The sequence below is a fragment of the Amycolatopsis endophytica genome, from assembly GCF_013410405.1.
Classification (GTDB): Bacteria; Actinomycetota; Actinomycetes; order Mycobacteriales; family Pseudonocardiaceae; genus Amycolatopsis_E; species Amycolatopsis_E endophytica.
On sequence record NZ_JACCFK010000002.1, the window covers coordinates 1942598 to 1998158 of the forward strand.

Annotated in this window: 61 protein-coding genes and 2 pseudogenes (1 of these 63 only partly in view); 37 read left to right on the forward strand and 26 right to left on the reverse strand. The window is 69.4% G+C overall.

What is annotated here, in order from left to right; all coding sequences use genetic code 11:
• Positions 1-242, forward strand: the 3' end of a protein-coding gene (locus HNR02_RS34640; protein ID WP_179777800.1) for an acyl-CoA dehydrogenase family protein. The gene continues 904 nt to the left of window position 1, outside the view; the window shows 242 of its 1146 coding nt (coding positions 905-1146); its start codon lies beyond the left edge, outside the window; its stop codon occupies positions 240-242.
• A 58-nt stretch (positions 243-300) separates the two neighbouring features.
• Here HNR02_RS34640 and HNR02_RS34645 read toward each other — a convergent pair whose 3' ends face one another.
• Positions 301-1221, reverse strand: a complete 921-nt coding sequence (locus HNR02_RS34645; RefSeq protein ID WP_218914373.1) for an aldo/keto reductase — start codon at positions 1219-1221, stop codon at positions 301-303.
• A 184-nt stretch (positions 1222-1405) separates the two neighbouring features.
• On the opposite strand from HNR02_RS34645, the gene HNR02_RS34650 reads away from it, so the two are divergent.
• From HNR02_RS34650 to HNR02_RS35960, 6 genes are all read left to right on the forward strand, one after another.
• Complete coding sequence (locus HNR02_RS34650; RefSeq protein WP_179777802.1) at positions 1406-2251, forward strand: helix-turn-helix transcriptional regulator; 846 nt, start codon at positions 1406-1408, stop codon at positions 2249-2251.
• A gap of 127 nt (positions 2252-2378) precedes the next feature.
• Positions 2379-3119 carry a hypothetical protein gene (locus HNR02_RS34655; RefSeq protein ID WP_179777803.1) on the forward strand — a complete coding sequence of 247 codons (741 nt, stop codon included), beginning with the start codon at positions 2379-2381 and terminating at the stop codon, positions 3117-3119.
• A gap of 488 nt (positions 3120-3607) precedes the next feature.
• On the forward strand, positions 3608-5101 hold the full coding sequence (locus HNR02_RS34660; protein WP_179777804.1) for a GNAT family N-acetyltransferase: 1494 nt from the start codon (positions 3608-3610) through the stop codon (positions 5099-5101).
• Between the two features lie 131 nt (positions 5102-5232).
• A complete protein-coding gene (locus tag HNR02_RS34665; RefSeq protein ID WP_179777805.1) occupies positions 5233-5661 on the forward strand; it encodes a hypothetical protein in 429 nt (142 codons plus the stop codon).
• Positions 5662-5767: 106 nt separating this feature from the next.
• Positions 5768-6280, forward strand: a complete 513-nt coding sequence (locus tag HNR02_RS34670; protein ID WP_218914374.1) for an ASCH domain-containing protein — start codon at positions 5768-5770, stop codon at positions 6278-6280.
• Positions 6281-6640: 360 nt separating this feature from the next.
• Complete coding sequence (locus HNR02_RS35960) at positions 6641-6934, forward strand: hypothetical protein (protein ID WP_246339353.1); 294 nt, start codon at positions 6641-6643, stop codon at positions 6932-6934.
• Positions 6935-7204: 270 nt separating this feature from the next.
• On the opposite strand, the gene HNR02_RS35190 is transcribed toward HNR02_RS35960, so the two are convergent.
• The 8 genes from HNR02_RS35190 to HNR02_RS34715 form a co-directional block, all read right to left on the reverse strand.
• Positions 7205-7627, reverse strand: coding sequence for a lipopolysaccharide assembly protein LapA domain-containing protein (locus tag HNR02_RS35190; RefSeq protein WP_218914375.1), 423 nt, complete (start codon positions 7625-7627; stop codon positions 7205-7207).
• Between the two features lie 128 nt (positions 7628-7755).
• Positions 7756-9279: a B12-binding domain-containing radical SAM protein gene (locus HNR02_RS34685; RefSeq protein ID WP_179777807.1), complete on the reverse strand. Its 1524-nt coding sequence runs from the start codon at positions 9277-9279 to the stop codon at positions 7756-7758.
• A gap of 106 nt (positions 9280-9385) precedes the next feature.
• Positions 9386-9958 carry an alkaline shock response membrane anchor protein AmaP gene (locus HNR02_RS34690; RefSeq protein WP_179777808.1) on the reverse strand — a complete coding sequence of 191 codons (573 nt, stop codon included), beginning with the start codon at positions 9956-9958 and terminating at the stop codon, positions 9386-9388.
• Positions 9955-10491 carry a DUF6286 domain-containing protein gene (locus tag HNR02_RS34695; protein ID WP_179777809.1) on the reverse strand — a complete coding sequence of 179 codons (537 nt, stop codon included), beginning with the start codon at positions 10489-10491 and terminating at the stop codon, positions 9955-9957. Before HNR02_RS34695 ends, HNR02_RS34690 begins: the two co-directional genes overlap by 4 nt.
• Positions 10488-10889 (reverse strand): Asp23/Gls24 family envelope stress response protein, encoded by a 402-nt coding sequence (locus HNR02_RS34700; protein WP_179777810.1) that lies wholly within the window; start codon positions 10887-10889, stop codon positions 10488-10490. The genes HNR02_RS34695 and HNR02_RS34700 overlap by 4 nt, the downstream gene beginning before the upstream one ends.
• Positions 10890-10891: 2 nt before the next feature.
• A complete protein-coding gene (locus HNR02_RS34705; protein ID WP_179777811.1) occupies positions 10892-11068 on the reverse strand; it encodes a hypothetical protein in 177 nt (58 codons plus the stop codon).
• A complete protein-coding gene (locus HNR02_RS34710; RefSeq protein WP_179777812.1) occupies positions 11065-11388 on the reverse strand; it encodes a hypothetical protein in 324 nt (107 codons plus the stop codon). Before HNR02_RS34710 ends, HNR02_RS34705 begins: the two co-directional genes overlap by 4 nt.
• Positions 11385-11852, reverse strand: coding sequence for an Asp23/Gls24 family envelope stress response protein (locus tag HNR02_RS34715; RefSeq protein WP_179777813.1), 468 nt, complete (start codon positions 11850-11852; stop codon positions 11385-11387). The genes HNR02_RS34710 and HNR02_RS34715 overlap by 4 nt, the downstream gene beginning before the upstream one ends.
• Before the next feature lie 233 nt (positions 11853-12085).
• Here HNR02_RS34715 and HNR02_RS34720 point away from each other — a divergent pair, with 233 nt between their 5' ends.
• Both HNR02_RS34720 and HNR02_RS34725 read left to right on the forward strand, forming a co-directional pair.
• Complete coding sequence (locus HNR02_RS34720; protein ID WP_179777814.1) at positions 12086-12601, forward strand: DUF5994 family protein; 516 nt, start codon at positions 12086-12088, stop codon at positions 12599-12601.
• Positions 12598-13200, forward strand: coding sequence for a GNAT family N-acetyltransferase (locus HNR02_RS34725; protein ID WP_179777815.1), 603 nt, complete (start codon positions 12598-12600; stop codon positions 13198-13200). Before HNR02_RS34720 ends, HNR02_RS34725 begins: the two co-directional genes overlap by 4 nt.
• Before the next feature lie 135 nt (positions 13201-13335).
• On the opposite strand, the gene HNR02_RS34730 is transcribed toward HNR02_RS34725, so the two are convergent.
• Positions 13336-13569, reverse strand: a complete 234-nt coding sequence (locus HNR02_RS34730; protein WP_281377532.1) for an ATP-binding protein — start codon at positions 13567-13569, stop codon at positions 13336-13338.
• A 6-nt stretch (positions 13570-13575) separates the two neighbouring features.
• Positions 13576-13740: a hypothetical protein gene (locus HNR02_RS34735; protein ID WP_179777817.1), complete on the reverse strand. Its 165-nt coding sequence runs from the start codon at positions 13738-13740 to the stop codon at positions 13576-13578.
• Between the two features lie 544 nt (positions 13741-14284).
• On the opposite strand from HNR02_RS34735, the gene HNR02_RS34745 reads away from it, so the two are divergent.
• Complete coding sequence (locus HNR02_RS34745; protein ID WP_179776128.1) at positions 14285-14812, forward strand: hypothetical protein; 528 nt, start codon at positions 14285-14287, stop codon at positions 14810-14812.
• A gap of 686 nt (positions 14813-15498) precedes the next feature.
• On the opposite strand, the gene HNR02_RS34750 is transcribed toward HNR02_RS34745, so the two are convergent.
• Together HNR02_RS34750 and HNR02_RS34755 are read right to left on the reverse strand one after the other, a co-directional pair.
• Positions 15499-15939: a methyltransferase gene (locus HNR02_RS34750; RefSeq protein WP_179778024.1), complete on the reverse strand. Its 441-nt coding sequence runs from the start codon at positions 15937-15939 to the stop codon at positions 15499-15501.
• Positions 15936-16115, reverse strand: a complete 180-nt coding sequence (locus HNR02_RS34755; RefSeq protein ID WP_179777818.1) for a hypothetical protein — start codon at positions 16113-16115, stop codon at positions 15936-15938. The genes HNR02_RS34750 and HNR02_RS34755 overlap by 4 nt, the downstream gene beginning before the upstream one ends.
• A 7-nt stretch (positions 16116-16122) precedes the next feature.
• Between HNR02_RS34755 and HNR02_RS34760 the strand changes: the two genes are divergently transcribed.
• Entirely contained in the window at positions 16123-16503 is a 381-nt protein-coding gene (locus tag HNR02_RS34760) for a hypothetical protein (protein WP_179777819.1), read from the forward strand.
• A gap of 366 nt (positions 16504-16869) precedes the next feature.
• On the opposite strand, the gene HNR02_RS34765 is transcribed toward HNR02_RS34760, so the two are convergent.
• A complete protein-coding gene (locus HNR02_RS34765) occupies positions 16870-17712 on the reverse strand; it encodes a helix-turn-helix domain-containing GNAT family N-acetyltransferase (protein WP_179777820.1) in 843 nt (280 codons plus the stop codon).
• A gap of 105 nt (positions 17713-17817) precedes the next feature.
• Here HNR02_RS34765 and HNR02_RS34770 point away from each other — a divergent pair, with 105 nt between their 5' ends.
• Positions 17818-19155 carry an FAD-dependent oxidoreductase gene (locus tag HNR02_RS34770; RefSeq protein WP_179777821.1) on the forward strand — a complete coding sequence of 446 codons (1338 nt, stop codon included), beginning with the start codon at positions 17818-17820 and terminating at the stop codon, positions 19153-19155.
• Positions 19156-19200: 45 nt separating this feature from the next.
• Positions 19201-20283, forward strand: coding sequence for a flavin-containing monooxygenase (locus HNR02_RS34775; protein ID WP_179777822.1), 1083 nt, complete (start codon positions 19201-19203; stop codon positions 20281-20283).
• A gap of 189 nt (positions 20284-20472) precedes the next feature.
• On the opposite strand, the gene arsM is transcribed toward HNR02_RS34775, so the two are convergent.
• On the reverse strand, positions 20473-21288 hold the full coding sequence (arsM, locus tag HNR02_RS34780; protein WP_179777823.1) for an arsenite methyltransferase: 816 nt from the start codon (positions 21286-21288) through the stop codon (positions 20473-20475).
• 99 nt (positions 21289-21387) lie between these two features.
• On the opposite strand from arsM, the gene HNR02_RS34785 reads away from it, so the two are divergent.
• From HNR02_RS34785 to HNR02_RS34795, 3 genes are read left to right on the forward strand one after another with little or no spacing between them, the layout of a single operon-like run.
• On the forward strand, positions 21388-21750 hold the full coding sequence (locus HNR02_RS34785) for an ArsR/SmtB family transcription factor (RefSeq protein ID WP_179777824.1): 363 nt from the start codon (positions 21388-21390) through the stop codon (positions 21748-21750).
• Positions 21747-22820, forward strand: coding sequence for an ACR3 family arsenite efflux transporter (gene arsB / locus HNR02_RS34790; RefSeq protein WP_179777825.1), 1074 nt, complete (start codon positions 21747-21749; stop codon positions 22818-22820). The genes HNR02_RS34785 and arsB overlap by 4 nt, the downstream gene beginning before the upstream one ends.
• Positions 22821-22822: 2 nt before the next feature.
• Positions 22823-23500, forward strand: a complete 678-nt coding sequence (locus HNR02_RS34795; protein ID WP_179777826.1) for an arsenate reductase ArsC — start codon at positions 22823-22825, stop codon at positions 23498-23500.
• 83 nt (positions 23501-23583) lie between these two features.
• On the opposite strand, the gene HNR02_RS34800 is transcribed toward HNR02_RS34795, so the two are convergent.
• Entirely contained in the window at positions 23584-23841 is a 258-nt protein-coding gene (locus HNR02_RS34800) for a winged helix-turn-helix domain-containing protein (protein ID WP_179777827.1), read from the reverse strand.
• A gap of 273 nt (positions 23842-24114) precedes the next feature.
• On the opposite strand from HNR02_RS34800, the gene HNR02_RS34805 reads away from it, so the two are divergent.
• On the forward strand, positions 24115-24972 hold the full coding sequence (locus tag HNR02_RS34805; RefSeq protein ID WP_179777828.1) for a helix-turn-helix domain-containing protein: 858 nt from the start codon (positions 24115-24117) through the stop codon (positions 24970-24972).
• Between the two features lie 12 nt (positions 24973-24984).
• On the opposite strand, the gene HNR02_RS34810 is transcribed toward HNR02_RS34805, so the two are convergent.
• The 3 genes from HNR02_RS34810 to HNR02_RS34820 form a co-directional block, all read right to left on the reverse strand.
• Positions 24985-25368, reverse strand: coding sequence for a hypothetical protein (locus HNR02_RS34810; RefSeq protein ID WP_246339354.1), 384 nt, complete (start codon positions 25366-25368; stop codon positions 24985-24987).
• 230 nt (positions 25369-25598) lie between these two features.
• Positions 25599-26549, reverse strand: a complete 951-nt coding sequence (locus HNR02_RS34815; protein WP_179777829.1) for a phosphotransferase family protein — start codon at positions 26547-26549, stop codon at positions 25599-25601.
• A gap of 14 nt (positions 26550-26563) precedes the next feature.
• Positions 26564-26992, reverse strand: coding sequence for a glycine-rich domain-containing protein (locus tag HNR02_RS34820; protein WP_179777830.1), 429 nt, complete (start codon positions 26990-26992; stop codon positions 26564-26566).
• Between the two features lie 214 nt (positions 26993-27206).
• Between HNR02_RS34820 and HNR02_RS34825 the strand changes: the two genes are divergently transcribed.
• Together HNR02_RS34825 and HNR02_RS34830 are read left to right on the forward strand one after the other, a co-directional pair.
• Entirely contained in the window at positions 27207-28271 is a 1065-nt protein-coding gene (locus HNR02_RS34825) for a helix-turn-helix domain-containing protein (protein ID WP_179777831.1), read from the forward strand.
• A gap of 11 nt (positions 28272-28282) precedes the next feature.
• Positions 28283-28840 carry an HD domain-containing protein gene (locus tag HNR02_RS34830; protein WP_179777832.1) on the forward strand — a complete coding sequence of 186 codons (558 nt, stop codon included), beginning with the start codon at positions 28283-28285 and terminating at the stop codon, positions 28838-28840.
• A gap of 120 nt (positions 28841-28960) precedes the next feature.
• On the opposite strand, the gene HNR02_RS34835 is transcribed toward HNR02_RS34830, so the two are convergent.
• Both HNR02_RS34835 and HNR02_RS34840 read right to left on the reverse strand, forming a co-directional pair.
• On the reverse strand, positions 28961-29587 hold the full coding sequence (locus tag HNR02_RS34835) for a prepilin peptidase (protein ID WP_179777833.1): 627 nt from the start codon (positions 29585-29587) through the stop codon (positions 28961-28963).
• A gap of 56 nt (positions 29588-29643) precedes the next feature.
• Positions 29644-30732: an IS630 family transposase gene (locus HNR02_RS34840; protein WP_179775623.1), complete on the reverse strand. Its 1089-nt coding sequence runs from the start codon at positions 30730-30732 to the stop codon at positions 29644-29646.
• 302 nt (positions 30733-31034) lie between these two features.
• On the opposite strand from HNR02_RS34840, the gene HNR02_RS34845 reads away from it, so the two are divergent.
• From HNR02_RS34845 to HNR02_RS34905, 13 genes and pseudogenes are all read left to right on the forward strand, one after another.
• Complete coding sequence (locus HNR02_RS34845) at positions 31035-31598, forward strand: hypothetical protein (RefSeq protein WP_246339356.1); 564 nt, start codon at positions 31035-31037, stop codon at positions 31596-31598.
• A gap of 488 nt (positions 31599-32086) precedes the next feature.
• Complete coding sequence (locus HNR02_RS35965) at positions 32087-32608, forward strand: hypothetical protein (RefSeq protein ID WP_246339357.1); 522 nt, start codon at positions 32087-32089, stop codon at positions 32606-32608.
• Between the two features lie 83 nt (positions 32609-32691).
• On the forward strand, positions 32692-33378 hold the full coding sequence (locus HNR02_RS34855) for an SAF domain-containing protein (protein ID WP_179777835.1): 687 nt from the start codon (positions 32692-32694) through the stop codon (positions 33376-33378).
• Positions 33378-34235 (forward strand): CpaE/TadZ family protein, encoded by an 858-nt coding sequence (locus HNR02_RS34860; RefSeq protein ID WP_179777836.1) that lies wholly within the window; start codon positions 33378-33380, stop codon positions 34233-34235. The genes HNR02_RS34855 and HNR02_RS34860 overlap by 1 nt, the downstream gene beginning before the upstream one ends.
• Positions 34232-35645: pseudogene (locus HNR02_RS34865) on the forward strand (TadA family conjugal transfer-associated ATPase). Before HNR02_RS34860 ends, HNR02_RS34865 begins: the two are co-directional and overlap by 4 nt.
• Complete coding sequence (locus HNR02_RS34870; protein ID WP_376772989.1) at positions 35633-36538, forward strand: type II secretion system F family protein; 906 nt, start codon at positions 35633-35635, stop codon at positions 36536-36538. The pseudogene HNR02_RS34865 and the gene HNR02_RS34870 overlap by 13 nt, the downstream one beginning before the upstream one ends.
• A gap of 5 nt (positions 36539-36543) precedes the next feature.
• Positions 36544-37437, forward strand: coding sequence for a type II secretion system F family protein (locus HNR02_RS34875; protein ID WP_179778027.1), 894 nt, complete (start codon positions 36544-36546; stop codon positions 37435-37437).
• Between the two features lie 34 nt (positions 37438-37471).
• Positions 37472-37660, forward strand: coding sequence for a hypothetical protein (locus HNR02_RS34880; RefSeq protein ID WP_027930110.1), 189 nt, complete (start codon positions 37472-37474; stop codon positions 37658-37660).
• A gap of 88 nt (positions 37661-37748) precedes the next feature.
• Complete coding sequence (locus tag HNR02_RS34885; protein WP_267283888.1) at positions 37749-38111, forward strand: TadE/TadG family type IV pilus assembly protein; 363 nt, start codon at positions 37749-37751, stop codon at positions 38109-38111.
• 4 nt (positions 38112-38115) lie between these two features.
• Entirely contained in the window at positions 38116-38610 is a 495-nt protein-coding gene (locus HNR02_RS34890; protein ID WP_179778028.1) for a TadE/TadG family type IV pilus assembly protein, read from the forward strand.
• A gap of 59 nt (positions 38611-38669) precedes the next feature.
• Positions 38670-39059, forward strand: coding sequence for a hypothetical protein (locus tag HNR02_RS34895; protein ID WP_179777839.1), 390 nt, complete (start codon positions 38670-38672; stop codon positions 39057-39059).
• Positions 39056-39478 carry a hypothetical protein gene (locus HNR02_RS34900; RefSeq protein WP_179777840.1) on the forward strand — a complete coding sequence of 141 codons (423 nt, stop codon included), beginning with the start codon at positions 39056-39058 and terminating at the stop codon, positions 39476-39478. Before HNR02_RS34895 ends, HNR02_RS34900 begins: the two co-directional genes overlap by 4 nt.
• 51 nt (positions 39479-39529) lie before the next feature.
• A complete protein-coding gene (locus HNR02_RS34905) occupies positions 39530-42160 on the forward strand; it encodes an AfsR/SARP family transcriptional regulator (RefSeq protein WP_312861289.1) in 2631 nt (876 codons plus the stop codon).
• Between the two features lie 32 nt (positions 42161-42192).
• Here the strand turns inward: HNR02_RS34905 and HNR02_RS34910 are convergent, their stop codons facing one another.
• The gene (locus HNR02_RS34910) at positions 42193-42648 is read right to left on the reverse strand and encodes a winged helix-turn-helix transcriptional regulator (RefSeq protein ID WP_051362607.1); all 456 of its coding nucleotides are present in this window, start codon (positions 42646-42648) and stop codon (positions 42193-42195) included.
• A gap of 953 nt (positions 42649-43601) precedes the next feature.
• On the opposite strand from HNR02_RS34910, the gene HNR02_RS34915 reads away from it, so the two are divergent.
• The 5 genes from HNR02_RS34915 to HNR02_RS34935 all read left to right on the forward strand — a co-directional run bounded on the left by HNR02_RS34915 (position 43602) and on the right by HNR02_RS34935 (position 48785).
• Positions 43602-44816 carry an AAA family ATPase gene (locus HNR02_RS34915; RefSeq protein WP_179777842.1) on the forward strand — a complete coding sequence of 405 codons (1215 nt, stop codon included), beginning with the start codon at positions 43602-43604 and terminating at the stop codon, positions 44814-44816.
• 28 nt (positions 44817-44844) lie between these two features.
• Positions 44845-46593: a VWA domain-containing protein gene (locus tag HNR02_RS34920; RefSeq protein ID WP_179777843.1), complete on the forward strand. Its 1749-nt coding sequence runs from the start codon at positions 44845-44847 to the stop codon at positions 46591-46593.
• Between the two features lie 19 nt (positions 46594-46612).
• The gene (locus HNR02_RS35970; protein ID WP_246339358.1) at positions 46613-47158 is read left to right on the forward strand and encodes a hypothetical protein; all 546 of its coding nucleotides are present in this window, start codon (positions 46613-46615) and stop codon (positions 47156-47158) included.
• Positions 47155-47937, forward strand: coding sequence for a hypothetical protein (locus HNR02_RS34930; protein ID WP_179777844.1), 783 nt, complete (start codon positions 47155-47157; stop codon positions 47935-47937). Before HNR02_RS35970 ends, HNR02_RS34930 begins: the two co-directional genes overlap by 4 nt.
• A 200-nt stretch (positions 47938-48137) precedes the next feature.
• On the forward strand, positions 48138-48785 hold the full coding sequence (locus tag HNR02_RS34935) for a MarR family transcriptional regulator (RefSeq protein WP_179777845.1): 648 nt from the start codon (positions 48138-48140) through the stop codon (positions 48783-48785).
• Positions 48786-48870: 85 nt separating this feature from the next.
• Here HNR02_RS34935 and HNR02_RS34940 read toward each other — a convergent pair whose 3' ends face one another.
• The 4 genes and pseudogenes from HNR02_RS34940 to HNR02_RS34955 all read right to left on the reverse strand — a co-directional run bounded on the left by HNR02_RS34940 (position 48871) and on the right by HNR02_RS34955 (position 55325).
• Positions 48871-49860 carry a VldE C-terminal domain-containing protein gene (locus HNR02_RS34940; protein ID WP_179776129.1) on the reverse strand — a complete coding sequence of 330 codons (990 nt, stop codon included), beginning with the start codon at positions 49858-49860 and terminating at the stop codon, positions 48871-48873.
• An 8-nt stretch (positions 49861-49868) separates the two neighbouring features.
• Positions 49869-50870, reverse strand: a complete 1002-nt coding sequence (locus tag HNR02_RS34945; RefSeq protein ID WP_179777847.1) for a replication-relaxation family protein — start codon at positions 50868-50870, stop codon at positions 49869-49871.
• A gap of 32 nt (positions 50871-50902) precedes the next feature.
• Entirely contained in the window at positions 50903-53440 is a 2538-nt protein-coding gene (locus HNR02_RS34950; RefSeq protein WP_179777846.1) for a DUF8128 domain-containing protein, read from the reverse strand.
• Positions 53441-53459: 19 nt separating this feature from the next.
• Positions 53460-55325 (reverse strand): annotated as a pseudogene (locus HNR02_RS34955) (VirB4 family type IV secretion system protein).
• Between the last annotated feature and the right edge of the window lie 236 nt (positions 55326-55561).

The window sequence follows — 55561 nt, forward strand, 5'->3', positions numbered from 1 at the left end:
CGGCCCGGCGCCGCGATCGGGGCCTCCCGTTCTCACGGGAGGCGTCGATCGCGAAGCTGGTTGCCACCGACGCCGCCATGAAGGTGACGACTGACGCGGTTCAGGTGCACGGAGCATGGGGCTACACCAAGGATTCCCCGGTCGAGCGCCAGATGCGCGACGCCAAGGCGCTGCAGATCCTCGAAGGCACCAACCAGATCCAGCGCATGGTGATCGCGCGCCACCTCGGCCGCGGCCAGTGAACATCACGGGCGTGGCACCGAGGTGGCGGCGTCCCTCGCTCGCGCCGAGGCCCGCGGTCTAGCCTTCGCCGCCGCGGTCCGGCATGTGCTGTTCGGGGTAGCGGCCGCCCTTGGCGGCACCCTTCGGGATCAGCTCGTCGATGCGGGCCAGATCCTCCCGGTCGAGCGTGACGGCGGTGCTGGCGATCATGGTCTCGATCTGCCCGGGTCGCCGCGATCCGATGACCGGGACGATGTCGTCGCCCTGGGCGGCGACCCAGGCGATGGCCACCTGCGCGAGCGTGGCGTGCTTCGCCTCGGCGATCTCCGCCAGATCGGCGACCAGCGCGTCGTTGTGCTCACGGTTGCCGGGCCGGAACCGCGGCATCATCGGCAGGGCGCCGCCGGTCGCGCCGCTGCCTCCGATGAGGCCCTTGGCCAGGACTCCGTACGCGGTGATGCCGATGCCGAGCTCGCGGCAGACAGCGAGAACGTCGTCCTCGATCTCCCGGCTGAACAGCGAGTACTCGATCTGCAGGTCACTGATCGGCGCGACGGCCGCGGCACGGCGAATGGTGTCGGAGCCGACCTCGCTCAGACCGATGTGCCGGACGTATCCCTGCTCGACCAGTTCGGCGATCGCACCGATCGTGTCCTCGATCGGCACCTGGGGGTCGAGCCGGGCGGGACGGTAGATGTCGACGTGATCCGTGCCCAGGCGCCGGAGCGAGTAGGTGAGGAAGTTGCGGACCGCCTCGGGCCGGGCGTCCTTGATCCCGGCCGGCATCCCGGCTGGGGTGAGCAGCTCGCCGAACTTCACCGAGAGCACGGCGTCGTCGCGGCTGCGCTCGCGCAGGGCACGCCCGACGAGGAGCTCGTTGTGCCCGGCGGCGTAGAAGTCACCGGTGTCGAGCAAGGTGCCCCCGGCGTCGAGGTAGGCGTGGATGGTGCGGACGCTCTCGTCGTCATCGGTGTGCCCGTAGGCGCCCGACATGCCCATGCAACCCAAACCAGGTGAGGAGACTGCCGGGCCGCTGCGGCCGAGGTGGCGGGTGTGGAGCGTCGCGGAAGGTGAATCGGTCATGCCACGAGCCTCTCCGGTCGCGCGTGCCCCGACCAGGCCCGTTGCATCCACGGAGAGGCTCTCCCTGGCTAATCGGTCCGGCGCGGCCGATAGTGGAGGAATGATCGATCGGCACGGCCTCGCTGACTTCCTCCGTCGCAGGCGGGAACGCCTGCGACCGGCCGACGTCGGCCTGCCTGCTGGTGCTCGCCGTCGGACGCCGGGTCTGCGGCGTGAGGAGGTCGCACAGCTGGCCGGCATCTCCACGGACCATTACGCCCGGCTCGAGCAGGAGCGCGGGTCGGCCCCGTCGGAATCCGTCGTGGCCGCTCTGGCACGTGCGCTGCGATGTGATCTGGACGAACGCGATCACCTGCTCCACCTCGCCGGATATCCGGCACCTCTGCGCCGAGCCGGACGGCACATCCGCCCAGGACTCATCGCCCTCGCGAGTCGTCTCGACGATGTGCCCGTCTGCATCTACACCGATCTCGGCGAGATCGTGTGGAAAAACGCCCTGCTCACTGCGTTGCTGGGCTACGGGGAGACCGCACCCGGCCGCGACAGCAACATGATCTGGCGCATGTTCACCGACCCGGCGGGACACGCCCGTGTCCCCGAAGAAGACTGGGCACGTCTGGCCGCGGTACACGTCGCCGACCTGCGCGCCACGTACTCCCGGCGTGGTGGCGACGCCGACGTCACCGCTCTGGTGAACGATCTGATCGAGGCCAGTGACGAGTTCCGCGAACTGTGGCAGCGGCACGAGGTCGGCGTCCGCCGCTCCGACCTCAAGCGCACCGTTCACCCCGAGGTGGGAACGATCGAGCTGCACTGCGAGGTCATGCTCACCCCCGACGCCGACCTCAACCTCCTCGCCTTCTTCCCCCTCGAAGGCACCGACGCCGCCGAAAAGCTCGAACTGCTGCGCGTCATCGGCACCCAGGACTTCCAGACGACCTCGTAGACCGGGGAACGCGAGCCGCCCACGACCACTGCGTGACAAGGCGCACCAGAAAGGCACCCGTATGCCAGACATCGCTATCGCCTGCTCGATCGACAACCGCCCCTGGTCCGGTGAACAGCTCGCCGCGGTGGAGTACGACCGCCATCGTCATGTGCTTCACGAAATGACACGGCTGGGAGCCACCATCGAACACGCCGGCGGCAGGCTCACCCACGAGGAAATCGACTTCCTCGACGCCGCCGAAGCCCGCACGGCCTGCATCACCGCACGTCGGTCGTACGGGGTCGAGGGCATCACACATCTTTACCGGGACCTGCTGCGGGCGTCCGACAGGATGTGGAAGGAGGTGAACGCGGGGAGCGGGAAGAACGCTCCCCTGCGGTTCGCCACCGCCGATGTCACAGTGACAGGGCTGCGCATCGAGGAGCTTCATGCCGCGCTCGGTCCAGCGAACCTGAGCCGCGACTACGCCTCGCTCAACCCGGACCACTACTTCATCGAAGAAGACGGCGACGGCATGCACGCGATGGAGACTTTCGGCATGTACGGCGCCCCGACCGAGATGCACCTCATCGCGGACCCCGCCATCCCGGTTCCCGTCGAACCGGCAGCTGGATACCTGGTCCTCACGGCTGGCTCGACGAGCCTGGCCAGCGATGGCACCGAAATCAACGTCCTGGCATTCCACCAGTACAAGCCGTTGGACAACGGTTTTGCCGTCAAACTCGGCTCGCTCTACCCGGCGGCGACACGGCGACAGATCGTCGAGGGACACAAGGTCCACATGGCCATCGAATTCCGGGCGATGTGCGAGCTCGCGGCGGGTGCCGACGCCGGGCTGGGGGCGGACTCCGATCTCGTGAAGTGACTACCGGTGGACGGATACCGGGATCGACCTCTTCGGCGTGAACCATGTCCGCGTACCCGCTCTGACCTGCGGAAACCTGCATACCGCGGGTGCGATCCTGCTCACAGCCCGCTCCCCACGAACGCCGACGGCCTGTCGACGATGATCGTCGGCAGGCCGTCTGAACAGCTACAACAACCGGTGGGCGATACTGGGATCGAACCAGTGACCTCTTCGGTGTGAACTATGTACGCGATACCGCGCTGACCTGCGGAAATCTGACTTCTGCAGGTCAGCGCGGTTGGTTCAGGTCGGTTGAGGACCGTTCCGGCCCGCTCGGCGCGCAACGCTGCTCCCAAGTTGCTCCCCACCGTGCTCCCACGGCGCATCGCGCGAGCGAATCCGCGGTTCTGGGCAGCTGAACCGGCCCGCTGGAGTCACTATGCCAACTGGGTGGTTGATCACTGTTCGGGCTCCGCAGCTCCGGTGATCGGCCATGCTTGGACCTCATGGTCGAGCCGCAGGTTCAGGTAGTGCCGCTCGCACCGGAGGATCGAGACGGCTACCAGGCCGCCATCGGTCTCGGCAACCGGTTCATCGACCGGCTGGGGCAGTTGTCCTACGCCGCGTTCGAAGAGGCCGCGGAGCAATCGCGGTTGCTCATCGCACGCCACGAGCGGGCCGGGGCGTTGATCGGATATGCCCTGTTCCGACTTGCCCGCAACGAAGTCTCCTTGACCCACCTGTGCGTCGAGCCGGACGCACGTGGCACCGGCGTCGCTCGTGCTCTCGTCGACGAGATGACCCGCCGCCATCAGGATCGGCTGGGCATTCGCGCCAAGTGCCGTGACGGCTACGGGCTCGAGCAGACGTGGTCCAGCCTGGGCTTCACAGCCCGGGCACGAACCACGGGCCGGGGGCGCGATCGAGCCCCGATGACCGTGTGGTGGAAGGACCATGGTCATCCGGACCTCTTCACTGAGTTCGAGCAGCCGGTCGAGTTGCGGGCGGCGATCGACCTCAACATCGTCCGCGATCTGGCCGCCCCTGCGGCACGCCGGCGCCGCTCGGACTTCCTCATCGCCGACCACCTCGCCGGGCGGCTCCAGCTGGTGATCACCTCGGGTATGCACGCCGAACTCGATCGCACCAGCCGCGACGGCCGGCAACCCCTGCTACTAGCCATCGACACCTACCCGACGATCCATGCCGACCGCGCCGCGGCGGAATCGCTGCACGATCAACTGCTGAAAGCCATTCGCGCGGATGCGCCCACATACCCGGCAACCGAGCAGGACCGCAACGACTTGGTGCAGGTGGCACACGCAGCGGCTGCCGGCCTCAGCGTATTCCTCACGTGGGACGAAGGTCTGATCAAGCTCCTCGGCCCCGTGATCGGGAACCTCACTGGCATGAAGATCATGACTCCGACGTATGTGGTCCTCCACCTGGAAGAACTCGCCAACGCCGAAGCGTTTCGCCAAGTCGCCCTGTCCGGCAGCAGCTTCAGCCACGCCCGAGCGGGAGCCGGACTCAAACGCGAACTCGCGGCCTTCCTCGCGAAAACCGGCGGCGAACGCAAACGCGACCTGCAAGAACGTGTCGAGCAACTGATCCAATGCGGGCAAGGACCGTGGCTGGTTCACGGCGACGACGCCCGAGCGATCGCCCTGTACTGCGGCCACCTCGAAGACAAGCGCTGGTCCGTGCCGCTCCTGCGAGTAGCCGACCACCCCACGGGCGACACCCTCGCCAGGCACCTCCTCTGGCTGTTCAAGCAACAAGCACGGGAGGCGGGGACCAAGCTCGTCGAGATCGCCGATCCCCACCTGGCACCGCGGGTCGAGCAAGGGGCCGACTTCGAGTTGATGACCCACGTGGACGGCCGTTGGTACGCGCCAGTCGTCGACGTCTGCGGAACGGCACGCGAGGTCGTGAGCGCAGCCAACAACGCCCTCCGGGCCGCAGGTCTCGGTGCCGCACCACTCCTGAGCCCTGCCTGACCGCACACGCGGCGGCGCGGCTCGAGCAGGCCTGGTGGCCGGCCAAACTGCTGGACAGCGAGCTGCCTTGCTTCGTCGTTCCGATCAGAAGCGGGTACGCGCACGAGCTGTTCGGATACCCCGACGGCATCGTGCCCCGCGACCCACAACTCTCCCTGGGACGGGAACACGTCTACTACCACAGCGTCGGCAACAACCCCCTCGCCGAGCCCGGACGCGTCCTCTGGCTCTCGACAGGAAAGGGCACGGGCAGCGGGCACTTCTTCGCCGCCTCGCAGCTCGAAGGGCTGATGATCGACAGTCCGGAGAATCTGCATGCAGCGCTGTCCTACTACGGCGTGTTCGACCTGGCCGCGGTCACCCGCGCAGCACGAGGCCGCCAGCAAGCCGAAGCCCTCCGCATCTCCAACACAGAGATCTTCCGGGCGCCCGTGTCACTCCGCCGTTACCACCGCTACCGCGAGCAAGTGGGCGACGGGCCCACCGCTTTCATGAGCGCCCGGCAGATCCCAGCTGAGCTCTTCGGCAAGATCTACCGGGAAGGAACCGGCACGCAGTAGCAGCCACGGCCTCGTGACAATGTCGATCAATCGAACTAGTGTTCCCCTCATGTCCGGTCGCACCAGAGGTCAGCTGCCGCTTCCCCTCCCGGTAAGGTCACCGGCTGTGACGAAGCAGGCCTCAGAGCGCACCGACGAACGACCACTGCTCATGTCGCTTCGCCCACGCTTCGCCCAGGCGATCCTCGACGGCAGCAAGACCGTGGAACTCCGCCGGACCCGGGTCTCGGCCCAACCTGGTACCACCATCATCATCTACGCCAGCGCCCCGATCATGTCGGTCGTCGGCCTCGCCCGGCTCATCTCGGTGCACACCGACACCCCTGCCCGACTGTGGCGGCGCCACCGCAAAAACCTCGCTCTGTCCCGCGCCGAGTTCGACAACTACCTCGCCGGCGCCGAGGCCGGCACTTGCCTGACCCTCGAACCACCACAGCGCCTTCACACGCCATACGAACTCGCCTGGCTCCGCGACTACGCCGCGTTCCGGCCACCGCAGAGCTACCGCTACCTCGCCGAGCACGACCCCGAACCACTTCACACCCTCGTCGCCACGAGCGCGCGATTCGCCACCGGACGTCGGTTCAACTGCACAGTCGGTCTGGAGTCGAAGAGCTGATCGCCGGCTACCGGTCCGGCGCGACGGTCTACGAACTCGGCGACCGGTTAGGCATCGAACGGCGAAGGGGCAGCGCCAATCCTCCGCCGACACAGCGTGCCGATGCGTCGCCGCGGCCTACCCCGAGCAGAACGACCACGCTGTCCATCTCTGCAACCTCAGTTGGTCTCTAGTGCGAGTCGGCGATCACTTCGGGGTCAATCACACCGCGTGTTGAACAAGCTGCGTGAACGCGGCAATCCCGACCCGAGACACCCACGGCCGCCCGCGCTTTGAAGCAGGGGGCGCCCCATGACCAGGCGTGCAGTGGCGTCGACCCGTCCAGGTTCGGATGGGGCTGCTGTGGTTCAGGCTGTCACCGTGATCATGGGCGTCGTCGGCCTCGCCCTTCTGTTCGGCTTCGGCAAGGTCCTCAATCTCGCGCTCCGGCTCGGCGTTCCCGCCTGGGTCGCCCCGCTGGTCGCTCCCGCGGTTGATCTTTCGATCCTCGGGCCCGCGCACGAGGTCGATCAGCCCAAGCCGACTGTCCAAGCGGACTCGGATGACGTTGCGCCGGAAGCGGAGCCCGAACTCGATGAGGACCTCCCACAGCACGGTGACGAGCGAGCAATCGTCGCTAGGACACCAGAGGCGCTCTTGGCGCGAGCACGGTGAGAAGACGCAGCGCACCGGGCTGCTCACCGGAAGCCGATCTCGGCGGACACGCTCCGTGTGCGGCTCGGGATTGGCACGACTCGGGCGCGGCGGCTTGTCAAGGCTGTCCGCGAGGAGCACCGAGCGGAGGTCATACGGCGTGCGGTCGACGCGTACGCTGGGGATTCAGGCGTGTGCCTACGACCTTGGTGGCGTGACCTAGCGGTTGTCATTCCCCGGATCGCGCGCAGTTGCCGCCTCACCCATGCTCCCCGCCTCCTGCGGTCGCGGTCACCGGTGACGTCGGTGCGCCGCGTGCCGGAGCTGGAGGATGCGGGCGGAACCGATCAGGGCGATCAGCAGGGCTCCGGCGATGGCGGCGAGGAGCATGGCCACCCCGACGGGCAAGGTCCCGGTGGCGCCGAGGAAGGTCAGCTCGGTACGGGTGGGGTTCTGCAGGATGAAGATCAGCAGGACGACCAGCACGAGTACGGCGATGATCACCGCGACCCAGGTGCCGCTGATCCTGGTCCGCGCCACGCGAGTCTTCCGCGGCCGGGGTGCGGGTGCGGGTTCACCGGTGGCGGCTTGCGGTGCCGGGCTGTCGACCACCGGTGCTGGTGGCGCCGCGCCGTGCTTCTCGGGCTGAGGAAGGGGTGTGTCTGTGCCGTAGCGGGCGCGGGCCCGCCGCGCGCGGTCCAAGAGGTTCGACATGACGTGCCTCGTCTGTAGTCCCGGTGTGGGCTGGCACTACAGGTTGCGGTGTCGTCATCGCCGGATGTCTCTAGTCTACGCGTGCCAGCGGCGGCCTGGCCATCGCGTCATCGTTGCCGCAGGCTTCGTCATCCCTTGCCGGGCACGAGCGTCTGCGTGAGGTCGGGTACCCGGTCGGCCGGCGACAGCAGTTCGGCGTAGCGGCCGAGCATGCGATCGCCCAGGTGCTGGTAGTAGTCGGGCAGTCTGGTGGTGCGTCCTTCGTGGAAGGCCAGGAACCGGGGGTCGTCGCGCAGCATGCCCAGGATCCGGTGGAAGCTGGCGATGTCGCCGCGGAAGGCCGCGGTACGCGCACGGTGGACGTAGCGGATGAGGCGGTGGGACGTCGAGCGCATCCGGCGGCGCAGCATGGCGGGCGAGGCGGCGTGGGCGTACAGCTCGGTGAGCTTGGTGTAGTAGGTGACCGGGTCGTAGTGGCGCAGGGTGGTCACCAGGTAGGGCGCGTAGTAGAAGTTGAACGGCATCGTGGTCAGGATGCGTTCGTCGGCGGTGAGCTGGTCGTGCAACGGGGTGCCGCCGAACGGCACCGGGATGTTGATCGTGGGCCAGACGAACGGAGTGCGGTCCATGAACCGCTTGGTCAGCTCGACCGGCTCGTCGCCCTGGTCCGTGTCGAGCCCGAACATGAAGTTCGCCTGCAGGTAGGGCACGTTCTCCGCGAGCCGCGTGAAGTGCTCGGCCACGTGGTCGACCTTGGCTGTGCCACCCTCCCGGCCCACGCCGGCTTTGTTCGAGTAGTCGGTCCAGGACTCCACGCCCGGCGCGACCATGACGCAGTTGGTGTCCTTGAGCCGGCTGGGCCGGTTCCCGCGGAGCACGGTCAGCGAGCTTTCGATGATGTAGGGCGGCCGCGCGCCCGGCGGCTGGTCCTCCAGTACGTCCAGGACCTTGTCGAAGGTCACCGCGAAGTTCGGGTCGTGGAACACGATCAGGGTGCCCGGTAGGTGCCGAGCCAGATACCGCAGGTCTTCGGCCAGCCGCTCGGGAGGCAGCAGGCGGTAGCGCGTGTTCCAGTCGATGCAGAAGTCGCAGTGATAGGGACAGCCCATGCTGGCCAGCATGGGCACGGCGGATAGCAGCAACGGTTTGCGGCCCCAGAAGAACGCCGACTTGCGGATCTCCGGCATCCGCTCGGCCACGGTCGGCACGTCGTCGAACGGGCGGGCCGCGGAGATCCGGCTGCCCGGCTCGTAGTGGCCGGCGAGGATGCCGGAGACCAGTTCGGCGTCGCACTCGCCGACGACCAGGTCGAAGAAACGCTGGCAGTCGGCCGGGAACGCCTTGGCGTGCGGGCCGCCGATCACCGTGCGCACACCGGCCTGGCGATACAGCTTGGCCAGTGCGTAGGCGAGGTGGCTGACCTGCGTGTAGCAGGCGATGAACACCACGTCCAAGTCCCCGGGCAGCAGCCGGTGCGGGTCGCCCAGACCGTAGTAAGTGGCGTAGAACGTCTCGTGCCCCTGCCTGCGGCACCACACCGAGATGGCTTGCGGGGTGATGCCGGCGAACTGCTTGGTCATCAACAGGCGGTAGCCCACCTCCGCCGGTCCCCGCGCCGGCGGAGCCAGGATGTCCAGGATTCCCACCCTCATCGCACAGCTCTCCTCGCGCACGCCGCCCGTCTCCTGCCTGCCAGGGATACCCGCGCGTGGCCCAGCCACGCCTCGTCCGTGGACGCCTCGGCGCCGTCCGCGGAAATCACTGGACCGTCGACGTCGGTTTGCCGGTGAAGCGGAATTCGACCGCGGTGGGTAGTGCCTGCAGATCGAGCGCCTGACGCAGCCGGGGCAGCGCCTCGGTGCGCACCCGGTGCCGGATGGCGGGGAGGGATGCCTGTTGTTCGGTGTGGATGACCACGGTGAGGGTGGCGTTGTGCTGCGCCCCGGTGAGGGAGGCTTCGGCGGCCCGCACCCCGGGGTACGTTTCGATCTCGTCGGCGAAAGGCTCGACCGCGGTGGTCGTGGCCAGTTCGGTGCGGCCCCGGTCCGGGTCGCTTTCCAGGCGCCAGATGCCGCGGCGTGGCTTGCGGATCAGTTGCGCCGTGAGCCACCGCAGACACAGGAGCCCGAGAAGGACGGCGACCGCGGCGACGATGTAGAGCGCCCAGGTAGGGGGGCGCCCCCTGCCGGGGACGACGGTACTTGCCGGGTCGAACAAGCCCGGCCAGCCGAAATGGGTGGCCAGGGTGAGTCCGCCGGCCGCGAACAAGATCAGCCCGAGCAATGTGAGCAGGCCACGGTTGAGCCGCGCCGGCGGGTTGTGGGCGCTCATTTCTGGCTCCGTGTGCTGCGTACCCGGACGCGCAGCGCCGGTCGGGCCGCGAGTGAGATCTCCGCGATCCGTCGTTCGAGCGCCGCGTACACCGCGTCGGCCAGGCCCTCGCCGCTCGCGCGGTCGGTACGCACCTTCGCCGTCACGCGGTGGCGGCGCACGGCGAGCCTGGCCCGGCTCACGCCGTCGACCCCGGCGGCCGCCGCACTCAGTGTGGTGCGCAACCGCCGGCGCGAGGCGCCGGCATCGAGCCCGTCGCCGTCGTCGTCGAGCGGAACGACCGTCGCCGAGCCCGGCAGGACCGCCGCCAGCAGCAACACCAGCCCGAGCGCCGAGGCCACCCCACCGGCGATCGCGGCGCCCGGGCTGTCCCATCGCGTCCTGTTCAGCGCGTCGGCCACCGCGTCGTAGCTGAGGATCGGCGGCTGACCCACGATCATCTGGATCGCGGACGTCGTGACCAGCACGCACGCCGCGAGGAGCGCCACGGCGCTCAGGCCGGCAGGCAGGCTGCGGCGGGGACGGCGGATCACCGGACCCTCCCCGCGGTGGCCGCGCCGTGCAGGGCGGTCACGGTGATGTCGACCCGCGACACGGCCAGCCCCGTCAGCTCGCCGACCCGCCGCACGAGATGGGACCGGACCTCTTCACAGGTCGCGGCAACCGGTTTCGGGTAGGCGATCGACAGACGGACGTCCAGTTCGGCGGTAGCGCCGTCCACCTTCGCCTGCACGGCGGCGGCACGGTCCTGGTCCTCGGCGCCGACGGTGACACCGAGCACCTGGCGAGCCGAGCCGCCGACGCTCTCGATCTCCGTTGCTGCGTACGCGGCCAGGCGCTCGACCGCACGAGTGGCGATGTCGGTGCGGCCGCGTTCGCTCATCTCCTGCTCGTCCTGGCCGGTTCCGGCGCGCGAATCCAGTACCGACATGGTCAGCGGCGGCCGCGACCGGTGAGCTGGGACAGATCGAGCTTGCCGTCGGCGACCCGGCCGACCAGCAGGCCCAGCGCGCCGAGGACGAGCACGATGAGGAAGGCGCTGAAACCGCCGAACGCGCCCGCGAGGCCCAGCACGATGCCGGACAACAGCCCGAGAACGGTGAAGTTCATGAGAGTTCTTCCTTTACTGCGACTCGGCCGAACGCTGCCGGCGCGGTCACCGGCAGCACGATGTCCATGACCGCCACCCGCACCGGACGGTCGACCTTCCCGACCGCCGCCCGGACGGCGGCGGCGACCTCGGTGACAGTGGCCGGATACCGGCTGACCACGCCGACGGTGATCTCCTCCGGCCGGATGCGCACGCCCGCCACCCGGCGTCCAGGCAGATACGTCGCCACGTCGCCGAACCGCCCGCTGTCCAGGTCGGCCACGGCGGGCACCGCCCGGACCGCGGCAGCGATCAGGTCGGCGTCGAGCTCGGAAGTCATTGCAACCTGGTCGTCTGTCCGCCCTCGGTGTCGGCCTCCTCATCGGGGAGATGCACGTCGTTGACGGCGATGTTGACCTCGACGACCTCCAGCCCTGTCATGCGCTCGATCGCGAGGATCACGTTGCGCCGGGCCGCGCGGGCGAGATCGACGATCGAGACGCCGTACTCCACGACCAGTTCGAGGTCCACGGCCGTCTGCCGCTCCCCCACCTCGACCGACACGCCTTGCGCCGCGCTGGCCGAAGCTCCGGGGATCCGTTCGCGGAGGGCGCCGAAAGCCCGCGCGGCACCACCACCGAGGGCGTACACCCCGGCGATCTCACTGGCCGCCAGACCCGCGATCTTCTGCACGACCGTGTCGGCGATGGTGGTCGTCCCTTGCTCGGTGACCAGCTGGCTCGCGCCGGCCTGGCCTCCGCCCGGCGCGTTCGGGGACGCGTTCTGAGTAGCCGGAGTTGTCATCTCATGAACTCCTTCGAAGTCTGGTCGCCGGTGTGATTCCGGCCCGCCCGGCGAGCTCGGCCTCCGGGAGGCATAACCTGCGGCCGTCGGCCCAAACGTTGTTCGCCGGTGGGATTCCGAATCGGTGTAGAATAGGAATTGTCGAGAACATCTCGTACGCGAGTGGCCAAGCCCGCGTCGTCCTCGGCGGAATTCCCGGTCGTGTCACGACCGGAGACGGGAGCATCGGCATCATGTCGAGCCCGACCACACTCGTCCCACCCCCGGCGGCCGCCGAGCCGTCGCACCACACGCTGCGTCTGCGCCTGAAGCCGAAGGGGTCCGTCGCCGGCTACGTCGACGGCGCCTGGTGGCCACGGTCCCGCGACCTCGCCGCCGAACTGCCGCCGCTACTGGCTGTCCTGGCGATCCGGCCAGGAACCATCGAGCGGGTCACCTACAACCTGGCCACGTGGACCTCCGTTCCCCGCCGCCTCGTCATCGAGGGCCGCACCATCCGGCTGGAGGGGTTCCGTTCACAGCCTCCCCACACGGTGACCGTGGCCGGTCAGGGCCGGCAACGCCTGACCCTGCTCACCCTGCCGCCCGACATGGCCACGGCAGACGCGCACGACGTTCTGATGAGGGCTGCGCAGCGGGACAACGACCAAAGCCCCGATGCGCTTCTCGCCCCGGGTCCGGACGCCGACGCGGAGTTCCCGGATTCCGCGACCCAGCGATGGGAAGCCGACGGCGGCGGCACCCGATGACCACGGTCAGCAGTGTTCAGGCTCCGCAGGCCGAACTCCGGCCGCCGCTCGTCACCCCGCGGCTGATCCTGCGAGGCTGGCGCGTCTCGGACGCACCCGCGGCGCTGGCCGTGTTCGGCAACGCGGCGGTAGCGCGCTGGCTCAGCCCCGTCATGGACAAGGTTCCCGATCTGGCGGCCATGCGCCTGCTGCTGCAGCAATGGATCGCCGAAAACACCCGTGCCGCCCTGCCGGCCGGGCGCTGGGCCATCCAGCGGCGCAGCGACAACCAGGTCATCGGCGGGGCGATCCTGCTGCCCCTCCCGCCCGGCAACGAAGACCTCGAGATCGGCTGGCAACTCCACCCCGACGCTTGGGGACACGGATACGCCACCGAAGCCACCCACGCCCTCGCCGAGTGGGCCTTCCGCCACGACATCGACGAACTGTTCGCCGTGGTCCGGCCCGGCAACACCAGGGCCGCCGCCACCGTCCGCCGCAACGGCATGCACTGGGTCGGCGAGACCAGCAAGTACTTCGGGCTGACCCTGCAGGTCTTCCGCCTCCGTTCCGCCGACCTCGACCAGGCCGCCCCCCACGCGCAACTCCCACCCACCTGAGAGTCGCGCTACCGCCGCGACACCGACTCACGCCCACCGCCCGGCCGACCTTGCCGACGGCGCCGCGGCGGGTGCCGGGAAGGCCGAAACGTACGGAGAGCGCGCGCCCCACGACGGCTACTGCTGCGTGAACTCTCAGGTCAACGAGACGGTGGTGCCGGACGCGGTGGAGGCGATGGCGGTCTGGCCGGCGAGCTGGTTGATCAGAACCAAGCCACGGCCGCGCCACGGACCACAGTCAGCGCGGGGTGGCTGCCAGTCCCCTTCGTCGCTGATGTCGACCCAGAGGGTGCCGGGAGGGTGCTGGGCGCGTAGTTCGACATCCCCGGTGGCGCCGGCGGGGTAGGCGTGCAGGTACACATTGGCCAGCGCCTCCTACGCGGCGAGCTCGACATAGGGGGTGAGTCGCGGCGGCAGGCCGCGGGCGAGGTTCCAGCGGGTCAGGGCATGCCGTAGAGCGGTGAGTTCGGGGATGTGAGCGCGGCGCCGCAGGAGTAGTTCGGAGGTCGTAGGTCCGTTGAGTTTGCGGGCGGGGCACATGGTGCCACCTCGTGATCATGGGGTTCACCGGGTCGGCCCAGTGCGTCACTCACCCCGGGCGAGGCAGGCGTGGTCGTCTCTCTGTATTTCACGACCGTACGCCGGGCTTGCCCGGCAACGCCAGGGGCCGCGTTCAAGCCGCGGGCGAGGTCGGCGACGGCACCAACGACGCGCCCGCCCTTGCGCTCGCCGACATCGGCATCACGATGGGCGTGCCCTGCACCGACGTCGCCGTGGAGACCGCGGACGTCGCCCTGGCCGCGAACGACCTCCGCGCGCTGCTCGACCTGCGTGACCTCGGCCGCCGGGACATCTCGGTGAGCCGACAGAACTACGGCATGTCGATCGCGATCAGCGCCCTCGGCCTGCTGGCCTCCACACGCCGTTCGCCCTGCCCCGCGCCACAATCCTCCGCGCCGCCGCTCATGCCTTGCGCCCGGGTGGCCGGAACCAGGACCCCGTCCCCCACATCCCACCCCCACCGAAGTGCATGCCGAACTCGAAATCGATCAAATCCGTCGCACCGGCCAGCTAGCATTCCGGCATGGGCAGGGTTGAGGAAGCCATCTGCGTCGCGGCGTACAGCACCTCGGCGCCAGTCTGCAGCTACACCTACCGCTGGTGGGCAGCAGGCACCTCGTTCTACCTCAAGCAACGCAGCTTGGACGCGATCAAGATCAGCCTGCACGGGCCCGATCTCCGGCACCCTGAGCCCGGCTTCAAACTCGGCATCGACAGTTCGGCCCAGGCGACAGCACACGAGAAGCTGTTATGGCGCTTCGACGATGGAGCGATGGGCTGGTTCCCCGGCCGCGAGATCGCCCGCGGGGTCCGTCATGTCGTGCGGATTCGCGTGCCGTGGGACACCATGCAGGCCGGGCGCCGAGCGGTCGACTTCGACTTCTTCCTCGCCGAAGGCAGGCCGTACTGGCCGAATTCTCGGCAGATCCGCAAGAACCGGGCAGGACTGGGCCCGCTGCGCAACAGCGCCGGTCAGTACCTCACCGCTGCGTGCTACCACCGCACGACCTTCGACCCGGCGATGGCCAAGGTGACCCAAGGGCGAGGCTGATCTTCTCCGCCGCTACTCGGGCGAGCCGGTCCGGTCGACGGTCGCCTACCCGGACGAGTCCGGCTTCGTCTGGATACGGGAGATCGTGGCGCCGAGGGACATGCTCCAGCGGCACACCGCCGACGAGCTGCGCGAGCTCGCCAGGACGGAGATCGCAGCCGAGGAAGCCCACTGAACTGCCGGTCGCGCTCCAACGCTCGCTGCCGCCGTCCCGCACCGCCCTCGCTTGACCGACCTCGACCTCATCGACAACGCCGCGTACCTCCGACTAGCCGGTCGCCACTGTTGGCACTGTCCGTGGCGGCGTTTACTGCAGTCCCCCACGCATCCACAGCGCGGTGAAGCGCCCCTACAGGTTGGCCACCGCCCAGATGAAGATGGCCGCCAACACGAACACAGCGAGGACGATCACGGCGGCCTCAAGGAACGACCTGGCCATACGGTGCCTCCCGCTGGACTCAACGCTGTGATTGTCCTCCCGCAGCGGGTCTGACGTGAAGGCACGATGCGGAGACCCGCACCCACCTGGCTCTGGTCGAGGAGCAAGGGCAGTTGCTGGGTGTGGTCACCCTGCGGGACGTGCTGGACCCGCTGCTGAGCACCGCCGCCTGAGCCCGTCTCCGCCGCGCGCGACACCGGGTCGCACGGCGGCGGAGAACCGCTCATTTGGACAGGAAGAAGTAGGCTTAGCGTGTGTCGAGTTCGTTTTCCGGCACCAGTTCGATGCCTTCGGGAGTGAAGCCGCACCGTTCGGCAAGTTGCCAGAAGCCGCCGATCGGATACGTGGTCACCTGGGAGATGCCGGAGGTGTAGGCGCGGCGGCGGGGTTTGCTGGCGCGGCCGTCGTCGTACTTGATCTGGATGAGGGCGAGCCCGCCGGGGGCGAGCATCTGGTGGGCCAGCCGCAGCACGCGCTCGTCGTACTCGGGCGTAGGCAGTACTTCGAACAGGTACAGGCACAGGAAGATGTCGCAAGGCTCGGTGATCTGCCGCAGCACGGCTTCGGGGTCGGCGACGTCGATCTCGACCCCGCGGAACGGGGTGTCACACACCTGCTTCACCTGGCGCTCGCATTCGGCCAGGCTGTCGACGGAGATGTCGATGCCGACGAACTCCTGGCGCGTCAGCGAATCGCAAGGTTGTCGGCCGCTTCCGTCAGGGGCAAGACGGTGTCGATCTCGAGGGTCAGGGTGCCGGCGGCAGCCTCTTCGGCGACCGGGAGGATGATCTCACGTCCAGGTGCGGCGAAGACGCTGGTGCCGGTGTGGCCGGCGACGGCGAGGGTGTCGGCGCCGGGTGCCATCGCGGCGGTGGCGATGACCCTGCACGGCTTCGTCGCTGGCACCTCCCAGCGCGCCGCCGAAATCTACTTCCCCGCCGACGCCGAGCTGTTCAACGTCGTCGGCGCCGCCAAGGGGATCCAGGGCGTCACCGCGGCGCAGGTCGCCACAAAGAGCGGCCCCGGCAGTACCTACGCCGTCGGCACCCCGCAACAGGTCGCCGAGAAGCTGCCGAACCACCACGAGGTGCTCGGCCACCAACGAACCATGCTGCAACTAGCCGTCGGCACGGTCGCCCGCCGAGACCTCATGCGGGCCATCGAACTGCTCGGCGCCGAGGTCGCACCGCTCGTGCGAGCCGAGATCACCAAGCGCGAGGGCAGTTCCGTCACCCCGGCGCCGGCGCGGTGACGCGGACCCGTCCGGGAAGATCCGCACGCTGCGGATCTCCGGCGCAGCAACGCCGGGCATGGCTACGGCCCGACGTGCGCTTACACCGATGCGCTCATACAGGACCTCAAAGCGTGCAAAACCACGACCGCCGTACCTGAACTTAGGACAGTGTCTGGGGTTTATTGCCGCGGCGCCGGCGGCGAGCCCGGCCCAGAACGGCCGCGATCCGTGTCGAGGACGAGCGGCTGCCGTCCGGGTAGTGGATCAGCGCGTCCACCATCGAGCCTTGCGTGTTGTCGTCGTGACAGCTCACAGGGACACGCAACGTCTCAGCGCGATCTCCCGAGCCATGCGCTCGTTCGGCCGCTCCTTCTGGGGCATTTTTCAGCTGATGTTGTTGCGGCGTTCGAGGAGGACGGTGTCGTGCCAGGTGCCGTTGCGTTGGGCGATGCGTTCGCGGATGCCGATGGTGCGGTAGCCGGCCGAGTGGTGCAGGGCGAGGCTGGCGCGGTTCTCCGTGAAAATGGAGGTTTGCAGGGTCCAGTAGCCGGCCTCGTCGAGGGCGATGACCTGCCGGCGGATGAGCGCCTTGCCGACACCCCGGCCGCGGTGGCCGTCCGCGACGTAGATCGAGGTTTCGGCCACGCCGGAGTAGCACTCGCGAGTGGACACCGGGGTGGCGGCGGCCCAGCCGACCACGGTGCCGTCGATCTCGGCGACCCACCGCTGCCCCGCGATCCATTTCGCGTCGAGGGTGGCGCGGCTGGAGACGGCGGTCTCGAAAGTCGCGACACCGGTGTCCATGCCCTCGCCGTAGATGCGGCGGACCGCGGCCCAGTCCTCGTCGCGCAGGGCCCGGACGGTGACGTCGGCGGGCACGTCTTCCGGGCAGCACGGGCGCGGCGCGAGCAGCCCCATGACCGCGTCGGCGGCGTGCGGCAGGCCGGCGCAGCAGGCCGCGTTCACGGTCACGATGGTGGCGGTGCCCTCCTTGCGGACCTGCACGAACCCGACGTCGGCGAGTTTGCGCACGTGGTGGGAGCAGGTGGACTGGCTGATCCCGAGCAGCTCGGTCAGCGCGCCGACGGTGATCCCGCCGGGTGCGGTGGCCACCGCGTGCAGCAGCCGCACCCGGGTCGGTTCGGCCAGGCAGGCGAACCAGTCGGCGTAGGTGGCGGCTTCCCCGTCCGGCAGGACCTGGGCCCGGGGCACGGCAGTCGTGGTCATGCCCCGAGTGTATCGACCCGAATCGATGGTTGCATTGATCGACGCTCGTCGATACAGTCTCTCGCAACGGTGCTCAATCGAGCTGGATCGATGAAAGGGGTCGGGATGAGCGAGCTGCCCGTCGTGGTGGTGGGGGCCGGGCCGACCGGCCTGGCGGCGGCCGCCGAGATGCTGGAGCGGGGTCTGGAGCCGCTGGTGCTGGAGCGTGGTCCGCAAGCGGGGGCGTCGGTGGCGCAGTGGAACCACGTGCGCTTGTTCTCGCAGTGGTCGGAGCTGGTGGACCCGGCGGCCGGCCGCCTGTTGGAGGCCACCGGCTGGGAACGCCCCGCGGCCGAGGGTTATCCGACGGGACAGGAGTGGATCGCGCGTTACCTGGCCCCGTTGGCCGCCACGCTGGGCGAGCGTGTCCGGTTCGGCGCCGAGGTGGTGGGGGTGGCCCGCCGTGGCCGGGACCGGGTGGTCGACCACGGGCGCGACACCGAGCCGCTGACCGTGCACGTCCGCCACGCCGACGGGCACGAGGAGCTGATCACCGCACGGGCGGTGGTCGACGCCTCCGGGACGTGGACCAACCCGAACCCGCTGGGCGGCGACGGCCTGCCGGCCCTGGGCGAGCGGGCCGCCGCCGACCGCATCACCTACCAGGTGCCGGATCTGCAGGACCCGGCCGTGCGCGTCCGGTTCGCCGGCAAGCACGTCGCGGTCGCGGGCAGCGGACACTCCGCCTTGACGGCGCTGGTCGCGCTGACCGACCTGGCCCGCGAGGAGAGCACGCGGATCAGCTGGATCCTGCGCCGCGGCTCAATGGGCAACACCTTCGGTGGCGGCGAGGCCGACCAGCTGCCCGCCCGCGGCGCGCTCGGCCTGCGCGCCAAGGAGGCCGTGGACGCCGGGCTGGTGCAGGTGGTCGCGGGGTTCCGCACCGAGGCGGTGGATCGCGACGAGCAGGGCCGCCTGGTGCTGCGCTCACCCGACGGGCGAACCGTGGAGGGCGTGGACGAGGTCGTGGTGGTGACCGGGTTCCGGCCGGACCTGTCCTGGCTGTCCGAGGTGAGGCTGGAGCTGGATGCCACGCTGCAGGCGCCGGTCGCGCTCGCGCCGTTGATCGACCCGAACGTGCACTCCTGCGGCACCGTCTACCCACACGGCGCGAAGGAACTCGCGCACCCCGAGCCGAACGTCTACCTGGCCGGGATGAAGAGCTACGGTCGCGCCCCGACGTTCCTCGCCATGACCGGCTACGAGCAGGTCCGCTCGATCGCCGCCGCACTGGCCGGGGACCACGAGGCAGCCGGACGGGTGGAGCTGGTGCTGGCCGAGACCGGGGTGTGCGGCGGGGCAGGCCTGTTCGACGAACCCGCTGCCGACGCCTCGGCCGGCGGGTGCTGCGGCGCGGCCGAGCCGGAGCTGATTTCGCTGTCCGCCCCCTCGACGGACCGGTGACGGCCGCGCGTCGCTCGGCTCGTTGCGGTGAAAGGGTTTCCTGCCATGCCTGATGCCGTGGTGATCGGCGGCGGCCAGGCCGGTCTCGCCTCGGTCCACGCTCTCAAGGCCCGCGGGCTCGAGCCCGTCCTGCTGGAGGCCGGGGACGAGCCGGCCGGGTCCTGGCCGCACTACTACGACAGCCTCCACCTGTTCTCCCCGGCCCGCTACAGCTCCCTGCCTGGGCTGGCCTTCCCCGGCGACCCCCGCCGCTACCCGCACCGCGACGAGGTGATCGGCTACCTCCGCCGCTACGCCGCCGTGCTGGACGCGGACATCCGCACCGGTCACCGGGTCACCGCGGTGACCCGGCCCGGCGGCGAGTTCGTCGTGTCGACCGACTCCGGCGCCGAGTTCTCCGCGCCGATCGTCGTCGCCGCGACCGGCGCGTTCAGCTCCCCGTACCGGCCCGCGCTGCCCGGGCTCGACGAGTTCGCCGGCACCGTCCTGCACTCCAGCGAATACCGCGAGCCCAGCCCGTTCGCCGGGCAGCGCGTGGTAGTGGTCGGCGCGGCCAACTCCGCCGTGCAGATCGCCGTCGACCTCGTGCCGCACTCCCACGTCACGCTCGCCACACGCAAGCCGATCCGCTACGCCACGCAGAAACCGCTGGGCCGGGATGTGCACTTCTGGTTCACCGTCACCGGGTTCGACGTTCTGCCCATCGGGCCCTGGCTGCGCACCAAGCCGAGCATGCTCGTCCTCGACGCCGGTGGCTACCGGGCCGCGATCGAGGCCGGCAAGCCCGGCCAGCGGCGCATGTTCACCGCCATCGAGGGCGACACGGTGACGTGGGCGGACGGTTCGCGCGAGCAGGTGGACACCATCATCCTGGCGACCGGGTTCCGCCCCGGACTGTCCTATCTGGACAAACTCGGCGTCCTGGACCCGGCCGGGGCGCCCCGGCAGCACCGGGGTCTGTCCACCACGCATCCCGGGCTCGGGTTCGTCGGCCTGGAATGGCAGCGCAGCTTCTCCTCGGCCACGATCCGCGGCGTGGGCCGCGACGCGGCCTACGTGGCCCGGCGGCTGCTCACGTCGGCCGGGGTCATCCGGGGCGCGAAGAACAGATTCCGACGGACCGGGTAGTGCATGCCGCGCACCAGACCGGCTTCGGCGGCGCGGTCGAACCACCAGCCCATCCATCGCGGCCCGAGCAGGCCGCCGCCGCATGAGCCCAGGTAGTTCACGAACGGCGCCGCGGCGGCATCAAGCGCCCGGGCGCACATCGCCCGTCCCTTCCCGCCCCAGCGTGACACCGCGGGGCTGAGGCCGGTCTCAGCCGCAGCACCCGCCCTCGGCGGAACTCGTGACCAGCGGCAGCTCCCTCCTCGCGGCCGCCTCGTGGGGCTTGGTCGCGCGGACGATCGCGGAGTGCATGTTCTCGGCGGCCTCGTGTGTCGGCGTGATCTCGATCCCGGTGAATCCGGCCGCGGCCAAGCCCGCCCGGTACTCCGCGAACAACAGCGCCCCGGCGATGCAGGCGGTGTATTCGCCGCGCTCGGCCCGCTCGGCGGCGGTCAGCTGGTCCTCGGCGACGACGTCGGAGATGCCGAGCCGTCCGCCAGGCTTGAGCACGCGGAACATCTCGGCGAACACCGCGGGCTTGTCGACCGACAGATTGATCACGCAGTTGGAGATGATCACATCCACCCGGTCCGCCGGGAGCGGGATCGCCTCGATGTGGCCCTTGAGGAAGTCGACGTTGGTCGCCCCGGCCTTGTCGGCGTTGGCCTGCGCGAGCGCGAGCATCTCCTCGGTCATGTCCAGCCCGTACACCTTGCCCGCCGGGCCGACCCGCTTCGCCGACAGCAGCACGTCGATGCCGCCTCCGGAGCCCAGATCGAGCACTGTCTCGCCCTCGCGCAGCTCAGCCACGGCCAGTGGATTGCCACAGCCGAGACTGGCCAGCACCGCCTCCTCCGGCAGAGACGAGCGCTCCGCCTCGTCGTACCAGCCGCCGGTCAGGTCGGGCATCTCGCTGGAGCATTCGCCACCACAGCACGATGCGACCGCTCGCGTGCTCGCTCGCACCGCGGCCGCCGCATAGCGCTCCCGCACCTGTTCCCGCACGTCCTGCGCCTGCTCACCCATGCTGCCACCTCCGGAATTGAGGACGATCGATGTCTGTCGATGAAAAGCCTGCACCTTGGATAGATGGACGTCAAGATAGAAGTTTGTTTAGATAGGGGCATGTCGAAACAGCTGCCGATCGTCGACGCCGAGTGCTGCTCGCCACTGGTACGAGAACCGCTGTCCGAGCCGCAGGCCGCGGAGCTGGCGCGGGTGTTCAAGGCGGTCGGCGACCCGGTGCGGCTGCGGCTGCTGTCGCTGATCGCCTCCCACGACGGCGGCGAGGCGTGCGTGTGCGACCTGACCGGCGCGTTCGAGCTGACCGGGCCCACGATCTCCCACCACCTCAAGGTGCTGCGCGAGTCCGGCCTCATCACCGGTGAGCGCCGCGGCACCTGGATCTACTACCGCGTCCAGCCCGAGACCCTGGCCCGGCTGTCCGCCGTCCTCACCCCTGCCGAGGGCTCGGTGGTGACGGCGTGACCACCACCGACACGGCCCCCGCCGGCGTCGTCGGCAAGCTGTCCACGCTGGACCGCTTCCTGCCGATCTGGATCGGCGCGGCGATGGTCCTCGGGCTGCTCGCCGGGCGCTGGATCCCCGGCCTGGAGACCGGCCTCAACGCCGTGGCCATCGACGGGATCTCGTTGCCGATCGCTCTTGGGTTGCTGGTGATGATGTACCCGGTGCTGGCCAAGGTCCGCTACGACAAGCTGGACTCGGTCACCCGCGACCGGAAACTGCTGTGGCCCTCGCTCGTGCTGAACTGGCTCATCGGCCCGGCGCTGATGTTCGCCCTCGCGTGGCTGCTGCTGCCGGACCTGCCCGAGTACCGCACCGGGCTCATCATCGTGGGCCTGGCCCGCTGCATCGCCATGGTGATCATCTGGAACGACCTCGCCTGCGGCGACCGGGAGGCCGCCGCCGTGCTGGTCGCGCTCAACTCGGTGTTCCAGGTGATCATGTTCGGTGTACTCGGCTGGTTCTACCTGGAGATCCTGCCCGGCTGGCTCGGCCTCGACACCACCAGCCTGGCAGTGTCCGGGTGGCAGATCGCGAAGTCCACGCTGATCTTCCTCGGCATCCCGCTCGTCGCCGGCTACCTCACCCGCCGCCTCGGCGAACGAGCCCGCGGGCGCGACTGGTACGAATCCCGGTTCCTGCCGCGCATCGGGCCGGTCGCCCTGTACGGACTGCTGTTCACCATCGTCGTGCTGTTCGCCCTGCAGGGCAACCAGATCACCAGCCGCCCGCTCGACGTCGCCCGCATCGCACTGCCGCTACTGGTCTACTTCGGACTCATGTGGGCCGGCTCCTACGCCCTCGGCAAGGCGCTCGGCCTGAACTACGAACGCACCACCACACTCGCCTTCACCGCAGCGGGCAACAACTTCGAGCTCGCCATCGCCGTGGCCATCGCGACCTTCGGCGCCACCAGCGGACAGGCCCTCGCCGGCGTCGTCGGCCCCCTGATCGAGGTGCCGGTCCTTGTCGCGCTCGTCTACGTCTCGCTCGCCCTGCGCCGCCGATTCACCCCTGCCACCCGGGAGTAGCCATGGACCACATCGAAGGCGAACCCTGCCAGGACGTCGAAGACTGCCGCCTCACCGACCGCCACGTGCAGACCCTGCTCAACCGCGAAGCCGACGAGATCGCCCGGCACTTCACCGGCACCTTCTCGCCAGAAACGGTCCGCAACTGCGTCGAGGACTCCTACACCCACCTCGCCGCCACCGCTCGCATCCGCACCCACCTGCCCGTCCTGGCCGCCCGCTTCGCCCGGCAGCGACTGGAAGCCACCGCCAAGAACCAAGGAGCCACCGTGTCCGACAAGCCCGAAGTCCTTTTCGTCTGCGTCCACAACGCCGGCCGCTCCCAGATGGCCGCCGCCCTGCTCGACCACCACGCCGCCGGACGCGTCACCGTCCGCTCCGCAGGCTCCGCCCCCGCCGACACCATCAACCCCGCCGTCGTCGAAGCCATGCACGAACTCGGCCTCGACCTGACCAAGGAATTCCCCAAACCGCTGACCACCGAGGCCGTCCAAGCCGCCGACGTCGTCATCACCATGGGCTGCGGCGACGCCTGCCCCATCTTCCCCGGCAAGCGCTACCTCGACTGGCAACTCGACGACCCCGCCGGCAAGGGAATCGACGCGGTACGCCCCATCCGCGACGAAATCGACCGCCGCGTGCGCGCGCTGCTCGACGAACTCGTGCCCGCACGAGCGTGATCCAGCCGAGGGTGGGTGGGGGGCACCTGGTTCACGCCACCCGCTCATCGGCTGGTTTCGTCTCCGGAGATTGCCGCGGACGTCTAATCAGCCGAGCGCGGGCTGGCGCGGACCTCGCGCACGAAGGTCCCCTTCGACGGCACCGTGACCACGAGACCCTCGTCCCGTAGGAGCTGAGTGGCGTGGCGGAGTGTGCCTAGTGCGACGCCGAGTTCCGCCGCCAGGCGCCGTTCGGCCGGGAAGGGTGTGTTCGCAGGGAGTTCGCCGGATTCGATTCGAGCCTTGAACTGCTCGAAAACTGTCCGGTAGAGATATTGCGGAGTTCGTCGTTCTTCCGTCATCGCCTACTCCGGCGAACGCGTCCCCAGCCGTTCTCCTCGTTGAGCGCGACCTTCACACGCTCAGGCATGGCATGGCGAGGACCACTTTGCGATCGACTTTTTCTTGCCAGAGAAGGCACGCTGTCGCAAATATGCGAAATCCATCGCCACATCTTCCCTCCAAAGTTTGGTGCGGAAATTTACGCACCAAACAACGGTGCATTGCGCCATCAAGACGGGGCAATAGCCCATCCGGGTCGTTCTGACAAAGGTCTTTCTCGGTACTCTTGGCTCATGCCGAGGCACCCCGATACGGCGAAACAGCTCGACGGCCGGCCGCTCGCGCGTCTTCTGCGCTCGCACTGGCTAGCTCGCTCGCCTCGGCCCACCACGCGAGACGTTGGTCGCCAGCTCGGTGTCTCGCATACCACCGTGAGCCGGTGGCTCGACGGCACACTTGTCCCGACCGCTGAGCAGACGGAAGCACTCGCCGGCGCCCTGGGAATCGCGGGAAAGGCACGCGCAGACCTGCTCCAGGTCGCGGCGTGGGTCACTCCGAAACGGGCAACTCCGAACCGTGGCACTCCCGGCCTTTTCGGCATTTCGCATCAAACTGCCGACGCGATGGAGCTCGAAAAGCAAGCCACCTCGATCACGGAATGGTCACCTCTGCGCATCCCCGATCTCTTGCAGTGTGAGGATTACGCCCGCCAGGTTCCATCGGATATGAGCGACTTGCCCTCCAAATCCGAACGCCAGGCTGCAGTGATCGAGGGCGGGCGAACCAAGTATGAAGTTTTCCTCGGCCGACCCGCACTCACCTGGCGAGTCGGCGGAGTGACCGTCATGGCGAAGCAGGTTGGGCAGTTGATTGAGGTACTCGACCAGCGATTGGCCGCGGTACGTCTCGTGCTCGAGGGTTCGGACTGGCATGACGGCCAGCTTGGCCCATTTGCGCTCTACGACCGTGGCGATGGCGAGAGCTCCGTCGTCATCCAGCACCTCGGGGCGGTCACCCTCCTGACCGATCGCGAAGTCGTCGGACGCTACCGACAGCTTGGTACCACGCTCGAGCAAATAGCCCTGACACCGGAGGAAACCCGCCGGCACCTCGAAGATGTTCTCCGGGATTTGAGAACCACATCGCCTTGAGACTGACCGCGGTCAGTCGTCACGGCGGCGTAGGGCGTAGGCCGGGACGAGTTGGTCGACGACCTCGAGCTTGTTCCGCCGCGGGTCGGCGTACGGGATCTCGAAGTCGACGACACCGAGCCAGTCCCCCTTCGCGGTGGAGAACCAGCCTGTGAGGCGGCCGGGTACCTCGCCCGTCATGTCCAGGCCGGTGACCACGGTGTGCATGGGCGCCCCCGGCACTCGCAGGTAGATGGCGTCGAGCCGAACCCAGACGGGGGTGATGACCGGGACCCGCCCGTGGTCGTCGTCGCCCCGGAACCGAGTGTAGGGGCTGTGCAGCATCCGCAGACCCCTACTTCCAGCTCGGGAGCGCAGCGTCGGCCCGAGTCCGTCGATCGAGGTACGGCTGGTCATCGAACTCGGCCCGCGCGGCGAGTGGCCCGGCCGTACCGAAGAGCCACGCTGCCGGAGAAACGCCTTCGGCTCGGCACGTCTGGCACTCGACAGCGACGCCAGCACTGTCGGCAACGGCGCGGTATCCCGCCACGACAAGGGAATGTCGGCCCGCCCTGCAGGTCGCGGGCAGGACGACGACCCGCTCACCGCGGGGATCGACGCGGTAGTTGACGAGCCCGTCGTTTTGCTCACCGGTCAGGCCCTCCACGTTCATGTCCCGAGGCTAACACGTCATCGAACTGGTGTTCGATGCCCGTGTTGTCGCCCAGGCGGTGCGTGGCCCAGGCGCGGGCGGCCGGGACGAGGGTGCGCCACAGGTCGCGGTGCTGCTGCGCGGCCTGGTACTGCCAGATGCCCCAGATCTCGACCGCCAGCGCGGTGCGCGCGGCCGGTGGAGTTCGTTGCCACGCCGGGAGCGCCTCGGCCCATTCCTCGGCGGCAGGCGGGGTGTGGCCGGCGGCGATCAGCCGGGCGATGAGAAACGCCACGTCGACCGCCGCTGAGCCGGTGCGCGACCAAGCCCAGTCGATGATCAGCGCTTGCCGCCCGGCGACCAGGATGTTGAGCGAGTGCAGGTCGGTGTGCACCAGGTCGCGCCCGTCGGCGGCCTCGATCGCCCGCGCCTCCCACTGGACGAGCTGCGAGGCTCTCATGGGATCGAGGCCAGGTGGTGGGTTCTTGGCGAGTCGTCGCCATGGCGCGAGTCGTGCCCACTGGTCTGCCAGCCGAGGCGCGGCTGCTGGGCAGTCGGCGAGGTTGCGCCCCAATGCCGCCACCGCGTCGGCCACCACGGGCAGGTCGGGTGAGCCGGGTGCGAGGTCGGCGTGGGCGCCGGTGACGCGGTCGAAGCCGAGTAGCAGCCAGCCGTCGGCCTCGATGCGCCAGCGCAGTCGCGGTGCGATGGCCGAGGGCAACCACGGGTTGATGTCCGCCTCGTGGCGGTGCATCGCGCCGCGTTTGCCCTCGGCATCGGCGATGCCCTTGCAGAACACGACTCCGCCGGAGCGCAGGTGCAACGTGGCCGAGAAGTCCGAGTTGCGCCCCGCCGGCGGAATCTCGGCGCGCGCGACCAGCCCGGCCTTGCGCTCGATCGCGGCTCGCACCGTGGCGGGGAGCTCGTCCCAGGTGCTGCGAGGCATCGTGAAACTCCCTGTCAGTCGCGGGCCGGCGGCGGGTCGTCGTGGCAGCCATTGTGGCAACCGGTGCACCCGGCCGCCTGCGGCCACAGCTCGGAGTCGAGCGTGAAGCCCGCGGCCTCGATCGCCGCCACCGTCCCGCGGGCGGTATCCCCGCTGGCGGCCGGGTCGTGGTCCGCAGTAGGCACGTGGTGCAGGAACCGGCCGGCGATCCGCTCGCAGAAAGCCGCGTAGTCGCGGGTGTGCAGGACGAAGGTGTGCCAGCCGATGTCCACCAGCTCACTGGGCGCGAGCGGGTCACCGGTGTTGCGGGCGCATGCGGCCAGGAAGGCCAGCGCCTGGTCCATGATGCGTTCGGCGAGGCCGCGCGCGAGGTCGTGCTCGGCGACGATCCGGTTCACCAACCGCTCGAACAAAGCCGGCTCGACCAGAGACTGGCCAGTCATCGGGGTGCTCAGTACTGCTGTCAACGTGTCCTCCTTCAGCGTGTGCGATCACTCGCCGTAATCGCTTGGGAACACGTTACGATCGGGGCGGCCTCGGCAGAACGGACTGCCAGTACCGGTTGCGGCAGCGACGGAGGCTCGACCTGGGGGCGAACGCATGGCGAGGGCGTCACGAACACCGACCGGCAGTCAGGGATCACGCTGCCTGGGCGTCGTGGCGGGGTTCGTGCTCAAGCTCGGCCGCCAATCCGCGGGCGCGACGCAAGACCAGTTCGCCGAGGCCGCAGGTGTCGACGTCACGACGGTGCAGGGCTGGGAATCCGGCCGCAGGCCGCTCGCCGCGATGCAGACCCGGGACTTCCTCCGGCTCCGGTCCACCCTGACCCGGCTCGGCGCGCCGGCGTCCGTGGGCCGGCATCTGCACGAGGCCATCGAAGCCGACGTCGTCCTTGCCGCGGCCGTCGACGCCGGTCCGGCCTGGCTGGACCCGGCGCAGCATCCCCTGGCCGCCAACGTGCATCGCCGGTCACTGACGAACCTGATCACGTGGCCGATCACCGGAATCCTGCCCGAGCAACTCCGCCCACTGGCGGTACCCGCTCGCCGACGGGGACCAACGGCGTCGCAACCCGTGCTCTATCCCGATGAGCGAGCACGCTTCTTCGACCACCTGCTCACCCTCGCCGACCGCGCCTCCGGCACCGACCAAGCCCTGCTGCGCCGCCAAGCGGTCTACCTGCTCAGCTTCGACCAGCGGCCCGCGAGCGTCGACTGGCTCCGCGGCGAGTGGGCACGCGCCAGCCGCCAGACCATCCACACCGACAACGTCAACCGGCTGCTGGAAACCCGCTCCGCCTCGGTCGCGCTGTCCGGCCGCGGCGACGGCGACGTGCTGCGCCACTTCACCACCGCCATGACCACAGGCTCGACTCCCGACGTGGCAAACCTGAACTACTGGGCCTACTGGATCGGCGAACTGCGCGAGGACCACGTCGACGACGCCTTCATGCTGCACGCCGACCCCCGCTCCTGGGGCGGCGTGCACCTGCTGGAGCACCTCACGAGACGGGTCGCGCCGTCTTCGCCCCACCTACCGCTCAACCTGCACACCCTGTTCACGTTGATAGCCTCACGCCCGTCACTGCTGACCGACTGGCCCCACCTGCGCCCGCCGCTCGAGGAGGCCGTCGAGGTGGGCCTGTCGACCGATGAACTCACCCGCGCCGAGCGGGACCAGTTCGCCGGCCTGCACTACGCCCTCCGCATCGCCGACCGTTAGGAGAACCACGCGTGTCAGACGCCAGCGCCATCGCCAGCTTCGGCTATGAGCTCGGCATCCTCAAACGGATCCGGCGCTCAGGCTGGTGGCACGCCGGCGTCCGCGACCCCGAATCCGTCGCCGAGCACTCCCTGCGCGTCGCCCAGCTCGCCGGACTGCTGGCCGCCGAAGAAGGCGCCGACCCAGCCCGCGCCGCCTACCTCGCCCTCTGGCACGACACCCAGGAAACCCGCACCGGCGACCTCCCCCACACCGTCAAGCCCTACCTCACCAAACCCGACCCCAAGCAGATCACCGCCGACCAAACCGCCGGGCTACCCGACGCCGCCCGCACCTCCGTCCGGGACGCCGTCGACGAGTACGAGACAGCCGAGAGCGCGGAAGCCCGGTGCGCCCGCGATGCCGACAAGCTCGAGATGCTCCTCCAAGCGGTCGAGTACCGCGAGGTCGGCGTTCAGCGCGTCCAGGGCTGGATCGACAGCGCGCTCAAGGGCCTGTCCACTGCAACCGCCCAGCGGGTCGCCGAGGCAGCGACTTCGCTGTCGCCGCTCGCGTGGCGCGACCGGTAAAGACCGCCCAAACGACGCCTTAATCGCGTATGCCCAATGGCGGAGTTAACAGATTACTGCACCTATAGGGCAAGCTAAGTCAAATAGCCGGCCGCGCTGGCCGATTATTCCAGAACGGCTTCAGTCGCCAAGTATTGCCAACAGCGCACCGAGCACGAGGTAGGGCCCCAGGGGCATTGCAGCATCACGGGGCACCGACCCCGTAGCCCGCAGCAGAGCACGCGCGATTCCCGCGAGCAGCCAGCCCAGCACTGTGCCGGCCAGAACGGCGCTCCAGCTCTGCCACCCCAGCGCGAGGCCAAGGAGCCCGGCAAGCTTGACGTCCCCCGAGCCGAGACCACCGAGCGCGAGAGCAAGCACGAGGTAGCCGGCGGCAAGAACGACCATCGCAGCCGCAGCTCGGAGCAGGTCGTTGTAACCGGGCGTACGGACCGCCTCAAGGGTGAAAGTGCCCCCCAGCATGACGATGCCAGCAAGGGTCAGCACACCGGGAAGCCGTTGTTCGACAAAGTCGATCAACGCCAAGGCCACTGCCACCGCCGTGAACGAGCTGTAGGCGGCCAAGTCGATCCCCCAGCCGAACCGCCAACCCAGACCGGCGAACAGCACCGCCGTCACAGCGGCGGACGCGATCGTCTCCCGTCCGCCAAGCCCGCCCGTCCGCAGCAGCAACCGCGCGCCTGTCGCCACCTCCGCGCCGACACCAGCACCGACGGCAGCCCAGCCCGCCAGTGCGAACGGATTCATCGGACACTCCGGCCAATCGATGTGCGCAAAAAGGGAACGCGACGCCTAGTGCCGGGTCAAGCAACGTTGGGTAGGTAATCCGGTCGGCGGATCTTGGAGTTGACGGCGAAGTGACGCTTCGGGTGGCAGTGGCGGTTGCGCCAGCGCAGGTAGCCGGCGATGGCGGCTTCCTGGGCGGCGTGGCTGGGGTAGTCGCTGCCGTCGAGGGTGAAGTAGCGGACCGCGGTGAACTCGCACTCGATCCAGTTCAACCAGGACGCGTTGGTGGGCGTGTAGACCAGCTCGATGTCGTTGGCCGCGCACCACGTGACGACCTCGGCCTTGCCGTGCGGTCCGTAGTTGTCACAGACCAGATACAGCTTCCCGGCCGGGAAGCGGCGTCGGAGTTGCTTGCAGAAGTCGAGGAACTGCGGCCAGCGTTTGCGGTCACGGAACCGGTAGAACATCTGCCCGGACGCGAGGTCGAGCGCGGCGAACATGTGCCGGATGCCCTTGGTGCGGGTGTAGGTCGCGCGCAGCCGGGCCGGTCGGCCGCGAGGGAACCAACCGCGGCCGGGACGGGGCTGCAGGTTCAACGGCCCGAACTCGTCGACGCAGATCACCCGTCCGTCGGCGGGCGGGTGATCGTAGAGGTCGAGGATGCGGGTCTTCTTCGGTATGAAGTCCGGGTCTTTGCTGGCTTTCCAGGTCTTCGTTGCCTGCCAGGACACACCCGCCGCACGGAGGATCTGGCGGACGGTCTCGGTGCTCGCCCTTATCCACGCGTACTCGGCGAGGTAGTCGACCAGCTTGGCCAGGCTCCAGGTCGTGAACGGCAAGCCCAGCTCAGTCGGTTTGCAGGCGGCGATGCGGCAGATCTGATCGCGGGCGGCCGGCCCGAACTTACGAGGTCGGCCGCCCCTCCATTCTGGGGACAACGCCGCGAACCCGGAGTCGTTGAACGCGTGGATCACCTCCCGCACATACCCCTCCGTCGCCGCGAACATCACCGCGATCTCCCCCGCGGACCGGCCCTGCGACGAGGCCAGCACGATCCCGGACCGTCGCAGCCGCACCCGATCGCGCGTCGACCTCGTGATCTTGACCAGCCGCTGCGCTTCTTCGGGCTCCAACGACCGCGCGAACACCTCCGGCTGACGCGCCATGGCTCACCTCCACCGGCAAGCCTCGCGATCAGCAGCCCAGATGTCCACGCGACACGATTACAACGCCAACCTTCCTTGGCGAGGCACTAGCTTCCAGCAATACCGGAAGCACGCCAAGAATGTTCACTACACGCGTCCAAAAGGGTGAACTTCTCTTGGTTGGAGCCATGCCGACCTCAAAGTCAGTGCGGCATTGCCGTTGCGCCCGCAGGGGGACAGTGGTGTAGAAAGTTTGATCTGGTGAACAGTGATCAACCGGTAGTGGTGGGGGTGCCGCGGTGCAGGGGAGAACACGTCGCTCCATGAGCGGATGGGCGGTCACGGGCCTGACCGGTCTCGTGCTGCTCGCGGCGTGCACCCCTGACGATCCGGCGACCGTCGCGTCCGGGCAGTCGACCGCCGCCCCGGCACCCTCGACTGCCGCGAGCACCAGTCCTTCCCCGACGGACGAGGACAAGGCGAAGCAGGACGCGCTGACGGCATACCGGGCGATGTGGGAGGACTTCGTTCAGGCCGGGACGACATCGGATTGGCAATCGCCGAAGCTTGGGAATCACGCGACCGGCCTCGCGCTGACGAACCTGTCGCGCGGTCTTTACGCCGACCACTACAACGGCCTGGTGACCAAGGGACAGCCGATCCTCAACCCGACGGTGTCCTCGGCCGAGCCTGCGGGCGATCCGGTGAAGATCATCGTGTCCGACTGCGGTGACTCGTCGAACTGGCTCAAGTACCGGGCCGACAACGGTCAGCTCGCGGACGACGAGCCCGGAGGCCGGCATGCGATCAACGCGATCGTGGAGAAGCAGGCCGACGGCTCGTGGAAGGTCACCGACTACGGCGTGCACGACGCGGGGACGTGCTGACGATGCGCCGCACCGCTGTCGTCGCCGGGGTCTTCACCGCAGCTGTGCTCGGCCTCGCCTCTCCTGCCGTTGCCGGGCGCGGCTGGGGAAGCACGACCTGCAGTCAAACGCCCACGCCCGCTTGTGAACTCGGCGCCGGCACCAGCAGCGCTCCGGGGAAGGCTCCTGGAGCCGTTGCTCCCAACGCCGGTCGTCCTGGTGGGGGGACCAAGCCAGGCAACGGAAAACCCGCGAACCCCGGAGACACGATCACCGGTGGCGATGCCAACATGGCGAGCTGCTCGTATGTGAAGAGCGACTACCAGCCGCCCAGCGGTGGCACGTTTCCCGTGGCGCACGCGCCTCGCCGGAGCGCGGGCGGCATCGTCCCGGTGGCAAGGCCGCGCCCTGCACCGGCGCAAGCCGCGCAGCCGGGGCAAGGTCCAGGCGCCTGGTACGTGTGGAAATGCTCGGGAGAAGGCTCAGCGGACACGTTGTACCGGCCTCCGGTGTGGATTGCCGATGGGGAGCAGCCCGGCGCGGCGCAGCTGCCGTCGCCCGAAGAGCTGGCCCAGATGGCACGTCGTCAGCTGAGGCTGCCCTCGCCGACGATCTCCGCGAACCCGGCCGGCGACCAGCTGGTGAACCTGCCCACCTGGATGTGGTTGTCCAGCGGCGGGGATCCGGTGACGGCGACCGCCTCGGTGCCCGGTGTTTCGGTGACGACAACGGCGACACCCGGCTCGGTGACCTGGTCCATGGGCGATGGCTCGACCGTCCTCTGCAATGGCGCCGGGACGCCCTACGCCGCCGGCGGCGATCCGGCGGCCCCTTCACCGGACTGCGGTCACGTGTACCGCCGCTCGTCAGCAGGACAGCCGGGACAGGCGTTCGGCGTAACCGCGACAGTGCACTGGACGGTCAGCTGGTTCGGCGCTGGGCAGGGCGGGACGTTCCCGGACATGACCACGACGAGCACCACGAGCTTCCGCGTCGCGGAGTCACAGGCGTTGAACAACGGAGGCGGCTGACCGCCCGGCATCCGACCAGGACCACTCGCTGATTCCCTTCGGCGACGTGGCGCACTACCCCCTTGCCTCACGGAGGTACCGGAGTGAGCACCAACACCACGAACCGCCCGGACACCGCAGCCGGCCCGTGGGTCAGCAGCGGCAAGAACGTCCCACGGTTCCGCGGAACCGGCCGCCGCCGCAGTCTCCCGCACCTGCTTCTGGGTGTGCTCCTCGTACTGGCCTGCGCGGGCGGATTCGTGCTGTTCTCGCTCGATTCCGGCGACCGGCAGGCAGTTCTCGCGCTGGCCCGCGATGTTCCGGTCGGTCATGTGCTCACAGTGCAGGACCTCCGCCAGGTCAACCTCGCACTCGAGCCCGAGGTGACCGTGATCAAGGTAGATCAAGCAGCCACGGTGGTCGGGAGGCCGATGGCGACGAGCTTGACAGCCGGCGCATTGCTGACCCCGCGCTCGGTCGGTGACCCCCTGGTCCCGGCCACTGGTCAGGCGATCGCCGCTCTCGCGCTCAAACCTGGTCAGTTCCCGCCGGAAGTCGCCCTGGGCGCGCGTGTCTCCGTGGTGTTCGTGCCTGCGCAGTCCGGGACCGCGGCGAGTCTGCCCGCGGAGGGCGGGATGGTCTGGCCCGCGGTGGTGACCACCGTGGCCGGCACGCCGAACGACCAGACGACGGTCGTGTCAGTTCAACTGACCGAGGCCGCCGCACGTCAGGTCGCCGCGGTTCCGGCCGGGCAGTTGTCGGTCGTGATGCTCGCCGCGGGAGGGCGCTGATGCTGGTCTCCGTCCTGTCACTGAAGGGGGCCCCAGGCGTGACCACGTTCGCTGTGGCCCTGGCGGCGCGCTGGCCGGGACCGTCACGCGCGCTGGTGGTCGAGGCTGCCCCTTCGGGCGGGGACCTTGCCCTCCGGTTCTCGCTGGCCTCGACGCCCGGGCTCGTCAGCTTGGCAGCTGCCGCGCGCCGCGGCGGTGATGCCGACCTCGTTTGGCAGCACACGCAGGAACTCCGCGGTGGGCTGCGTGTGGTCGCCGCTCCCCCGGATGCCGAGCAGACGCGCGCTGCGCTGGCAGCCCTTGCCCAGCATCCGGCCAGCGGTCTCGAGCTGCTCCGCCAGGCTGCCAACCAGCCTGGGGTGGTGGTGATCGTGGACTGCGGTCGCGTGGATCCCGGCTCGCCGGGTGTACCGATCGCCCGGTCCTGCGACGCGATGGTTCTCCTGTCACGTGCTCATGCCGACGACCTCGCGCACCTGCCGCGGCGACTTCCCACCGTGGCCCGGTGGACTCCGAATCCCGTGTTTCTCCTGGTCGGCCCGGGCTACTCCGAGGCCGAGGTCGCCCGCGAACTCGGGGTGCAGCCGCTGGGCCGGGTGCCTCACGACGTACGCGGTGCCGCCGTGTTGTGTGGTCGGCCGGCCGCGCGTCGGTGGGGGCCCGCTCGTTCCGCGCTCGGGCAGTTCGCGCAGAAGGTCGCCGGGGAACTCGCCGCCCGGCAGACCCCGACCGCGCCAGAGCCGCCCCAGCTACACACACCGATCCCGGCGCTGCAGATGGTCCCGGGTGTCCCGCCTGCCGCTGTCTCGCCCAACGGTGTGCGCCCGGCGCCCTTCACCGGAGGACAGAAGCCATGACGCCGCCGACCGCACGGGAGCAGACGCTCAACGGGTCGGGCGTGAGTAAGTCGCCGACGAGTTGGCCCGTCGGGGAGCCGCCGGACGCGGTGAGCCGGTTACGCCGGTATCTGCGTGAGCAACTGAACGCCGAGCTGCCTCAGCGGGTTGCTGACCAGCAGGACCGCACCGGCAGCACTGCCACTCGCGAGGCGCGCCGCGAGCTGGCCCGCGGGATCATCGACGACGCGCTGCGACGGCACACGGAGAACGAGTTGGCCGCCGGGCGGGAGTTGCTTTCACGCGATGTCGAGCAGCGAGTTGGTGACCGAGGTCGTCAACGAGCTGTTCGGTATGGCGGGGTTGCAGCCGTTGCTGGACGACCCGACGGTGGAGACGATCAACGCCAACCGTTATGACCGCGTTTTCGTGCAGTACAACGACGGACGCCGTGCTCGCGTCGGTCCGATCGCATCGTCCAATGAGGAGCTGACGGATTTGGTCCGGCTCCTGGCGGCACGCGCGAGCAGTCAGGAACGGCGGTTCGACCAGGGATCTCCGGCGGTCAACCTCCAGCTTCCCGGTGGAGAACGGCTGTTCGCTGTGATGGGGCTGACGGCCGGCGGGGTGACCGCCCTGTCGATCCGGCGGCATGGCTACCTCACCGTCACCTTGCGGGACCTCCGTCGGCGCGGGACTCTCGACCCCGGTCTGGAGCAGTTCCTGCGGACGCTGGTCAAAGCCCGCAAGAACATCCTGATCACCGGCGGCACCGGAGCCGGGAAGACCACCCTGCTGCGGGCGCTGGCGTCTGAGATGGATCCGATGGAACGGATCGTCACCATCGAGGACGCCTTCGAGCTCGGTCTCGACCACGACCCCGACATCCACGCCGACGTCACTGCCTTCCAAGCCCGTGAGCCGAACGTCGAAGGCGAGGGAGCGATCTCCCAGGCCGAGCTCGTGCGCTGGGGGCTGCGGATGAGCCCGGACCGCGTCATCGTCGGGGAGATCCGCGGGCCGGAGGTCATCCCGATGTGCAATGCGATGTCCCAGGGCAACGACGGGTCGATGGCCACGCTGCATGCGTCCAGCTCGCGGATCGCGTTCACCCGCCTCGCTTCCTACGCCGCTCAAGGCGTGGAACGGCTCCCGCTGGAAGCTACGAACCTGCTGGTGGCCTCGGCGGTGCACTTCGTCGTGCACCTGGCTCGTGCCGGCGACCGGCGAACCCGGGTGGTGTCCTCGATCCGCGAGGTCGTCGGCGCCGATGGCCCGCAGATCATCTCCAACGAGATCTACCGTCCCGGTCCGGATCGCCGCGCTCGTCCTGTTGCCGGCGCCCTGCGCACTGACACCCTCGATGACCTGGTCGACGCCGGATTCGATCCCGGCGTGCTCGAAAACCCTGAGGGCTGGTGGGGGCCATGACCGCCACCCTCAGCGCCACCACGGCGATCGCGGCGCTGCTCGGCGCCGGAACCGGGCTCGGCCTCTTACTGGTCGTCCTCGCCTTGCGGGGGGCCGGCCCTCACCTCCCCCGCCGCGTCCGGCGCCGCGAAGATGTCGCAGACCCGCGTCGCTCGCTCCGGCTTGCTCTCGCGGTGGCCGCCGGACTGGTAGCCGGCCTCGTCACCGGCTGGCTGGTCGGCGGCATCCTCGCCGGGCTCGCCTGCTGGGCGCTGCCACAGGTTCTCGGCCGCGACTCCGAGCACACCCGTCGGATCGCTCGCATCGAAGCTGTCGCGACCTGGGCGGAGATGCTGCGTGACACGCTGTCTGCCGCAGCTGGGTTGGAGCAGGCCATCCTCGCTACCGCGCCCTTGGCCCCGCCGGCGATCCGTCGTGAGGTTGGTGAGCTCGCCGCGGGGATCGAGGCCGGCGACCGGCTCGCTCCAACCTTGCGGCGGCTCGGTGAGCGGCTGGACGACCCCGTGGGCGACCTGGTGATCGCCGCCCTGCTGCTGGCCGCCGCGCAGCAGACCCGCCAGCTGGCCGACTTGCTCGGATCGCTGGCCGAGGCGGCCCGCGGCCAGGCTTCGATGCGGATGCGTGTGGAGGCCGGGCGGGCCCGCACTCGCACGTCGGTCCGGGTCATCGTCGGCACCACGTTGGCCTTCGCAGTGGCGGTGGTGCTGCTCAACCGTGGCTACATGGGTGCCTACGACAGTGCCACCGGCCAGATTGTTTTGCTGATGATCGGCGGGTTGTTCGCAGCCGGGTTCGCCTGGCTGAGTCGCATCGCGCGCATGCCGCAACCTGACCGGTTCCTGGCCGCGCCGACGACCGAGGACGGGCGAGTGGTCATCGGGAGGCAGGAGTGAGCACGTTGATCATCTCCCTCGCACTCGGCACCGGGCTTGGCATCGGGTTGTGGGCAGTCGCGGTCTACCTGTTCCCGCCGCGGCCAGCCTTGAGGCTCGTTCTGGCTCGCGCTACCGAACCACCGCGACCGGAGCCGATCCTCGCTACCGGGAACGCCGGCTGGGCGGCACGCCTCGGCCGGCCCGCGGTCGCGCCATTGCGTGCCCTTGGCCTGCCCGGACCACGTCTCACACGCGACCTCGCGGTGATCGGCCGCTCGAGCTCGACCCATCTCGCGGAGAAGGCCACCCTCGCGGTGGCCGGCCTGGTGCTGCCCACCCTGTTGGGCGGGATACTCACGGTCGCCGGGCTCGGTCTCGGTGTCGGGCTCCCGGTCATCGCCGGACTCGTGCTCGCCGCGGCGGGATTCGTCCTTCCCGACCTTCAGGTCCGCTCGGAAGCCGCGAAACTCCGGGCTGGGTTCCGCCATGCCCTGTCGGCCTACCTCGACCTCGTATGGATCACTCTCGCCGGTGGCGCTGGGGTCGACAGCGCACTGGGTGACTCCGTCGCGATCGGCCGCGGCTGGGCCTTCGCGCAGATCCGACGAGCGCTGGACACCGCCCGCCTGACCCGCACCACACCGTGGGCAGCCCTGCGCCAGCTCGGCGAGGAACTCGACGTGACCGAACTGGCCGAGCTCGCCGCATCGGTCAGCCTGGCCGGCACCGAGGGTGCCAAGGTTCGCACCTCCTTGGCCGCCAAAGCACAGGCCCTGCGCACCCACCAGATCACCGAAGCCGAGGGCGACGCTCAAGCGGCAACCGAACGCATGTCGCTGCCGGTCATGGCGTTGTTCCTCGGGTTCCTCGCCTTCATCGCCTATCCCGCGCTGGTCCAAGTCCTCAATGGTCTGTGACCGCGTTGAATTCGACTCACGATTGGAGACTCTGATGCCCTCACAGTGGGAGACCTTGTGGACCGTCGTCCGGGCTCGGGTGGAGCTGCTGCGCCGGGAGCCGGACGCGGGGTATTCGACCGAAACGGTGCTCGTCACGGCACTGCTGGTCGTCGCCGCCATCGCGGTGCTCGCGATCATCGTCGCCAAGGTCACCTCCAAGGCGAACAGCATCGACATGTGAAGCCATGAACCGCAGGCAAACCCTCCGCGCAGAACCGAGTCCCTGGCGCATACGGCTCCGCAGGGCGCTGGCGAGCGATGGTGGCTCGGTGAGCGCTGAGCTGGTGATCGCCACTCCCCTGCTGTTGCTGGTGCTGCTGGCCATCGTGCAGTTCGCTCTGTGGTCGCACGCGACGCACATCGCCCAAGCGGCCGCCGCACAAGGGCTGGCGACCGCGCGCTCACAAAACGGGACGGCCGCAGCGGGGACGGCCAGCGCGCAACAACTCCTCGGCCAGCTCGGGAATGGTCCACTGCGCGGCGCCGCCGTCTCGACCGACCGTGGCCCAGCAGCCGCCGCGGTCCGGATTTCCGGGACAGCCACCTCAGTGGTGCCGTTCTTGACGCTGCCGGTGCATGCCGAAGCCGCCGGACCTGTCGAACGGTTCGTTCCGGACGAGACGAGCGGATGACTTGATGACGAGAGCCCGTAAGCGATCACTAGAGCGCCGAACCGGCATCCGCGCGAGCTGGGCCTCCTGGTGGCGAGGCGACGGCGGGTCGGTCGCGTCCGAAGTCACCCTCGTAGCCCCGTTGCTGATCATGCTCCTGGTGTTCGTCGGCGTCGTCATCCACCGCGGCGTGGACGCACGGATCCGCATTGACGACGCCGCCCATCAGGCGGCCCGTGCTGCGAGCATCGAGCGCACCACCGCGGCCGCGACCCGTGCTGCCCAGTCCACCGCCGCTGCGACCCTGGCCGACGCAGGTGTCGCTTGCCGGTCCTTCACGGCGACCACCTCGACCAATGGACTGCGTCCTGGCGGCACTGTCGTGGTGACCGTCGTCTGCGACGTCGACTTCGGCGACGCCCTCATGCTCGGCGTGCCCGGCGGCAAGCGGTTGAGCGCCACCGCGATCGAGCCAGTCGACGTCTGGCGCTTTACCTTGAACACCGGGGCGCCGTCATGATGTCCGGACATCCCGGCCCGGCGAGTGGGACCGGCTGGTGGCGGGCGGACGAAGGCCGCGTGTCCGCCTTCGTCGTCGTGCTGGTGTCCGCCATCCTCGCGCTGGCCGGCCTGACCCTCGACGGCGGCCTCGCGCTCGCCGCCAAGGTCCGGGCGAACGGACAAGCCGAATCCGCTGCGCGCGCCGGCGCGCAGGCCATCGATCTCACCGCCTACCGGAGCAGCGGCACACTCCGCTTGATACCCACGCAAGCCATCGCCAGGGCGCAAGCCCACCTGGCTGCCGAAGGCGCCAGCGGGACGGTCACGATCTCCGGCGACACCGTCACGGTGACCGTCACCGCCGCACACCCAACCCAGCTGCTCGGGCTGATCGGGATCACTTCCCTGTCCGTGCACGGCCAGGGAAGTGCGCACCCTCAGCGCGGAATCACTGCTGTTCAACCATGACGGAAGGGGAAGTGATCATGCCAACCGATGACGAGGTCGAGCATCGCATCGAAGACGTCGACGCCCCGCGTACCGCAAGGCGGAAAGCGGCCGCGCAGCAGGTGAACCAGCTTGCCCAGCGCCGAGCCGCGATCGTCGCCCAGCTTGAGGATGTCGATGGGCAACTGGGCGAGATCGTCGCTGATGCCGAGGACGTCATCAGCATCGACGAGCTGGCGCGGTTCACGGACCTGAAGGTCTCAGACCTCACGCAGTGGGTGGCCGGCCGCAAGCCCACCCGGAGCAAGCGAAAGAAGGCGACCCCGAGCAAGGCAGGCACTCGTTCCCGGAGTTCGTCTCAGGCGAGCGGACAACCGGGTGATTCGGCGGCCTCGCCGGTCGCTGGAACCCGCGATCTCAAGGTCGCTCAGCTCACGTAAGCGAGTCCTATGGCTGGCATGTCGATGCGTAGAGCTGGCGCCGTTGTCGTCGTGACGATCAGGGTGCTTCGCGGGTTGCTCGCCGCAGTGGTCCTGCTTGCTCTGCTCGGCGGTCTGCCGTGGGCGCTCATCCGATTCGTCGGGTGGCCCCTGCCGGACCACCTGCCGACCTTGGCGGAGATCGAAGGCGTTTTGCTCGGCCCCATGACCGCAACCTTCCTGCTGAGCTTCCTCGCCTGCCTCAGCTGGGGGGTGTGGGCGCTGTTCGCGGTGGACGTGGCTCGCTGCGCCGTCGACATGGTGCGCGGCATGCGCGTCCCCGACGTGGTTGCAGCCGGCCCAGTCCGCCGGGCTAGCGCTGCTCTCGTCGGTGCGATCCTGATCGCGATCGTGGGTCAGCGCTTCGACCAGGGCGTCACCACGGGGACGAACTTGAGCGCCGAGTTCGTCGCTGCCTCCGACGTGAGGGGCGTCGCCTATGAGCAGAACAACGCCGAGGAGGCTGTCACGGCGAGGACCGTGGTGGCCCTTGCGCCGGACCCGAAAACCGGCGTGCACGACTCGCTGTGGCGCATCGCCGAGCGCACGCTCGGAGACGGCAAACGCTGGCCGGAGATCTTCGACCTCAACCGAGGCAAACCGCAGCCCAACGGAGGCTTCTTCGACCGGCCCAGCTTGATTTTCCCCGGCGAGGAGTTCAGGTTGCCGGCTGCCGCGAGCAGCCCAACGGAGATCAAGCCTCCGTCCGCGGCGGATCCCGCGGAAGAGCCAGCGCACCGCAGCCCCGAACCGAAGCCGCCCGTCCACGACATGCAGCCGCCTCCCTCAGGTGCTGCGGGGTTCCGGTGGGGCGATGAGCTGTTCGTCGGACTCGGACTCGCGTCCGCGATCAGCACAGCGTTGCTCATCGCGCGACGCCGGCGCCGGCGCCGCTACCGACCCGGCAGCGGCGACCGTAGTGACCTGCCCGTCGCGCCGGTGGTGTACGAGCTACGCCTGGCCCATCTGCGAGCCACCCAGGAGGACGAGTCGGAAGCGCCCGCCAACGAGCTGCCGAACGGGCCGGAACCGCTGCGCGCGCAGGACAGCACTCTGCCCGTCGGCATACGCGACGGCCGGGAGCTCGCGTTGGACCTCGCCGCGGTCCGCGGACTCGGCCTCATCGGCGAGGGCGCACCAGCTGCGGCACGGGCACTGCTCGTCGCCGCGGCCACCACGGCCTCCGGGACGCGCGTGATCTGCCCAGCTGAGGACGCGGAGGCCCTGCTGGGCAATCACGCGGACCAGGACCTCCTGCCGACAGGCGTGCAGCTGACCGGCGATCTTGATGCCGCCCTCGACGACCTCGAAGCCGAGACGCTGTCCCGCGCCCGCCAGACCGCCGATACTCATCCCCAATCATTGCCACCCATCCTGCTCATCGCTCGGACGCCGGAACGCAACCGAGAACGGGTGCAGGCGGTTCTGGACAACGGCTCGGGCTTCGGCGTGACCGGGGTGCTGCTGGGCCAGTGGCCCGCCGGCGTCACTGCTTACGTTCGAGACGACGGCACCGTTTCCGCCACCAATCCCGGCCCAGGCGAACGACTCCGCGGCACGCGCATGTTCCGCGTCGGCGACGACCACCTCGCCGACTTGCTAGCCCTGCTTCGCCAAGCCGACGCACCGCACGGAGACGACCAGCGGACAACTCTGCTCGAGCAGGAGTCCGATCTCGAGCTCGCCGCGGGGAAGCGCGCCGGGGAACAGCCCGACGCAGGGCTGGAGATTCTCGGGGCGACAGCCGGCTCTGCTGATCCGGCCGTCGTTCCCCCCGTTTCATCTCAACAGCGCGGGACCGGACACCAGCAGGACTCGCTTGCGCCGCTGCGAGTCACCGTTCTGGGCCCGGTCCAGGTGTGGTGGCGACCCCAGCCCCCGCCTGCCGCTGAGGTCGTCGAGAACGAGGTCACCTTTGCATTCCAGCCCCGGGTGCGTGAACTGCTGGTGTTTTTGGCGCTGCACCCGGACGGCGTCAGCCGTGAGGCACTGACCGCGGCCCTGTGGCCAGCGAGTCCGCCCGAGAAGACGACCAACTCCCTGAACACGAGCCTGAGCCGCCTCCGGCGGGCAGTCAGCGCCGCCACCAGTGGCGAACTCACCGACGTGATACTGGCAGGCGAAGGCCGCTACCGCCTCAATCCCGCCCTGGTCGAAGTCGACTACCACTGCTTCGCCGCCGCAGTGGCTTCGCGGCGCGCGGCCACGACCCAGCACGACCGGATCGACGCCAACCGCCGCACGGTCGAGAGTTACACCGGTCCCCTCGCCGACGGTATGAGTACGGAATGGATCGAGACCGCCCGGGAATCCATCCGCCGTGACGCCATCGACGCCGTCGCGGCGCTCGCCCGAGCCCTGGTCGACCAGGACCCGCAGCAGACCTTGGACCTCCTTGAGATCGCCCGCGCCTTCGACCCGCACAACGAGCTGATCTACCGCGATATCATGCGCCTGCAGGAACGCCTCGGACAGGTCGACGCGATCCCGCGGACCCTGACGCTGCTCTCCACTTGCCTCGGCGAGGTCGACGAAGAACCCAGCCCGGAAACGATCGGCCTGGCTGACCGATTGCAGCGCCGCCACGAAGTCCACGCAGAAGCCGTCGCAACACCCGCAACCGGATACAACCAAGCCGGGTGACCACGAGTGCGCCACGGCGGGATGATCCTCGTTCAGGCCGGCCTCGACGGAAAATCGTCATCGCCCTCGTCCGCGGACGGCCCGCCATGCGGACCGTGCTCGCGGCTGTATTTCTGGGCCTGGGCCAACAAGTCAGAGTGCGCCCGAGTCCAGGCGATCAGCGGCTCCGCTGCCTCGAGCGCCTCGACGACAGCCGGATTCAAAGAGTATTCGACCTCCGGCGGAAAAGACTTCGTACTGCGCTCCCGGACGACCAGTCCCTGCATACGCATCTTTTTCAGGGTCCGCGCCAGAATGCTATCGTGCAGGACGGGGTGTTTATCCGTCCAGTTCTCATCGATGAAATACGAGTTGACCGTGGAAAGAATATCTACCCGACGCAGCGGGCCATCTCGGAGTGCCACGACTATCGCCGGCACCCACTTGTCCCCGAACAGGTTCCTCAAGTCGTACAGGCCCCGCAGGACCCCGTCGTCTCGCTCCGCCACCACGCCTCCCCACGTGTGCCGACCCGGACCGTCGAGGTACCGACTCACCCTCGTCGACGAGGGCACCTCGACAAGCCCACGCTACGCCAAACGGAGCAACGCGCCCAACCGTAGAACTACTCAATCCACGCTCACCGGGCACTGACGATCAGCAGCCGAGCTGGCGCGGCAGGGGCGGACCAGACGGGGATCAGCTGGGGGATCAACATGGGGCTCACATCAGGGCTCCGATTAGAGCGCCATCCCCTGCGACATCAAAGCACCTGGTCAGGGCACCATCAGGGGATCCGGTGGCACCCCAGACTCGACCCGCCGCAAGGCGGTCAGCACATCAGGGCCGGCCAGGCGGGACAGGACGGCGGGCCAGCCGGTCCCGGCCGCAGGCGTCGTTCACCCTCCCACTTCATATTTCGCATACAAATGAACGCCAGCGATTCAATTTACCCCTCTTTATAAAGATACCCAATTCAACCATTGCGACGACATGGACAGAACTCTGGCCAGCGCAAACAGGACGAAGGGCGAGAGAATTGCGTCAATTCGACAGGGTTCGAAAACACCGGAAAAGAGTCTTGAAAAAGCACGGCCGAACCTATTGTGCACGGGTCGCGTGTCGAGTCATAATTGATTTGTCGCCGGGGAAACCGGAAATCATCCGCAGAACCTGAATGGGGGAACCCATGGACACCACGCCATTTGTCTGGAATGAGCCCGATGGCAGCACCGTGACCGCGTACCGAATCGCCTTCGACGGCCGGAAAATGACGGTGTACGGCCCCGACGGTCCGCGTACCCGGACCCGCCGGAACCGTGGCGGTTACGCCACTGCGGCCATGTTGCGGACCATGGGATACACGGACCTGATGGTGGTTTGTCCATTCGGGACCGGCAACGAATTTCCGTGCACCACGTTGGCCGAATCGTAAGCCGCGATCCATCGAAAGGAGCCCGCCATGACCGCCCCCATGTCGCCAGGCACGGTATCGGCCACCCCCGCAGCCGGGTCCGGGACCACTTCCCGGCTGCGCAACGGCGAACTACGCGCGATGGTTGCACGGGTCCTGGCCGACAACCACGGCACGCCGTTGACCCCGCGCGCAATCGCGGCCAAACTCGGCGGCCGCTCGTCAGGTGCGGTCGGTAATGCGCTGAAAGCGTTGGCCGACCAGGGGCACGCGTTCGCCGCATCCGCCGCGCCGCTGACCTACGGTGCGACCGCGACCACCGACACCGTCGCCGCAGCCACGATCACTCCCGCGCCCCCACGGCCACCCGCCACCACCCGGGCGGCCCGTCCGAACAGGACCGCCACGGCACCGGCCCCGGCAGCCACGCCACCGAACCCGGCCCCGGCGCCGGTCACCGGCCCGGTGACGCGTCCGAACGGCACCCCGTACCACCCCCGGTTGTTGTCCGGGATGCCGGACGTGGTCGCGTTGCGGAAACTGCGGGACGCCGGAATTCCCGCCCTGATGTACGGCCCGCCCGGTACCGGGAAGACGTCGGTGGTCGAGGCCGCGTTCCCCGACCTGCTGACCGTGCAGGGCGACGGCGACACCACGGTCGCCGACCTGGTCGGCGAATACGCCCAGACCGTGGACGAGAACGGGACCGTGCGCTACACGTTCATCCACGGCCCGCTGGTCCGCGCGATGCGTGAGGGCCGGACCCTGTTCATCGACGACGCCACCCTGATCCCCCCGACCGTGCTCGCCGTGGTCTACCCCGCGATGGACGGCCGCCGTCAAATCATCATCAAAGCCAACGGGGGCGAGATCATCGACGCCGCGCCCGGGTTCTACGTGGTCGCCGGGCACAACCCCGGCGTGCACGGCGCGGTGCTCACCGACGCCCTGTCATCCCGGTTCGCCGCCCAGATCCACGTGTCCACCGACTACGACCTCGCCGCACAGCTCAAGATCGACAAGCGCGCAGTGAAGATCGCCCGGAATCTCGCCACCCGGCACGCCAACGGCGAAACCGGCTGGGCGCCCCAGCTTCGCGAGCTTCTGGCGTTCCAAAAGATCGCGGACGTACTCGGCGCCGAGGCCGCCGCCGGGAACCTGGTCGGTACCGCCCCGGAAGAGGACCGCGCCACCGTCGCCGCCGTAGTGCGCCAAGTGTTCGGCAAAGACCTCGCCCCGCTCGCCCTCGGCACGCGCATCTGACCGAGACTTCTGTCCGAAAGGGACTGTCATGAGCAATCACCTCGCCGACCCCGCCGCCGCCGGTACCGCCGTGTTCCCGGCCCGCCCGGAATGGCTCACCCTGTCCGCCGCCCTGGCCGACGAGGTCCCGGTCATCGCCGACCGCGACGACCTGCTGGTCACCATCGCGCCAGGTGCGGGCGGCGGCGCGGCAGCGTGTTTCTACCCCGGTCCGGCGCTGATCGAGGTCGATGGCAACCACCTCAAGGTCGACCCCACCACCGTCGACCCGGCCAACATCGGCGACCGCACCCGTTATGCCGCCACCTGGGGCGCACTCACCCACGAATGCGGCCACGCCAAACACACCGCCTGGGACCCACCCGAGGACGCACCGGCCGGGGTGGTTGAGGCCGCGATGCTGCTGGAAGAAGCACGCATGGAGGCCGCGCAGATCCGCCGCCGCCCGGATGACCGGTATTGGCTGCGCGCGTGCGTGAAGGAGCTCGTCGCCGACGACCTGCACCTGTTCGCCGACCCGGCCACCGCCCCGCAGATGACCCCCGCCGACGCCGCCCGCTCCGCCGCCCTGTTGCTCGCGCGGGCCGATGGCGGTGTGCTGACCGAGGTCGAGGTCGCCCCGCTCGCCCGGGTGATCGAAAACGTGCTCGGCCCGGACACACTGGGAAAGCTGCGGGCGGTGTGGCAGGCAGCGCTGAACACGGCCGATGACGACGGCGAGACCATGCTCGACCTTGGGCGCCAATGGTGCGGGATCCTCGCCACCGATCCCAACCAGACCACCCCGCCCGGCACCTCGGGGACGCCGAACGGCACCGGGTCACCCACCCCGGGCACGAAGTCGCCGATGGCGGAGGCGATCGCCACCGTGCTGGACAACGTGACCGCCAACGTCGCCCGGCAGCAACCGCCGGAGGACCCGGCCGCACGTGCCGCCGCCGCGCAGGAGCGCGAGAAAGCGGCCCATAAGGAGGCCGACCTCGCTGCCCGGAAGACGTTCCGGCCCGGCGGCCCCAGGGACGGCCGCACCGCCTTGGCCGGGACCCGGCCACCGACCCAGGAGGAACGCACCGCAGCCCGCGTGCTCGCCCGTGCCCTGGACAGTGCGGGTGCGCGTGAGCGGAGCGCGATCAAGACGACCTCGGTGGTCCCGCCGGGGCGGTTGCGGATGCGCGGCGCGCTGGCCGCCGACGCTCAGCGCGCGGCCGGGGCCCTGCCCACCGCCGAACCGTTCACCCGCATCACCCGTGCCGCGACCCCCACGCCACCGCTCCGCCTCGGCATCGCCTGCGACGTGTCCGGAACCATGCGCTGGGCGCGCGACCACGTCGCCTCCGCCGCCTGGATCCTCGCCACCGCCGCCCGGCACACCCGCGTGCCCGCCGACACCGCCGCCGTGATCTTCGGCAACCACGTGCGGCCCCTGACCCACCCAGGCCGCACCCCGGCCGTGGTGACCGAGTTCAAGTCCGACGACAACTGGGAAGACATCCCCACCGCCATCGCCGCCCTCGACGGCGCGCTCGGCCTGTCCAGCCCCGGCGCAGCCCGGCTACTGGTCATCGTGTCCGACGGCCAATTCCGGGACCAGCCCCGGGCCGAAGGCCAGAAGCGGCTCGACCGGCTACGCGTTGCCGGGTGTGCGGTGCTGTGGCTGACCACCAACAAGAGCGACACGCCGCTCGACGGGGCACGCGTGCACCTGCTCACCGACCCTGCCACCACCGCCCAGGCCATCGGACGCGCCGCCACCGCCGCCCTGCGCGCCGCCCACTGACACCGCAAGGAGGTGCCCCATGGACACCGCACCCGATCCGGACCGCGCGACGTGGTGCGCGCTCAGCGAGATCGTCGGCGACCGCTACCGGGTCTCGATCGCCACCGCACCAGGCCACTGGGCGGAATGCACCTTCCCGGCCACCGCCGACATGACCCACCCCCGGGCCGTGACCACCGCCGTCGAACGCTTCACCGGCCGCCACGTAACCGCCGTGACCCCGGGCCACCCCCAGGGCGACGGCTGCCCCAGCTTCCGGCTCAGCCTAGGAGAGGAGATCAATGCCATGCCCCAGACACCCGACACCGAGATCGTCGTTCGCACCTTCACCGAGAACGGCTGCATCATCACCGCCGTCATCGCCGACCCCGCCGACGCACAACAGACCCTGTACGGCACCGTCACCCGCGACGGATTGCTGGTCGGCAGCTACTACTGCGCCGACCGCGTCTGGCAGCGCGACTGGCGCATCGTGGTCCCCGGCAACCAGCAGATCTGCCTCGGCTCCGAAGGCGAGGCGGTGTACGTGCTCACCAACGCCGGATCAGGAGGAGTGGCCCAATGACCCCGGTGAAGCGGCAGCGGCTGCCCCACAGCGTCCGCGCGGCTATCGAGAAGTTTGCGTCCCTGCCCGTGATCGAGATTTGGCGGGACTTCCCGCACGTAACCCAGGGCGAGCTGCGACTGACGTTCGAGGCCGGCTGGGATCCCGAGTCCGTGTCGCGAGCGTTCGCCAGAACGTTGGTGGAGCACCAGGTCGACGGCGAGGTGTTCCTGACCTATGGCGACGAGTCCGCCCGTCACAGCGCGGGCGGTGACCACTGGTGGGTGCGCATCATGCTGCCCGATCAGCGGGAACTCAACATCGACTGGACGGCCCGCCAGTTCTACAACCTCGAGCAGCCGCATTCGCCACAGCACCAGGACCTTCCCTGCCCACTGGTCTGGCAGAGCGATCAGCCCGGCGAGTCCGTGCACCCGATCACCGGCACGTACCTACTCCTCAGGACAGAACGGGTTGGCATCGAGGATTCATGCGGGGACGTCCGCGATTCCCGAACCGGCTTACCCCGCGTGCTCTCCAGCAAGTGCCGCAGGTGCATCTTCCGCCCGGGCAATCCGATGCACCTGGAGGACGGTTACCGCGACCGGATGGTCCACGAGGCGCTGGCGAGGGGAAGCTGGATCGTCTGCCACGACACCCTGCCCGCAACCGGCGCACCCATCGGCACACAAGCCATCTGCCGCGGCTTTTGGGACGCGCACGGCCCGGATTCCCTCGGCTGCCGCGTCACCGCCGCTTTGGGCGGCCCCATCTATGCGCCCCCGCCCCACCGAGGATGACCCGCCGAACACGTAGTCGGACCGATCGTCCACAGCAGACTTTCAGGGGATTTCCATATCACGCTTGACTTCATGGGATGAAGGAAGCGTCCATAGACGTGTAGCCCGATCACACCGGCCGCGCACCGGGGGCTACACACCAGCCCCGGCCGGGGCATGACCCACCGCACTGATCACATCCGAGTGAATCGAGGGAAGTCATGTCCAGCAAGAACCGCAACCGCCCGCCCCGCGGGACCGACCGCGCTGCCCAGACGGATGCACCGGCGGTCCGCACCGACAGCGAAGACAGACTGTGGGCCGCCCTGCACGCGCATCCCCACAGCGCCGCGACTGAGCTGGCCACCCTGGCCAAGATCGGACGGTCGACCGCGCAGAAAATCCTCGCCCGATGGGCCGCTGACGGCAGCGTGACCCGTACCCCGGGGATCGCCGAGGGAGGCCGACTCGCCCCTGACTCGTGGGTGATCACCGAAGCGCCCCTCGCTGAGGTCAGCGCCAGCGCAGGCTCGGCGGTAACCACCGAACCCACAGGGAGTGAGCCGCACCCGCCGGCCAGCGAGGCCGCGCCGGAAACCAGCCCGGCCCCCGACGACCGGCAGAAGGCTGAACGGCTCGCACCTGGGGCGCTACGCGGCATGGTCGAGGACTACCTGCGCGACCACCCCGACGACGAGTTCGGCCCCACAGCGATCGCCAAGGCGCTGGGCGGGAAATCCTCCGGGGCGGTGAGCAACGCGCTGGACAAGCTGGTCCTCGACGGCACCGCAATGCGAACCAAGGACAAGCCAAGGCGTTTCCGGCTCGCCCCGTCCGAGCAGGAGACAACTCCCGCGACGGCGAACTAGCGCGCACAGGATGGGGGGTGGCACGCCGCTCGGTGCCGCCCCCGGTCGCCCCGACGCCGTCGGGGCGACTTGCGCTTGTGCCCGTTCAGTACATCGAGACGTGGATGTGGTCGTAGTGGCAGCCGGTGACGTTGGCCGGGTCCGGGCAGCCGTACGCGTCGGATCGGTAGGGCTGCCACGTGGGGTTGCCGGTCGACCAGTACTGGCCCTGCCAGATCAGGTACCGCACGCCGAGCACGGGCTGCTGCGCGATCAGCCACTCGGTGATCCGCCACCCCTCGCTCACCGCCTGCGGATCGCCGGGATCGAGCAGGATGTCGCACGCGCGGCCCTGCGGATGATCGGAGCTCGGATTCGCCGGGCGCGCCTCGTAGCAGCCGAGGCCGTCGCCTGTCATCCCGCCCGCCTGCAGGGCCCGGACGAGAGCGAGCGTGCGAGGCGTGATGCGGCCACGGCTGGTGGGGTCGGGCTCGGTGGCCCGCTCGGAGGGCCAGCTGGTACGCAGCTGTCCAGGGGCCGCGGTGGCCGCGCAGTTGACACCGTTGAGAGCGCCCACGACCTGACGGGCGACGTGCTCGTGCTGGGCATAGGCGTTGGGGTAGGCGGAGCGTTGCACGGCCTGCGCGGCGCCGGTGACGCTCATCTGTTGCCAGTTCGGCACGGCGAGCAGGTGCTCGTAGAACTGGGTGGCGGCGTAGCTGGGGTTGAGGATCTGCGCCGGGGTGCCCCAGCCTTGCGAGGGCCGTTGCTGGAAGAGGCCGAGGCTGTCCCGGTCCCCATAGTCGAGGTTGTGCAGCCGGGACTCCTGCATGGCCGCGGCGATGGCGATCACCCACCCGTACTCGGGCACTCGCATCTGCTTGCCGACGGCGACGATGGTGGCGGCGTTGGCAAGCTGTTCGGGGTCATATCCCGCGACTCCGGTCGCGGGGCTGGCACCGGCGGGAGCACAGTCAGCACCGCCACCGCTGGTGAACAGGGAGGCGACCACACCGGCGGCGGCCGCGCCGATCAGAACCGGAATGAGCAGCACCACGGCCGCCGCGACCGCCGCCGTCTTGACTGAAGCGGACACCTGCGCGCCTACCGCTGTGGCGGGGGCGGCATCGGCGAGGGCGGAGGCGGCACCGGGCCGGGCGCGGTGTCGTCCGCGGCGACCGGTGGCGGGAGGCCGGGCCAGGCGTCGGCGAGGCCGGCGAGTGTCCGTCGGCGCAACGGCCCTCGGGGGTCGAGGGGAAGCCAGACCTCGTCGGCGGGGCTCGGGTGTGCGGCGTCGGGGTCGAGCAGGGCGGCCGCCGCGGTCGCGACGGGCACGGTGTGCGGCTCGGTCAGCTGAGCCTGAGCTCGGGCGAGTACCCGGCGGGCGTTGACCTCCCGGCGCGAGGTCGGCAGCCACACCAGCACTGGGGTGGTGATGCCGGTGGCTTCCGCCAGGGCGGCGTAGCCGGACAGTTTCCCGGCAAGCTTGGCCAGGGGCTCGGTGCCGAAGTCGTACTCCAGGAACCACTCGATCTGCCGGTCCCCCTGCTGCCACCGGCCGTAGGCGTCGGGCCGGACGAGGTCGCCGAAGTGACGGCTGCACCGTGTCTCGGACCACCAGGCCGTCAAGGCGCCCGGCTCGTGGCGTGCGCGGGCGACGAGGGTGGTGAACCACTCGTTCACCCCGACGGTGTGTGCGAGCCGCAGGCTGTGTGCGACGGCGAAGGCGCGGTCGTGCCGGTAGCCCATCTCCTTGACGTCCCGGCCGTCCTCAGCGGCGAGCACCGTGGCGCCGGCCGGGGCGAGCACGTAATGCATCGGCGCTGTCCCGACGGTGACGAACGGCTGGAAGCGGTCCACCACGCCCCACAGGTAGAGCTCGCGCAGCCGCTGGCGTCCTGACCTGAAGCTGGGAAACGCGAGGGCGGTGACCTGGTGCGAGGTCAGGACCCGGTGCTCCCACAGCATCCGGGCGATCCATTTGTCCCGCGGCGTCAGCCGCACCGCCAGCGCAGCCTGGTGCTCGGCCGAATTCGCGACGCGCGGGCTCGGGCGAGCGGGCCTGTGTCCACGCAGCGCTCGCTGGGGAGTCGGGTTGGTGATCAAGGTCGCCTCCAACGAGGTCAAGTTGGATGGGTTCAGCTGCGCCGCCGGGGATCAGCGCTGTGTGCGCCGGTGACTCGCTCGGTGCGGTTGGCGGGTGCCGCGCTGCCCGGCGACCTACCGCTCAGCCTCGTGGTGCCGAGCCTGGTGACGGGCGTGGCGCGACGAGCGGCGGCGCGGATTGCGCGTGCGCGACCGGGAACCGGTGGCGGGAGCGGCAGGGTGCGAAGGGTGAACGGCTGTGCCTCTTCGCCGTTCAGGACGAGTCGGGCGGCGGCGTGGTAGGCGCCGAGGTGGGCCAGGTCGTGGTCAGATAGCCGTGGCGCGGTGTGGCGGGCCAGCTCACGTGCGTCTTCGGGCGAGGCGTTGAAGAAGATCTTGCTGCGTGCGTTGGTCGAGATACCTTCGCGGAGTTCGCGGGGAAGCTGGCCGAGGTGCTGGTGCGCCAGCGTCATCGAGGTTCGGAACCCGCGGGCCTCGGCGAGCATGTCCTCGATCGGATAGGGCAGGTTGAGGAAGTTGTGGCACTCGTCGATCACCAGGCTCGCGTCCCTGCGACGACGCTGAGGGATGCGCGCGCGGCCGGTGATCGCCTGCCAGGTGCGCGCCACGACCAGCGACCCGACCAACCGGGTGGTCTCCTCCCCCAATGAGCCCTTCGGGATTCGCACCAAACAGATGCCACCATCGAGCACTTGGTCGAGGTCGACTGTGGAGTGTCCTCCCGCGATGGCGGCGCGGACGAAGGGGCGCAGCAGGAAGGCGCGGAGCTTGTTCATCAACGGGCTGATGACCTGCGAGCGGGCCGAGTCGGTGAGCTCCTCATACCAGGACCAGAAGCCACGTAGGACCGGATCGGTGATGCCGGCGGTGACGCGGCTGCGGAAGGCTTCGTCGGCCAGCAGTTTCGGCAGGTCCGCGAGGGTGGCGACGCCTTCCTGGGACCGGAGGGTCAGGCAGGCCGCGCGCATCACGTCGTCGGTGCGCGGGCCCCAGAACGCTGAGTAGACCCGGCGGAACACGGAGACGAGGTTGTCCACCATCAGGTCGGTTTCGCCGCCGTCCAGCGGGTTGAGGCATGGTGGGCGGACCTTGCTGTCGGCGTCGAAGAGCACGACCCGGTCGGCCGCGGAGCGGGGTAGCCGGGACAGGACGTCGGTGACGAGATCGCCTTTGGGATCGATCAGGACGGTTCCGCGGCCGGCCTCGGCGTCGGCCAGGACGATCGTGCCCAGCAAGGTCGATTTGCCGGAGCCGGTCGCGCCTAGCACGTGCAGATGGTGTCGGGCGTCGGGGACTCGCAGGGCGACGGGCCGTTCGTGGCCGGTGTCGGTGACGCCGAGCGGTTTGGCTTCGGGCCCTGGGACGGCGATGCCAGGTGGAGGCGCAATGGCGCGGGCCCCGGCGCGCTGCAGCCCCGGGATGGCCTCGTCGGTCGGGAGGTGGGCTATCGCGGCCAGCTCAGGCACCGACAGCAGGTCGCCCCGCGCCAGAAGCCGGGAGCCGATCACCTGCTCGGGGCGGCGAAGGCGGTGTCGCGTGTAGTGGTTGTGCTCGGTGTAGGAGGCGAACGATGCGGCGAGGGCGTGTGCGCGCCCGCGGGCGACCTCTCGGGCTGCGCTGACAGCGTCGGCGTCGGCACTTGAGGGGAGGATGGTGGCGACGGCGTAGCGGACGACGGTCTCGAACTGGCTGCCGCGCTGCTTGGCGACGATGGCCCGGTTTTGTGCCGCGTACTCGAGCGAGGTTTGCGGGTCGCTATGCAGAGCACCGGTCTTCGTGCGGTGCAGCGTCGTGCGGCGGGTTCGTGACATCCCAGGGGTGACCGCGTCCAGCAGGCGGCCGACCAGCCGCACCGAACTGCCGGTGTGGACCTGCCGGGCGGCGCGGCGGGCTCGTTGGACGCGGCGGCCGGTGACCGGGCGGGCCAGGACCTGCACGCAGGCGTGCTCGTTGCGACCCAGTCCGACCGGCGCGCCGATCAGCGCGCGGATCGGGTCGGCCTCGAAGGCCGTGCGAATAGGCAGTGCCTCCGACCGCGCGAGCCGCAGCTCGCCGCCGACTACGAGCCGCCGCTCGCCGTCGCGGGGAGCTGGCAGTGGCGGCTCAGCAGGCCGCACCTGGGTGTGGGCGCCGGGCCACGTGGCCTCGAGGGCGCGCTCGACGAGGCCGGGTGGGATGGCGCCGGGCACCCACAACCGGATCGCAACCCCTGCCTCGGAGAACACGTACTCGCAGGCCACGTGCGGTTGTCCGGTGAGCGCCCGTCGCCAGCCGGGCCGCAGAAGGCCCACGAGGTTGGACCACAGCGCGGCGCCGCCGGCTGGATCGACGGTGGGAGGGGCGAGCACGGTGACTTGACGTGCGTCGGCGACGAGTCGCTCGTGGCACCGTCGCGCCCACCACCTTCGCCCGGCGAAGAGCGTCGCGATAAGCACGGCGAGCACCGGCACGGCGATCGGGCCTTCATCCACGGCGAGATCGCGGAGTCGGCTCAGCAACGCGACCAACGCACCAGCAGGGTCACGCAGGTAGTTCTCTAGCCAATCGGCGGAAGCGGAACGTATCCACATAGGACGCGTCTCCCAGTGATCAAGGGGCATCGAGGCTGATTTCCTCGCCCTCGACGGGCTGAGGACCGAGGTCGACGAACGCGGCAGCCTGGTCGTCGTCTTGCTCGGCGAGTTCGACCGGATCGCTGGTGATCAGGTAGTGCTCGGTCGGCGACGCCATGCTCTGGAAGGCCACGCGCTGGGTTCCGGTCGACAGCAGTCCCTGGCCGCGGTCGGCTGCGAGCAGGAACTGGCGTTCTCCGGCGGAGAGGGTGAAGGTGCGGGCGATCTCGTCGATGGCTTGCGGGGCCTGCCGGAGCAGGATCTGGGTGGCCGCGTTGGCCACGACGGCTTTGCCGAGGTCGGTGCCGAGGACGTCGTCGACGTCCTGGGTCGCCACTGTCAGACCGGCCCAGTACTTGCGGAAGGCTTTCGCCGAACGGAACAAGAACTCGGCACCGGCCTTGTCTTGCAGCAAAAGCCATGCCTCGTCCACCGCCACCATCCGCGGCCGGCGGATCGCGGGGTTCGACACTCGCCGCCAGATGACGTCGAGCGTGAGCAGCGTGCCGATCGCTTTCAGCTCGTCGGGCAGGTCGCGGAGGCTGAACACCACGAGCTGTCCCTCGGGTTGAACGGTGCTGGGCCCGTCGAAGAGCTGCTTGAACGCGCCCTCGACGAACGGATGCAACCGCGCGGCGAGCTCGCGGCCGGCACCGTCACCGGAGCTAGCGAGCTTTTCTCGCAGTGTGCGCAGCTCGGGTGAGGGTCGGGTCCAGGTGCGGGGATCGGTGGTGATGCCCACGCTCTGGTAGGTCGCGGCGATCGCGCGGTCCAGCGCGGCCCGCTCGGCTGCCGACGGTTCACCGCCGAGAAGAACTTCGATCGCGGTGTGCAGGAACAGGCTGCGCCGAACGAGCGCGTCCTTCGGTGCGGTGCGTCGTCCGTCCGGCCGCGTGTGGATGGGCAAATCGAACGGGTTGAGCCGAACTCCGGGCACGCCGAGGTGGACGTTGGTTCCCCCGACGGCGGCCGCGAGCCGGGCATACTCGTCCTCCGGATCGACAACGGCGACCTCGATCCCGCGGTACAGCGAACGCAGCAGCTCCAACTTGACCAGGTATGACTTCCCCGCGCCCGAGCGGCCAAGGATGACCGAGTTGTGGTTGTGCATGCCCTCGCCGAAGCGGTCCCAGTGGACCAGCCCCTGGGAGCCGATGTTGTACCCGTAGAGCACCCCGGCCGGTGCCGCGACCGAGGTCGGATCAGGCGCGGGCAGGTCCGGGCTGGTGAACGGGAACGCGGCCGACAACGCTGCGGTGTCGAAGGTGCGGCGCATGCCGATCAGGTCCAGGCTCAGCGGCAAGGTCGACACCCACCCCTGGAGGCTGCGGTAGGTGGTGTGCTTGGCGTCCAGCAGCAGGCTGGCGCACAGTGACCGCAGTGCCGCGACTTCCTCGGCGAGAGCGCGTTGGGTGGTGGCGTGGATGGTCAGGTACAGCCCGACGCGGAACAGCTTGCCCTCGCCTCGGGCGACGCGGGAGGACAGGTCGTAGGCGTCTTCGGTGGCGGCCTCGACGTGGGGGTCGAACAGCCGGCCGTGCTCGGCGGTGTGGCGTCGGCCGGCCTCGAGCTTGGCGAGCTGCTTCTTCAACCGGGCGGCGGCGGTGGCAGGGTCGATCGGCTCGACGTGCACGGAGACGTCCAAGCGGCCGGGGTAGGTCAGCAGCGGAGCCAGCCAGCCGGGGTGCACCTCGCGCGGGTAGGCCGATGACCGCGAAGCTGGCGACCCATTCGCCGCCGACCTCCAGGTGCCGCGCCCCACCGACAGGGCGTCCGGCGTGAATGCGGCTGCGGCCGGGGAGGCCGGTTGGCCAGGCCGACGGTGGTGGCTGCGATGGCGCATCAGAACTGCTCCTCTCGCTCGTCCTCGTAGTCCCAGTCGTCCTCGCCCCACGCGGGCTCGTCCTCTGCACGTGCATCCGCACGCCACCGGCGGCGTCGTCATCCGCCGGGTCCGAAGCGGTAGTGATGACCTCATCCGCGCCGGCGAGCCCGGCTGATGGGGGCAAGAGGCTGTCGGGGTTGCACGCCGAGGCCAGGACCGCGGTGGCCTGCCCGCGTCGAGCGGGGTCACCGTGA

Coding starts and splice junctions, on each gene's coding strand:
- HNR02_RS34720 (WP_179777814.1), top strand. CDS start 12,086: ATGTCGAGCCCGACCACACTCGTCCCACCCCCGGCGGCCGCCGAGCCG.
- HNR02_RS34795 (WP_179777826.1), top strand. CDS start 22,823: ATGGACCACATCGAAGGCGAACCCTGCCAGGACGTCGAAGACTGCCGC.
- HNR02_RS34805 (WP_179777828.1), top strand. CDS start 24,115: ATGCCGAGGCACCCCGATACGGCGAAACAGCTCGACGGCCGGCCGCTC.
- HNR02_RS34900 (WP_179777840.1), top strand. CDS start 39,056: ATGACGGAAGGGGAAGTGATCATGCCAACCGATGACGAGGTCGAGCAT.
- HNR02_RS34915 (WP_179777842.1), top strand. CDS start 43,602: ATGACCGCCCCCATGTCGCCAGGCACGGTATCGGCCACCCCCGCAGCC.
- HNR02_RS34745 (WP_179776128.1), top strand. CDS start 14,285: ATGGGCAGGGTTGAGGAAGCCATCTGCGTCGCGGCGTACAGCACCTCG.
- HNR02_RS34700 (WP_179777810.1), bottom strand. CDS start 10,889: ATGTCGGTACTGGATTCGCGCGCCGGAACCGGCCAGGACGAGCAGGAG.
- HNR02_RS34810 (WP_246339354.1), bottom strand. CDS start 25,368: ATGACCAGCCGTACCTCGATCGACGGACTCGGGCCGACGCTGCGCTCC.
- HNR02_RS35190 (WP_218914375.1), bottom strand. CDS start 7,627: ATGTCGAACCTCTTGGACCGCGCGCGGCGGGCCCGCGCCCGCTACGGC.
- HNR02_RS34785 (WP_179777824.1), top strand. CDS start 21,388: ATGTCGAAACAGCTGCCGATCGTCGACGCCGAGTGCTGCTCGCCACTG.
- HNR02_RS34715 (WP_179777813.1), bottom strand. CDS start 11,852: ATGACAACTCCGGCTACTCAGAACGCGTCCCCGAACGCGCCGGGCGGA.
- HNR02_RS34725 (WP_179777815.1), top strand. CDS start 12,598: ATGACCACGGTCAGCAGTGTTCAGGCTCCGCAGGCCGAACTCCGGCCG.
- HNR02_RS34920 (WP_179777843.1), top strand. CDS start 44,845: ATGAGCAATCACCTCGCCGACCCCGCCGCCGCCGGTACCGCCGTGTTC.
- HNR02_RS34930 (WP_179777844.1), top strand. CDS start 47,155: ATGACCCCGGTGAAGCGGCAGCGGCTGCCCCACAGCGTCCGCGCGGCT.
- HNR02_RS34775 (WP_179777822.1), top strand. CDS start 19,201: ATGCCTGATGCCGTGGTGATCGGCGGCGGCCAGGCCGGTCTCGCCTCG.
- arsM (WP_179777823.1), bottom strand. CDS start 21,288: ATGGGTGAGCAGGCGCAGGACGTGCGGGAACAGGTGCGGGAGCGCTAT.
- HNR02_RS34645 (WP_218914373.1), bottom strand. CDS start 1,221: ATGGGCATGTCGGGCGCCTACGGGCACACCGATGACGACGAGAGCGTC.
- HNR02_RS34770 (WP_179777821.1), top strand. CDS start 17,818: ATGAGCGAGCTGCCCGTCGTGGTGGTGGGGGCCGGGCCGACCGGCCTG.
- HNR02_RS34765 (WP_179777820.1), bottom strand. CDS start 17,712: ATGACCACGACTGCCGTGCCCCGGGCCCAGGTCCTGCCGGACGGGGAA.
- HNR02_RS34690 (WP_179777808.1), bottom strand. CDS start 9,958: ATGAGCGCCCACAACCCGCCGGCGCGGCTCAACCGTGGCCTGCTCACA.
- HNR02_RS34800 (WP_179777827.1), bottom strand. CDS start 23,841: ATGACGGAAGAACGACGAACTCCGCAATATCTCTACCGGACAGTTTTC.
- HNR02_RS34735 (WP_179777817.1), bottom strand. CDS start 13,740: ATGTGCCCCGCCCGCAAACTCAACGGACCTACGACCTCCGAACTACTC.
- HNR02_RS34890 (WP_179778028.1), top strand. CDS start 38,116: ATGACGAGAGCCCGTAAGCGATCACTAGAGCGCCGAACCGGCATCCGC.
- HNR02_RS34880 (WP_027930110.1), top strand. CDS start 37,472: ATGCCCTCACAGTGGGAGACCTTGTGGACCGTCGTCCGGGCTCGGGTG.
- HNR02_RS34840 (WP_179775623.1), bottom strand. CDS start 30,732: ATGGCGCGTCAGCCGGAGGTGTTCGCGCGGTCGTTGGAGCCCGAAGAA.
- HNR02_RS34820 (WP_179777830.1), bottom strand. CDS start 26,992: ATGACTGGCCAGTCTCTGGTCGAGCCGGCTTTGTTCGAGCGGTTGGTG.
- HNR02_RS34660 (WP_179777804.1), top strand. CDS start 3,608: ATGGTCGAGCCGCAGGTTCAGGTAGTGCCGCTCGCACCGGAGGATCGA.
- HNR02_RS34860 (WP_179777836.1), top strand. CDS start 33,378: ATGCTGGTCTCCGTCCTGTCACTGAAGGGGGCCCCAGGCGTGACCACG.
- HNR02_RS34755 (WP_179777818.1), bottom strand. CDS start 16,115: ATGGCACCCGGCGCCGACACCCTCGCCGTCGCCGGCCACACCGGCACC.
- HNR02_RS34705 (WP_179777811.1), bottom strand. CDS start 11,068: ATGAACTTCACCGTTCTCGGGCTGTTGTCCGGCATCGTGCTGGGCCTC.
- HNR02_RS34685 (WP_179777807.1), bottom strand. CDS start 9,279: ATGAGGGTGGGAATCCTGGACATCCTGGCTCCGCCGGCGCGGGGACCG.
- HNR02_RS34935 (WP_179777845.1), top strand. CDS start 48,138: ATGTCCAGCAAGAACCGCAACCGCCCGCCCCGCGGGACCGACCGCGCT.
- HNR02_RS34845 (WP_246339356.1), top strand. CDS start 31,035: ATGAGCGGATGGGCGGTCACGGGCCTGACCGGTCTCGTGCTGCTCGCG.
- HNR02_RS34835 (WP_179777833.1), bottom strand. CDS start 29,587: ATGAATCCGTTCGCACTGGCGGGCTGGGCTGCCGTCGGTGCTGGTGTC.
- HNR02_RS34650 (WP_179777802.1), top strand. CDS start 1,406: ATGATCGATCGGCACGGCCTCGCTGACTTCCTCCGTCGCAGGCGGGAA.
- HNR02_RS35970 (WP_246339358.1), top strand. CDS start 46,613: ATGGACACCGCACCCGATCCGGACCGCGCGACGTGGTGCGCGCTCAGC.
- HNR02_RS34815 (WP_179777829.1), bottom strand. CDS start 26,549: ATGCCTCGCAGCACCTGGGACGAGCTCCCCGCCACGGTGCGAGCCGCG.
- HNR02_RS34950 (WP_179777846.1), bottom strand. CDS start 53,440: ATGTGGATACGTTCCGCTTCCGCCGATTGGCTAGAGAACTACCTGCGT.
- HNR02_RS34710 (WP_179777812.1), bottom strand. CDS start 11,388: ATGACTTCCGAGCTCGACGCCGACCTGATCGCTGCCGCGGTCCGGGCG.